At 50.6% G+C, this 55,646-nt stretch carries 61 protein-coding genes and 4 tRNA genes (1 of these 65 only partly in view); 31 read left to right on the forward strand and 34 right to left on the reverse strand.

The features are described from left to right. The 11 genes from BLW68_RS16365 to BLW68_RS16415 all read left to right on the forward strand — a co-directional run. Positions 1-173, forward strand: the final stretch of a protein-coding gene (locus BLW68_RS16365; protein WP_092795667.1) for a tol-pal system YbgF family protein. The gene continues 2,698 nt to the left of window position 1, outside the view; 173 of the gene's 2,871 nt are visible here — the last part of the coding sequence; its start codon lies beyond the left edge, outside the window; it ends in the stop codon at positions 171-173. Next, positions 160-768, forward strand: coding sequence for a tetratricopeptide repeat protein (locus BLW68_RS16370; RefSeq protein ID WP_092795669.1), 609 nt, complete (start codon positions 160-162; stop codon positions 766-768). Before BLW68_RS16365 ends, BLW68_RS16370 begins: the two co-directional genes overlap by 14 nt. Beyond that, a complete protein-coding gene (locus BLW68_RS16375; RefSeq protein WP_068229235.1) occupies positions 761-1,063 on the forward strand; it encodes a hypothetical protein in 303 nt (100 codons plus the stop codon). Before BLW68_RS16370 ends, BLW68_RS16375 begins: the two co-directional genes overlap by 8 nt. Positions 1,064-1,076: 13 nt before the next feature. Next, on the forward strand, positions 1,077-1,736 hold the full coding sequence (locus BLW68_RS16380; RefSeq protein ID WP_092795671.1) for a MotA/TolQ/ExbB proton channel family protein: 660 nt from the start codon (positions 1,077-1,079) through the stop codon (positions 1,734-1,736). Then, positions 1,720-2,238, forward strand: coding sequence for a biopolymer transporter ExbD (locus BLW68_RS16385; protein WP_092795673.1), 519 nt, complete (start codon positions 1,720-1,722; stop codon positions 2,236-2,238). Before BLW68_RS16380 ends, BLW68_RS16385 begins: the two co-directional genes overlap by 17 nt. Continuing rightward, the gene (locus tag BLW68_RS16390; RefSeq protein WP_092795675.1) at positions 2,235-2,756 is read left to right on the forward strand and encodes an ExbD/TolR family protein; all 522 of its coding nucleotides are present in this window, start codon (positions 2,235-2,237) and stop codon (positions 2,754-2,756) included. The genes BLW68_RS16385 and BLW68_RS16390 overlap by 4 nt, the downstream gene beginning before the upstream one ends. Beyond that, positions 2,753-3,700, forward strand: a complete 948-nt coding sequence (locus tag BLW68_RS16395) for an AgmX/PglI C-terminal domain-containing protein (protein ID WP_143039979.1) — start codon at positions 2,753-2,755, stop codon at positions 3,698-3,700. Before BLW68_RS16390 ends, BLW68_RS16395 begins: the two co-directional genes overlap by 4 nt. 23 nt (positions 3,701-3,723) lie before the next feature. After that, complete coding sequence (locus BLW68_RS16400) at positions 3,724-4,920, forward strand: hypothetical protein (protein ID WP_245728372.1); 1,197 nt, start codon at positions 3,724-3,726, stop codon at positions 4,918-4,920. 3 nt (positions 4,921-4,923) lie between these two features. After that, complete coding sequence (locus BLW68_RS16405; protein ID WP_092795677.1) at positions 4,924-7,350, forward strand: LamG domain-containing protein; 2,427 nt, start codon at positions 4,924-4,926, stop codon at positions 7,348-7,350. 10 nt (positions 7,351-7,360) lie between these two features. Continuing rightward, positions 7,361-8,938: a general secretion pathway protein GspF gene (locus BLW68_RS16410; RefSeq protein ID WP_092795679.1), complete on the forward strand. Its 1,578-nt coding sequence runs from the start codon at positions 7,361-7,363 to the stop codon at positions 8,936-8,938. 103 nt (positions 8,939-9,041) lie between these two features. Further along, entirely contained in the window at positions 9,042-9,848 is an 807-nt protein-coding gene (locus BLW68_RS16415) for a substrate-binding periplasmic protein (RefSeq protein ID WP_092795681.1), read from the forward strand. Positions 9,849-9,861: 13 nt separating this feature from the next. On the opposite strand, the gene BLW68_RS16420 is transcribed toward BLW68_RS16415, so the two are convergent. Beyond that, entirely contained in the window at positions 9,862-10,797 is a 936-nt protein-coding gene (locus tag BLW68_RS16420; protein ID WP_245728373.1) for an FAD:protein FMN transferase, read from the reverse strand. Between the two features lie 276 nt (positions 10,798-11,073). On the opposite strand from BLW68_RS16420, the gene acnA reads away from it, so the two are divergent. Then, positions 11,074-13,791 carry an aconitate hydratase AcnA gene (acnA, locus tag BLW68_RS16425; RefSeq protein ID WP_092795685.1) on the forward strand — a complete coding sequence of 906 codons (2,718 nt, stop codon included), beginning with the start codon at positions 11,074-11,076 and terminating at the stop codon, positions 13,789-13,791. Positions 13,792-13,841: 50 nt separating this feature from the next. Here the strand turns inward: acnA and BLW68_RS16430 are convergent, their stop codons facing one another. Beyond that, positions 13,842-15,134: a mechanosensitive ion channel family protein gene (locus BLW68_RS16430; protein ID WP_092795687.1), complete on the reverse strand. Its 1,293-nt coding sequence runs from the start codon at positions 15,132-15,134 to the stop codon at positions 13,842-13,844. 160 nt (positions 15,135-15,294) lie between these two features. Here BLW68_RS16430 and BLW68_RS16435 point away from each other — a divergent pair, with 160 nt between their 5' ends. Continuing rightward, a complete protein-coding gene (locus tag BLW68_RS16435) occupies positions 15,295-16,152 on the forward strand; it encodes an SPFH domain-containing protein (protein WP_092795689.1) in 858 nt (285 codons plus the stop codon). Positions 16,153-16,160: 8 nt separating this feature from the next. Beyond that, entirely contained in the window at positions 16,161-16,334 is a 174-nt protein-coding gene (locus tag BLW68_RS16440; protein ID WP_092795691.1) for a type II toxin-antitoxin system antitoxin, read from the forward strand. Here BLW68_RS16440 and BLW68_RS16445 read toward each other — a convergent pair. Beyond that, positions 16,331-17,233, reverse strand: coding sequence for an AEC family transporter (locus BLW68_RS16445; protein WP_092795692.1), 903 nt, complete (start codon positions 17,231-17,233; stop codon positions 16,331-16,333). The two genes, BLW68_RS16440 and BLW68_RS16445, sit on opposite strands and share 4 nt — an antisense overlap. Next, on the reverse strand, positions 17,233-17,502 hold the full coding sequence (locus BLW68_RS16450) for a GIY-YIG nuclease family protein (protein ID WP_245728374.1): 270 nt from the start codon (positions 17,500-17,502) through the stop codon (positions 17,233-17,235). The genes BLW68_RS16445 and BLW68_RS16450 overlap by 1 nt, the downstream gene beginning before the upstream one ends. Before the next feature lie 112 nt (positions 17,503-17,614). Here BLW68_RS16450 and BLW68_RS16455 point away from each other — a divergent pair, with 112 nt between their 5' ends. The 3 genes from BLW68_RS16455 to BLW68_RS16465 are packed head-to-tail and all read left to right on the forward strand — an operon-like array spanning position 17,615 to position 20,081. Beyond that, on the forward strand, positions 17,615-18,865 hold the full coding sequence (locus tag BLW68_RS16455) for a DEAD/DEAH box helicase (protein ID WP_092795790.1): 1,251 nt from the start codon (positions 17,615-17,617) through the stop codon (positions 18,863-18,865). A 50-nt stretch (positions 18,866-18,915) separates the two neighbouring features. Next, entirely contained in the window at positions 18,916-19,374 is a 459-nt protein-coding gene (locus BLW68_RS16460; RefSeq protein WP_245728375.1) for an MbcA/ParS/Xre antitoxin family protein, read from the forward strand. Next, the gene (locus tag BLW68_RS16465; RefSeq protein ID WP_218141396.1) at positions 19,368-20,081 is read left to right on the forward strand and encodes an RES family NAD+ phosphorylase; all 714 of its coding nucleotides are present in this window, start codon (positions 19,368-19,370) and stop codon (positions 20,079-20,081) included. Before BLW68_RS16460 ends, BLW68_RS16465 begins: the two co-directional genes overlap by 7 nt. A 25-nt stretch (positions 20,082-20,106) precedes the next feature. Here BLW68_RS16465 and ppiC read toward each other — a convergent pair whose 3' ends face one another. The 4 genes from ppiC to BLW68_RS16485 form a co-directional block, all read right to left on the reverse strand. Then, a complete protein-coding gene (gene ppiC / locus BLW68_RS16470) occupies positions 20,107-20,385 on the reverse strand; it encodes a peptidylprolyl isomerase PpiC (RefSeq protein WP_092795694.1) in 279 nt (92 codons plus the stop codon). Positions 20,386-20,397: 12 nt separating this feature from the next. Beyond that, complete coding sequence (gene aguA, locus BLW68_RS16475; RefSeq protein ID WP_092795696.1) at positions 20,398-21,513, reverse strand: agmatine deiminase; 1,116 nt, start codon at positions 21,511-21,513, stop codon at positions 20,398-20,400. Further along, on the reverse strand, positions 21,514-22,410 hold the full coding sequence (aguB, locus tag BLW68_RS16480) for an N-carbamoylputrescine amidase (RefSeq protein WP_092795698.1): 897 nt from the start codon (positions 22,408-22,410) through the stop codon (positions 21,514-21,516). Positions 22,411-22,595: 185 nt separating this feature from the next. Further along, the gene (locus BLW68_RS16485; RefSeq protein WP_092795700.1) at positions 22,596-23,225 is read right to left on the reverse strand and encodes a peroxiredoxin-like family protein; all 630 of its coding nucleotides are present in this window, start codon (positions 23,223-23,225) and stop codon (positions 22,596-22,598) included. 143 nt (positions 23,226-23,368) lie between these two features. On the opposite strand from BLW68_RS16485, the gene BLW68_RS16490 reads away from it, so the two are divergent. Next, the gene (locus BLW68_RS16490; protein ID WP_092795702.1) at positions 23,369-24,553 is read left to right on the forward strand and encodes an FAD-dependent oxidoreductase; all 1,185 of its coding nucleotides are present in this window, start codon (positions 23,369-23,371) and stop codon (positions 24,551-24,553) included. Between the two features lie 155 nt (positions 24,554-24,708). Here the strand turns inward: BLW68_RS16490 and BLW68_RS16495 are convergent. The 4 genes from BLW68_RS16495 to BLW68_RS16510 form a co-directional block, all read right to left on the reverse strand. Continuing rightward, positions 24,709-24,783 (reverse strand) — tRNA-Gln (locus BLW68_RS16495). A 65-nt stretch (positions 24,784-24,848) separates the two neighbouring features. Then, positions 24,849-24,923: transfer RNA gene (locus BLW68_RS16500), tRNA-Gln, on the reverse strand. 30 nt (positions 24,924-24,953) lie between these two features. Further along, a tRNA-Leu gene (locus tag BLW68_RS16505) sits at positions 24,954-25,038 on the reverse strand. Positions 25,039-25,057: 19 nt separating this feature from the next. Continuing rightward, positions 25,058-25,134, reverse strand: a tRNA-Met gene (locus BLW68_RS16510). A gap of 306 nt (positions 25,135-25,440) precedes the next feature. Here BLW68_RS16510 and BLW68_RS21595 point away from each other — a divergent pair. Next, entirely contained in the window at positions 25,441-26,769 is a 1,329-nt protein-coding gene (locus BLW68_RS21595; RefSeq protein WP_092795703.1) for a methyl-accepting chemotaxis protein, read from the forward strand. Between the two features lie 85 nt (positions 26,770-26,854). On the opposite strand, the gene ychF is transcribed toward BLW68_RS21595, so the two are convergent. Genes ychF through BLW68_RS16530 form a run of 3 tightly spaced genes read right to left on the reverse strand, consistent with a single transcriptional unit; the run spans position 26,855 to position 29,194 of the window. Beyond that, positions 26,855-27,946 (reverse strand): redox-regulated ATPase YchF, encoded by a 1,092-nt coding sequence (ychF, locus tag BLW68_RS16520; RefSeq protein WP_092795706.1) that lies wholly within the window; start codon positions 27,944-27,946, stop codon positions 26,855-26,857. A gap of 43 nt (positions 27,947-27,989) precedes the next feature. Continuing rightward, positions 27,990-28,592: an aminoacyl-tRNA hydrolase gene (gene pth, locus BLW68_RS16525; RefSeq protein ID WP_092795708.1), complete on the reverse strand. Its 603-nt coding sequence runs from the start codon at positions 28,590-28,592 to the stop codon at positions 27,990-27,992. Then, complete coding sequence (locus BLW68_RS16530; RefSeq protein WP_092795710.1) at positions 28,592-29,194, reverse strand: 50S ribosomal protein L25/general stress protein Ctc; 603 nt, start codon at positions 29,192-29,194, stop codon at positions 28,592-28,594. Before BLW68_RS16530 ends, pth begins: the two co-directional genes overlap by 1 nt. Before the next feature lie 273 nt (positions 29,195-29,467). Here BLW68_RS16530 and BLW68_RS16535 point away from each other — a divergent pair, with 273 nt between their 5' ends. Beyond that, on the forward strand, positions 29,468-30,025 hold the full coding sequence (locus BLW68_RS16535) for an NAD/FAD-utilizing enzyme (RefSeq protein ID WP_092795713.1): 558 nt from the start codon (positions 29,468-29,470) through the stop codon (positions 30,023-30,025). Between the two features lie 71 nt (positions 30,026-30,096). Here the strand turns inward: BLW68_RS16535 and BLW68_RS16540 are convergent, their stop codons facing one another. The 3 genes from BLW68_RS16540 to lolB form a co-directional block, all read right to left on the reverse strand. Next, positions 30,097-31,032 (reverse strand): ribose-phosphate pyrophosphokinase, encoded by a 936-nt coding sequence (locus BLW68_RS16540; RefSeq protein ID WP_245728381.1) that lies wholly within the window; start codon positions 31,030-31,032, stop codon positions 30,097-30,099. A 79-nt stretch (positions 31,033-31,111) separates the two neighbouring features. Further along, positions 31,112-31,957, reverse strand: coding sequence for a 4-(cytidine 5'-diphospho)-2-C-methyl-D-erythritol kinase (gene ispE / locus BLW68_RS16545; protein WP_092795717.1), 846 nt, complete (start codon positions 31,955-31,957; stop codon positions 31,112-31,114). After that, positions 31,954-32,619: a lipoprotein insertase outer membrane protein LolB gene (lolB, locus tag BLW68_RS16550; RefSeq protein ID WP_245728376.1), complete on the reverse strand. Its 666-nt coding sequence runs from the start codon at positions 32,617-32,619 to the stop codon at positions 31,954-31,956. Before lolB ends, ispE begins: the two co-directional genes overlap by 4 nt. Before the next feature lie 20 nt (positions 32,620-32,639). On the opposite strand from lolB, the gene hemA reads away from it, so the two are divergent. From hemA to kdsA, 6 genes are all read left to right on the forward strand, one after another. Continuing rightward, positions 32,640-33,899 (forward strand): glutamyl-tRNA reductase, encoded by a 1,260-nt coding sequence (hemA, locus tag BLW68_RS16555; protein ID WP_092795719.1) that lies wholly within the window; start codon positions 32,640-32,642, stop codon positions 33,897-33,899. An 18-nt stretch (positions 33,900-33,917) separates the two neighbouring features. Then, positions 33,918-35,009, forward strand: coding sequence for a peptide chain release factor 1 (gene prfA / locus BLW68_RS16560; RefSeq protein ID WP_092795721.1), 1,092 nt, complete (start codon positions 33,918-33,920; stop codon positions 35,007-35,009). Beyond that, on the forward strand, positions 35,010-35,906 hold the full coding sequence (prmC, locus tag BLW68_RS16565; protein WP_245728377.1) for a peptide chain release factor N(5)-glutamine methyltransferase: 897 nt from the start codon (positions 35,010-35,012) through the stop codon (positions 35,904-35,906). Positions 35,907-36,004: 98 nt separating this feature from the next. Continuing rightward, positions 36,005-37,564, forward strand: coding sequence for a response regulator (locus BLW68_RS16570; protein WP_092795723.1), 1,560 nt, complete (start codon positions 36,005-36,007; stop codon positions 37,562-37,564). 51 nt (positions 37,565-37,615) lie between these two features. Beyond that, on the forward strand, positions 37,616-37,996 hold the full coding sequence (locus BLW68_RS16575; RefSeq protein WP_092795725.1) for a SirB2 family protein: 381 nt from the start codon (positions 37,616-37,618) through the stop codon (positions 37,994-37,996). A 47-nt stretch (positions 37,997-38,043) separates the two neighbouring features. After that, positions 38,044-38,892, forward strand: coding sequence for a 3-deoxy-8-phosphooctulonate synthase (gene kdsA, locus BLW68_RS16580; RefSeq protein ID WP_092795727.1), 849 nt, complete (start codon positions 38,044-38,046; stop codon positions 38,890-38,892). A 45-nt stretch (positions 38,893-38,937) separates the two neighbouring features. Here kdsA and BLW68_RS16585 read toward each other — a convergent pair whose 3' ends face one another. The 4 genes from BLW68_RS16585 to BLW68_RS16600 all read right to left on the reverse strand — a co-directional run bounded on the left by BLW68_RS16585 (position 38,938) and on the right by BLW68_RS16600 (position 42,434). Then, positions 38,938-39,279, reverse strand: coding sequence for a DUF3718 domain-containing protein (locus BLW68_RS16585; RefSeq protein WP_092795729.1), 342 nt, complete (start codon positions 39,277-39,279; stop codon positions 38,938-38,940). 146 nt (positions 39,280-39,425) lie between these two features. Continuing rightward, entirely contained in the window at positions 39,426-40,169 is a 744-nt protein-coding gene (locus tag BLW68_RS16590; protein WP_092795731.1) for a LytR/AlgR family response regulator transcription factor, read from the reverse strand. After that, positions 40,153-41,235: a sensor histidine kinase gene (locus tag BLW68_RS16595; RefSeq protein ID WP_092795805.1), complete on the reverse strand. Its 1,083-nt coding sequence runs from the start codon at positions 41,233-41,235 to the stop codon at positions 40,153-40,155. Before BLW68_RS16595 ends, BLW68_RS16590 begins: the two co-directional genes overlap by 17 nt. Continuing rightward, positions 41,232-42,434: a sensor histidine kinase gene (locus BLW68_RS16600; RefSeq protein WP_245728378.1), complete on the reverse strand. Its 1,203-nt coding sequence runs from the start codon at positions 42,432-42,434 to the stop codon at positions 41,232-41,234. The genes BLW68_RS16595 and BLW68_RS16600 overlap by 4 nt, the downstream gene beginning before the upstream one ends. A 26-nt stretch (positions 42,435-42,460) precedes the next feature. On the opposite strand from BLW68_RS16600, the gene BLW68_RS16605 reads away from it, so the two are divergent. Next, entirely contained in the window at positions 42,461-43,471 is a 1,011-nt protein-coding gene (locus BLW68_RS16605) for a M14 family zinc carboxypeptidase (protein WP_245728379.1), read from the forward strand. Next, positions 43,462-44,238 carry an alpha/beta fold hydrolase gene (locus tag BLW68_RS16610; protein WP_092795733.1) on the forward strand — a complete coding sequence of 259 codons (777 nt, stop codon included), beginning with the start codon at positions 43,462-43,464 and terminating at the stop codon, positions 44,236-44,238. The genes BLW68_RS16605 and BLW68_RS16610 overlap by 10 nt, the downstream gene beginning before the upstream one ends. Here BLW68_RS16610 and hxpB read toward each other — a convergent pair. The 4 genes from hxpB to BLW68_RS16625 are packed head-to-tail and all read right to left on the reverse strand — an operon-like array spanning position 44,219 to position 46,023. Then, a complete protein-coding gene (hxpB, locus tag BLW68_RS16615; protein ID WP_092795735.1) occupies positions 44,219-44,908 on the reverse strand; it encodes a hexitol phosphatase HxpB in 690 nt (229 codons plus the stop codon). The two genes, BLW68_RS16610 and hxpB, sit on opposite strands and share 20 nt — an antisense overlap. Positions 44,909-44,935: 27 nt before the next feature. Next, positions 44,936-45,064 carry a hypothetical protein gene (locus BLW68_RS21600; RefSeq protein ID WP_281246204.1) on the reverse strand — a complete coding sequence of 43 codons (129 nt, stop codon included), beginning with the start codon at positions 45,062-45,064 and terminating at the stop codon, positions 44,936-44,938. A gap of 30 nt (positions 45,065-45,094) precedes the next feature. Next, complete coding sequence (locus BLW68_RS16620; RefSeq protein WP_068229434.1) at positions 45,095-45,307, reverse strand: RNA-binding S4 domain-containing protein; 213 nt, start codon at positions 45,305-45,307, stop codon at positions 45,095-45,097. Positions 45,308-45,324: 17 nt separating this feature from the next. Next, positions 45,325-46,023 (reverse strand): tRNA-uridine aminocarboxypropyltransferase, encoded by a 699-nt coding sequence (locus BLW68_RS16625; RefSeq protein WP_092795737.1) that lies wholly within the window; start codon positions 46,021-46,023, stop codon positions 45,325-45,327. A gap of 215 nt (positions 46,024-46,238) precedes the next feature. Here BLW68_RS16625 and BLW68_RS16635 point away from each other — a divergent pair, with 215 nt between their 5' ends. After that, a complete protein-coding gene (locus BLW68_RS16635; protein WP_092795741.1) occupies positions 46,239-47,141 on the forward strand; it encodes a pseudouridine synthase in 903 nt (300 codons plus the stop codon). Here the strand turns inward: BLW68_RS16635 and BLW68_RS16640 are convergent. The 7 genes from BLW68_RS16640 to BLW68_RS16670 form a co-directional block, all read right to left on the reverse strand. After that, positions 47,138-47,590: a YaiI/YqxD family protein gene (locus BLW68_RS16640; protein WP_092795743.1), complete on the reverse strand. Its 453-nt coding sequence runs from the start codon at positions 47,588-47,590 to the stop codon at positions 47,138-47,140. The two genes, BLW68_RS16635 and BLW68_RS16640, sit on opposite strands and share 4 nt — an antisense overlap. A 3-nt stretch (positions 47,591-47,593) precedes the next feature. Next, positions 47,594-48,442, reverse strand: a complete 849-nt coding sequence (locus BLW68_RS16645; protein ID WP_092795745.1) for an NAD(P)H-hydrate dehydratase — start codon at positions 48,440-48,442, stop codon at positions 47,594-47,596. Between the two features lie 35 nt (positions 48,443-48,477). Continuing rightward, positions 48,478-50,229 (reverse strand): bifunctional isocitrate dehydrogenase kinase/phosphatase, encoded by a 1,752-nt coding sequence (gene aceK, locus BLW68_RS16650; RefSeq protein ID WP_092795747.1) that lies wholly within the window; start codon positions 50,227-50,229, stop codon positions 48,478-48,480. A 114-nt stretch (positions 50,230-50,343) separates the two neighbouring features. Then, positions 50,344-51,777, reverse strand: coding sequence for a YfcC family protein (locus BLW68_RS16655; protein ID WP_092795749.1), 1,434 nt, complete (start codon positions 51,775-51,777; stop codon positions 50,344-50,346). A 102-nt stretch (positions 51,778-51,879) separates the two neighbouring features. Further along, positions 51,880-52,572, reverse strand: coding sequence for a substrate-binding periplasmic protein (locus BLW68_RS16660; protein ID WP_092795750.1), 693 nt, complete (start codon positions 52,570-52,572; stop codon positions 51,880-51,882). Between the two features lie 97 nt (positions 52,573-52,669). After that, on the reverse strand, positions 52,670-53,701 hold the full coding sequence (locus BLW68_RS16665; protein ID WP_092795752.1) for an RDD family protein: 1,032 nt from the start codon (positions 53,699-53,701) through the stop codon (positions 52,670-52,672). Between the two features lie 134 nt (positions 53,702-53,835). After that, a complete protein-coding gene (locus BLW68_RS16670) occupies positions 53,836-54,363 on the reverse strand; it encodes a lipocalin family protein (protein WP_092795754.1) in 528 nt (175 codons plus the stop codon). A 104-nt stretch (positions 54,364-54,467) separates the two neighbouring features. Here BLW68_RS16670 and BLW68_RS16675 point away from each other — a divergent pair, with 104 nt between their 5' ends. Both BLW68_RS16675 and BLW68_RS16680 read left to right on the forward strand, forming a co-directional pair. After that, complete coding sequence (locus BLW68_RS16675; protein WP_092795756.1) at positions 54,468-55,049, forward strand: dienelactone hydrolase family protein; 582 nt, start codon at positions 54,468-54,470, stop codon at positions 55,047-55,049. A 33-nt stretch (positions 55,050-55,082) separates the two neighbouring features. After that, positions 55,083-55,352 (forward strand): hypothetical protein, encoded by a 270-nt coding sequence (locus tag BLW68_RS16680; protein ID WP_092795759.1) that lies wholly within the window; start codon positions 55,083-55,085, stop codon positions 55,350-55,352. 52 nt (positions 55,353-55,404) lie between these two features. Here the strand turns inward: BLW68_RS16680 and BLW68_RS16685 are convergent, their stop codons facing one another. Then, on the reverse strand, positions 55,405-55,608 hold the full coding sequence (locus tag BLW68_RS16685; RefSeq protein ID WP_092795762.1) for a hypothetical protein: 204 nt from the start codon (positions 55,606-55,608) through the stop codon (positions 55,405-55,407). Between the last annotated feature and the right edge of the window lie 38 nt (positions 55,609-55,646).

Raw genomic sequence — 55,646 nt, forward strand, 5'->3', positions numbered from 1 at the left:
CGTTTCCGTTTGAAGAGCAAGCCATTGCTATTTACCAGCAAAATACCCGCCTGACTCAACAGCAGGTATGGGACAGTTGGGTGCAGCAAAGTTTTATCCGGTTGGCGCAGTTGCTGCCGGCCAAATTTAATAAAACCGAAGCCTATACCGGAGTAGCCGATGCCGCTGATTAAGCCTGCTTTGGTTAAGTATTTTCTGGCAGCAGCCTTATGCAGCCTGGCCGCTTGCAGCCAGTTGCCGGTATCCAACGCACCTGCAGTGCCGGTGGTTGCTGCTGTGCAGCTCAATGCTTTGCAGCAGCAACAATTTACCGAAGGTAAAGCCTTGTTAATAGCAGGCCAGTACAGTGCGGCGCAAAACATCTTCAGTGCGCTGGCAACGCAGCAAAGCAGCTTTGCCGGTATCTGGTATAACCTGGCGTTAAGCCAGTGGCACAGTGGTGATGCTGCCAGCGCACAAAGCAGCCTGCAACAGGCGGTGCATGCCTCTGCCGCTCACAGTGCCAGCCATAATTTGCTAGGTATTTTGGCCCGCCAGCAAGGTAACTTTCGCCAGGCTGAGCGGCATTTTCAGCGGGCGTTACAGGCACAACCAGATTACGCCCTGGCGCATAAAAATCTGGCATTTTTATATGAGCTGTACCTCGGCCAGCCGCTAGCGGCGCATTACCACTACCAGCAATACTATGCCATGACGCAAGATGAGCAGGCGAAAGCCTGGCTGGCACTGCTGGAACAACAATTGGATCAGGAGGCAGCTAATGAATAGGCTGATGTTAGTTGGCATAGTGTTAGTGGCCAGTTTTAGCCTGCTGGCGCAACAGCGCACGCAGCAGGTACAGGTGGAAAGCACTATTAGTGGTAATCAGGAGCAACCGAAAACCATTTATGTGCTGCCGTGGCAAAGCCCGGTTAGCGTGATCCGCATTCCCGGCGAGCCATTAACCCAGCAGGCACCGGCACTGTCGCCACTGGATCGGCAGCAATTTTTACGTTTTATCGCTGTACAGCAGGGCAACCAGGCTGGCGCGGCTACCCCAACAGTTAATCCACAAAAGCAATAAGAGGACATTTTTCATGGAGTTGTTAAACGGCATGGTTCGGTTTTTACAGGAAGGCGGCGTGTTTATTTATCCTATCGCTTTTATCCTGGTGCTTGGCATCGTTATTGCCGTTGAACGCTGGTGGTTTTTACGCAGTGTGTATGGCGTAAACCAGCGCGCTATGGCGCAGGTACAAAGTGCAGTAGCACAGGCCGACATCAGCCGCATTGTACAACTGGCCGCCAGCAGTAGTGCTCCGATCCTGGCGATGCTGGCCAGTGGCGTACACCGGCTGCGCTCATCGTCCAAGCGTGAAGATATGGAGTACGCGATGGAAGAAGTGGTACTGGAATACAGTCTGCGTCTGCAAAAACGCACACCTTTTCTGGCCACCCTGGCCAACGTAGCCACTTTGCTTGGCCTGCTGGGGACCATTATGGGTTTAATTGCCGCGTTTTCGGCGGTAGCCAATGCTGATCCTTCAGAGAAAGCCAGCTTGTTGTCATCGAGTATTTCGGTAGCAATGAACACCACCGCCTTTGGCCTTATTACCGCCATTCCACTGGTGTTTGTCCATGCCTTACTGCAGGGCAAAACAGCCAGCATTATCGATACCATGGAAATGTCCGGCATTAAGCTGATGAACAGTATTGCCAAACAAACTGATGGTGGCGCGGATGATAAAAAGGCGTAAAGCACCCCTTGCCGATGCCGAGCTTGATATCACGTCCTTTATGAACCTGATGATCGTGCTGGTGCCGGTATTGCTGCTAAGCCTGGTGTTTGCGCAAATTCGCGTGCTGAATATTCAGCTGCCGCCATTAAGCGAACAGCAACTGCAGCAAGAGCAAGAACAGCCGCAGCAACTGGAACTGGAAATTCACGCCGACAGGCTGCGGCTGAATTATCCGGCCGGTGAACCGCTGCGGGTATTTGAACTGACAGAGCAAGGCAGGCTGGATTTTGCCGCGCTTAGCCTGTACCTGCAGGATTTAAAGCTAACTTTCTCGCAAAAACAGATAGAAAAACAAGATATTACCATTCTGGCACCCGACGATCTGGACTACCAGACGCTGGTAACGGCAATGGACACCGTGCGCTCGTTTAAAGCCGTGGTAGCTGCGCAGTTGGTTGATGCAGAGCTGTTTCCGCAAATATCACTGGGCGAGCTGCCCAAAGCGGAGGGCCGTGAATGAAAATGTCATTTCGCGCCAAACGCTTAGAGCGGCAGAACCAACGTTTGGCGCAGGCCGGTAAACTGAACCTGGTCGCGTTGATGGATATTTTTACCATACTGGTGTTCTTTCTAATGGTGAATCAGTCTGAAGTTAAAGTGCTGCAAAGCAATAAAGATATCAACCTGCCGCGCTCAGTATCTGAGCAGTTACCCAGCGAAAAAGTGATGTTAACCATTACCGCTAACGGTGTACTGGTGCAGGGCAAACCGGTGTGGCAGGGCGACTGGCAACAAGACAGTAATAACTGGCTGCCCGAACTGTCGGAGGCGTTAACCACTGAGCTGGATTATCTGGCCAACCGGGCCGGGCCTTTAGCGCCAGAGCAACAGCAGGTGGGCCGGGCACTAACTATTTTAGGTGATGCCTCTGTGCCTTACGCGCTGCTGCGCCGGTTAATGGCTATTTGTGCTGCTACCGAATACCGCGATTTATCGTTGGCGGTAGAGGCAATGGCACCGGCCGTGGAGGCGCCATGACAACGGCAACTCTCACTGATAACAACAACTGGCAATTTGAAGATCAACGCTTTTACCGGCTGTTATGGCTGGGTTTTGCGCTATGGCTGATATTTGCAGTACTGATACCCGCGCTGACAGTGCCGGAGCGCAGCCGGCAAGTGCAGGAGCAACTACCACCGCAACTGGCGCGGGTTGTGCTGGAAGAGCGCAAAGCCCCACCGCCACCAGAGCCGCCACCGGTGCAGGAGCCGTTGCCGCAGCCAAAACCCGAGCCGGTTGCCGTAACCGAACCTGTGCCTGCTGCCGCTGAACCGGTAAAGCCAGACCCACAACGGGCGCGCGAACAAGCGCAGCAGGCCGGTTTGCTGGCAATGAAAGATGATTTGGCAGAGCTGCGGCAAAGCTTTCAGCTGAACAATACCGCACCACAGGTAAAAAGCAGCGGCGAACAACAAGCTACCCAGGTAGAGCGTAAGCTGCTGCGCAATGACGCCAGTAAACAATTTGCGGCGGCGCAGGCTGCTGCAGTGGCTGGCGATATAGCACGTTCTGAACTGGCTGATACTGGCACGACCGCGCTGGCCGAAGCTGAACTAAAGGGCTTATCAGCCACCGGCAGCGCTGAGCAGCAAAACCGCAGCAATGCCAATGCCAGCGCTAACAGCGCCGGGCATGGCCGCTCAGAAGCCGCTATCCGCCGGGTGCTGGAAGCAAATAAAAGCAGCCTGTACACGCTGTACAGCCGGGCCCTGCGTGCCAACCCCTTACTAAAAGGCAAGGTGGTGTTTGAGCTGGTGATTAAGCCAGATGGCAGCCTGGCAGAAGTGACCATAGTGCAAAGTGAGCTGAACGACAGCAAGCTGGAGCGGCAGTTGGTGCTGCGCCTGGGTTCCGTTAATTTTGGTGCTGAAGCTGTAGCTTTAACCCGTTCGCAGTGGACAGTAGAATTTTTACCGGGCTGATAACACAGCCGGAGGTGATAAAAATGCGTTATCTAGGCTATGTCAGAGTAATGGTGTTTGGCAGTTTGCTCTTTGCTGCGATAGCGCAGGCCGGTTCACTGGAGCAGGCAAAAAGGCTGCATGACCGTATCGCAGGTGTACCGGCAGATGCGGCCACCTTAAGCCAGATGCAGGCGTTGATTGATGGCGGTAATGCCGCGGCGGCAGCGGAGCTGGCCATGCAGCACCCGGATTTTTACCGTACTACGCTTAAGTTGTTTGCCTCAGCGGCAACCAACCGCGAGCTGGACGTGTTTGAACCGCTGAACGATTACAGTGCCACCGTGATCGGTCTGGTGCGCGATGATGTAGATTTTCGCCAGTTGCTGCAAACCGACATTTTATATGTTGGCGCCGACAGCCTGGGTTTACCGCCGTATCAGAGTAACAATAACGAACATTATCTGGCACTGGAGCGCGAGGCCGTCGATTTAGCCCAGCACTTGCAGCCAAGGGCGCAAAGCACGTTAAATGGTATTCCGGCAGATGCAGCCGCGGGGGTTATGACCAGCCGTGCGGCCGCCAAAGCGTTTTTTTATCTGGGTACTAACCGCGCCATGTTTCGTTTTACCCTGATGAGCCAACTGTGCACCGACTTAGAGCCGCTGCAGGATATCACTACACCAACCGACCGCATCCGGCAGGATGTCAGCCGCAGCCCGGGCGGTGACAGCCGTATTTTTAACAACCGCTGTGTCGGCTGCCATGCCGGCATGGACCCCCTGGCACAAGCTTTTGCTTATTACGATTACCAGTTTACTGACGAAAGCGGCAGCAATGGCCGGGTTTTTTATCAGCAAAGCGGTACACAAAATGAAGGCACACAAAGCCGGGTACAATCCAAATATCATATCAATGCCGGCACCTTCCCGTATGGCTTTCGCACACAGGATGACAGCTGGACTAACTATTGGCGCGAAGGGCAAAACCAGGCGCTGGGCTGGGATAACAGCTTGCCGGGTGAAGGGAACGGCGCCAGAAGCCTGGGCCAGGAGCTGGCCAACAGCACGGCTTTTGCTCAGTGCCAGGTAAAAAAGGTGTTTCGTACTGTGTGTCTGCGAGAGCCGGAAAACCTCAGCGACGTTAGTGCACTGCACAGCATTACCGACAGTTTTCGCAGTGGCGGTTACCGCCTGAAACAGGTGTTTGCCGACACCGCGACTTATTGTATGGGAGACTAACCGATGAAGTTATTTTTACTCCCATTGCTGGCGCTAAGCCTGTTACTGGCTGGTTGTGGTGGCGCAGAGGTAGAACAAAACCCGCCGCCTCCGGTACAGGACGACAATGTTAATTACACCGGGCCTGCGCCGCAAACGGCTGATATTCAGCTGTTTAAACTTACGCTGTGGGACAATATCGCTGCCGGTAACCGCTGCGGTGCCTGCCATGTAGCCGGTAACACCGCGCCGTTTTTTGCCCGTAACGACGATATTAACCTGGCCTATGCCGCTGCCAGGCCATTGGTTAATCTGGCTGATCCGGCGCAATCGCTGCTGGTAACCAAGCTGGCGGGTGGCCACAACTGCTGGCTGGCCAGCGACAGTGCCTGTGCCGACACCGTGGCGCAATGGGTGCGTAACTGGGCCAACAGCACCGATACGCAAAGTGCCACAGTAACCTTAGTTGCGCCACCGGTGCGTGAGCCTGGTGCCAGCAAAGCTTTGCCAGACGACGCCACTTTGTTTGGTGGTACAGTGTATCCGCTGCTGCGCCAGCACTGTGTAAACTGCCATGCACCGGATGCACCGCAAACCCAGTCGCCATTTTTTGCCGACACTGATCTGGCGGCGGCATATCAGGCCAGCCGTAAGCTGATTAATCTCGACAGCCCCGAATTGTCGCGCTTTGTCGCCCGGCTGGCCGGTGAGTTTCATAACTGCTGGTCAAACTGTGATGATGATGCCGCCACTATGCTGGCTGCGGTGCGCCAGATAGCCGACAGTGTAGAGTTAACTGAGCTGGACCCGGCATTGGTGCCATCTAAAGCTTTGCGGCTGGACGATGGTGTGGTGGCCTCCAGTGGTGGCCGCTTTGAAGCTAACCAGATTGCGTTTTACCAGTTCAAAACCGGTAATGGCGCTATAGCCTACGATACCTCTGGGGTAGAGCCGGCGGCAAATTTAAGCCTGCAGGGCGATATTAGCTGGGTAACCGGTTGGGGCATTCAGATTAACAGCGGCCGGGCGCAGGCCAGCACGCAAAACAGCAACAAACTGGCCCGGCTTATCAGCGCCACCGGCGAAATGACGGTTGAAGCCTGGGTAGTGCCGGCTAACGTGACGCAGCAAGGCCCGGCTGCTATTGTCAGCTATGCTGGCAGTAACACTGAGCGTAACTTTACGCTGGGCCAGACACAGTACAATTACAATTTCCTGCTGCGTTCTGCACTAACCAATTTTGCCGGTTTGCCGGCATTAAGCACGGCCGATGCCGATCAACTGCTGCAGGCCACATTGCAGCATGTGGTGCTGACACAAGACCCGGTAAACGGCCGGCGCATTTACATCAATGGCCAGGACAGCGCAGTGCGCGACACCGCAGAGGCTATCCGTAACTGGGATGACAGCTATGCGCTGATTGTCGGTAACGAGGCCAACGGCAACCGCCAGTGGCAGGGCACCATGCGTTTGCTGGCTATTCACAATAAAGCCTTAACAGCAGCACAAATTCAGCAAAACTATGCGGTGGGCGTGGGGCAGAAGTTTTATCTGTTATTTGGCATTGGCGAGCTGATTAACCTGCCAGACAGTTATATCGTGTTTGAAGTGGCCCAGTTTGATAATTACTCTTACCTGTTCAACGCCCCCTACCTGATTAACCTCGAAGGGCGCAGCCTGCCACAGGCACTGACGATTAGCGGCATGGCGATAGGCATTAACGGGAAAGAAGCGGTAACCGGCCAGAGCTGGCTAAAACAACGTTTTAATCTGGCATCCGGCACGGCACTGTCAGAAGGGGCCGAGTTGTCGGCGCAGGGCACTATTATTGCTGCTGAGCAAGGTGCTGCCAGCGACGAGTTCTTTTTATCGTTCGGCCGTATCGGCGAGCTGGAAAATGTGCGCACCGGCATCAGCGTGCCGGTGCAACAAATTATTGCCAGCACCAGAGAGAGTAGTGATATTGGCCTGAGAACCTTTGCAGAAATTCATGCCAGTATGAGCGCGCTGACCGGCGTAGCGCAGCAACAAAGTGCAGTAGCAGACGTTTACCAGACCATACAGCGCCAGTTGCCGGCAGCTGAAGCCATCGACACTTTTGTCTCGGCGCAGCAGATGGCAATCACTCAGTTAGCTATCGCCTATTGCAATGCAGCTATTGAAGATACCAGTTTGCGCCAGAGCTGGTTCCCGGCGGCAGACTTTAGCGCCAGCCGGGCTACCACTTACAGCCTGGCCAACCGGCCATTGGTTGTGCAGCCGCTACTTAACCGGTTAATGCCATTGTCACCGGCAAGCTCAGCATTGCGGGCCGACGTTGAAGCTGAACTGGATACACTGATCAGCCGCTTAAGCACCTGCAGCGGCGCCTGTAGCAGTGACCGCAGCCGAACCATTGCCAAAGCGGCCTGTACTGCAGTACTGGCCAGTGCAGAACTGCTGGTGCAGTAGGAGATACAAGATGAAAAGAGCAAAACCTTTGCACCCCGACAGCCCGTTGTTACATGCCTGCCACAGTAAGCCGGTAAGCCGGCGTGATTTTATTGCCTGCGGTTTAAGTTACGGTGCTGCAGTGCTAACCACCGGCTCGGTATTTGGCCTGTTTGCTAACCCCGGTAAGGCACAGGCGCAGTTATCGCCTGATTTAGAAGCGCTAAAACAGCTGTGCGGCATTAATGTGCAGGGCGCGGGTAAAATTCCGTTTATCTGTTTCGATTTAGCCGGTGGCGCCAATATTGCCGGTTCTAACGTGTTGGTGGGCGGAGCAGGGGGCCAGCTCGATTTTTTATCGGTGCAGGGCTACAGCAAACTGGGCCTGCCGGCGGATATGGTACCAACAGCAGTTAATGCTGCTAACCCGGCCGGGGGCTTTGTTAATAATCAGCTTGGGTTGGCGTTTCACAGCGATTCACAAATGCTGGCCGGCATTTTGGAGCGTACCACTTTGGCTACCCAGGCGATGACCAATGGCGCTGTGTTGCCATCGCGCTCGGAAAACGATACCGGCAATAACCCGCACAACCCGATGTACGCGATTGCCAAAGCCGGTGCCAGCGGTTCATTAATGCCATTGGTAGGGTCGCGCAATTCAGATTCCGGCGCTAACTCTATGGCACCGATGGAGTTTTATAATGCCGAGCTGCGCCCAACCAAAATTGACCGGCCAAGTGATGTCACCGGGCTGGTTGATGTCGGCGATTTGTTTGGCTTGTTAAACCAGAACGACGCCGTAGCGGTGATGGAATCTGTGCAGCGCATCAGCGACAGCAAACTAAGCCGGGTTAATACCAATATCAGCCGTGATGCGGTGATCAAGGATCTGATCCGTTGTGGTTATGTAAAAAGTGCTGATCTGGCAGATCGCTTTGGTAACCCGGCCACGCTGGACCCGGCCGCTGATGTGGATATTGTCGGGGCGGCCGGTATTTTTAGCGCGGCAGAATTTAACGGCGATGCTGAGTTTCGTAAAACCGCGTCGGTAATGAAGCTGGTGGTAAATGGATTTGCCGGTGCAGGGTCCATCACCATTGGTGGTTACGACTATCACACCGGTGAGCGCGGTACCGGTGAGCTGCGCGATTTACGCGCCGGCCGTTGTATTGGTGCCTGCCTGGAATATGCCGCAAGAATGAACCAACCATTGATGATTTATGTGTACAGCGATGGCTCGGTGGACAGTAACGGCCGCATTGATGACTCTGAGTCTGGCCGGGGTAAAGGCGAATGGACTGGCGATAATTCCTCCACCGCCGCCTCTTTTATGCTGATATACAGCCCCAATGGCCGACCCTCTTTACTGGGCGGTAGTACAGCCGAGCAGGCCAGGCATCAGCAAATTGGCTTTATGCGGCCTGATGCCTCGGTAGAAACCGGCTCATCGGTAGCGGCGAACAACGTTAACCTGCTGGTGCAAACAGTGCTGTTAAACTACCTGGCTCTAAGCGGTGAGCAAAACCGTCTGGCCGAAGTCGCACCGTTTCATGGTTTAGGTAACGCCGCCAGTATTGACCGCCTTACGGCGTTTGAGCCTATTGTTTAGGTAAATAAATGCGCACTGGCGCAGCTATTTTTTACGGCGGCAGGCAAAGTGGCTTAGCCGGGCTTATAGTTGATGTCTGTGCGTTTTATTGCGGGGGGGCATAATGAAAGGGTTTCTGGCGCTTATTGTTAGCTGTGTTCTCAGCCAGCCGGTATACAGCTGTACTTTACGCATGGGTATTGAAACCAGTTTTGCACCTTATATCATGCAACACGGCGATAGCTGGCGTGGCATTAATGTAGAGTTGTTGCAACGGTTGCTGCAAGAGATTGAGTGTGAGCTTGAGTTTATTCACAGCCCCTGGTTACGTTCGTTAAAGTTGATTGAGCAGGGTGAACTGGATGTACTAAGCCACCTTAGCTACAACGCTGAACGCAGCAAACAATTTGCTTTTATCGGCCCGCATCAGCAGGAAACCATTTATCTGGTAGGTTTGCAGCGCGCTTTTCCCGGTCTGACTGCAGTAGACCAATTAAAAAGCAGCGGCACTACCGGCATTATTGCACTGTTAAATGGGGCCTATTACGGTGATAAGCTGGACAGCATTTTAAATGATGCGAAAAACCGCACCCGCTTTGTGTTTATCCGCGGTAATGAAGATAAGCAGGCGTTATTACTTAATGGCCGGGTGCACGGTGTGCTGGAAGATATTGCAGCTTACCATTACTGGAAAGTACAGCCAGGTTTACCCACGGCAGATTACATACCGCTGTTTCAGGTGCATCAGAGTATGGTGTATTTTGGCTTTAACCTTCGTACCATTAGCAGCATACAGTTACAACAACTAGCGCAGGCCTGGCAAAAACTATACGCAGACGGCACTCTGGCCGCTATTGTGCAGCGTTATCCACTGGCCGGTTATCAGATTCAATTACCCAAACCTGCTTCTTTATTGCCTGCAACAGAATAATACAGCTGGTTGCTCAGGGCTGGCTCAGGCCGCTGGAAAAATGCATTTGCCGCTCTGCGGTAATAAATATTGCATCATAACCATCAATTTGTTCAATCAATGCCATGCCCTGCTTTAATCCCAATACAAATAAAGTAGTAGATAATGCATCGGTTTGCGTGGTGTCGGCGCCAGTTACGGTAACGCTAAGCAATCCGGTAGCACTTTGGCCTGTTTTAGGGTCCAGAATATGATGGTAACGTACACCATCTTCAATAAAGTAACGCTCATAATCGCCTGAGGTGCTGATGGCACTATTTTCCAGCGGTAACTGGGCAGCGTATTTGTCATCCTGGCGCGGGTGTTTAATGGCTACCAGCCAGGGCTTACCTCTTTTATCACCCAACAGGCGGGTATCACCGCCGGCTGTAAGCAGCGCGTTGCTGATGCCATGCTGTGCCAGTAAAGCAATACTGCGCTCAACGGCATAACCTTTGGCAATACCGCCCAGATCAATTTTGACACCTGGCTGGGCAAAGCGGACAGTGTTGTTTTTTAGTAGTTCAACGCTCTGATAATTAACATATTGCCTGGCAGTTTGCCGTACCGTTTCGTCAGGTTTTTTATGGTTACGGTAGTCATAGTAAAAGCCGACTGAAGCAAAGGTAATATCAAAAGCACCGTTGCTTTGCTGTGAAATCTGCCTGGCGCGTTGTAATAACTGATACATCTCAGCGGATACCTGCACCGGCTTTTTCGCTGCTTCGCGGTTTAACAGGCTGAGTTCGCTACTGGCAATGTAAGGGCTCATCAGCTGGTTGATCCGTTCAAACTCAGCCTGTACGTCATTGATAAGTTGCTCAGCTTGTTTGCTGTCTTCTGTCCAGAGCTCAATATATGCCTGAGTCCCCAGCGTCTGAAACGATTTTTGTTGCCACTGGGCATTAGCAGTGGCCGTGAACTGCAGCAAAAAGACAGCAATAACAAAACAGATTAGAGCGGGCTGGCGGCATGGTTGTATTAAGAAAGTCATAAATAATATCTGCCAAAATCTAAACGGAAATCACAGCAATTCACTGTATCACTTTATGCCCTATGTTATATGTTGTATCGGAACAATAATTTGCGGATTTTTGACAGCTAATTAGAGGTTGCATCTCTTCTGCTACCCCGCTCACCGTTTCACCCTCGTACTGTAATGCTGATGAGCTACACTTAGTTAACAGTAATCAGCACGAGGTATGTTATGACTACAGCTAACCCCTACGCCGACGAACTTACGGTAGATAAGCAGCAGTACCGTATTTTCAGTCTGAAAAAGGCCGCAACCCAGTTTGGTGATATCAGCCGCTTACCGTTTTCGCTTAAGGTATTGCTGGAGAATCTGTTACGTAACCTTGATGGCGATACCGTAACCGATGCTGATATTCAGGCATTGGTCGACTGGCAAAAAACCGGCACCTCTGAGCGCGAAATTGCTTTTCGCCCGGCGCGGGTGCTAATGCAGGATTTTACCGGCGTGCCGGCGGTTGTCGATTTAGCCGCCATGCGTGCCGCAGTTGCGGCGCTGGGTGAAGACCCGGATAAAGTAAACCCGTTATCGCCGGTGGATTTGGTAATTGATCACTCGGTAATGGTAGACCGCTACGCTACAGAGCAAGCCTTTACGCAGAATGTCGATATTGAAATGCAGCGTAATTACGAACGTTACGCCTTTTTACGCTGGGGTGCCAAAGCTTTTGCCAATTTCCGTGTGGTGCCGCCGGGTACCGGTATTTGCCATCAGGTAAACCTGGAATATCTGGGCCAGACAGTCTGGGCAGAGCAAACTGCTGACGGCCAGTTAGCTTACCCTGATACGCTGGTGGGCACCGACTCCCACACCACTATGATTAATGCTTTGGGTATTCTGGGCTGGGGTGTTGGTGGTATTGAAGCTGAAGCGGCCATGCTGGGCCAGCCGGTGTCGATGATTATCCCTGAAGTGGTGGGTTTTGAATTTACCGGCAAGTTAAATGCCGGTATTACGGCAACCGATTTAGTGCTTACCGTTACACAAATGCTGCGTAAGCATGGTGTGGTGGGCAAATTTGTCGAGTTTTTCGGTGATGGCCTGGATCAGTTAGCACTGGCCGATCGTGCCACTATTGCCAATATGGCACCGGAATATGGTGCAACCTGCGGCTTTTTTCCGGTTGATCAGGTAACGCTGGACTATTTGCAACTTACCGGCCGTGACGACACGGTTATTGCCAGAGTTAAAGCGTATAGCCAGACGCAGGGCTTGTGGCGGCAAAAAGGGGCTACGCCAATATTTACCGATACGCTGCATCTGGATTTAAGTACAGTTGTAGCGTCACTGGCCGGGCCGAAAAGACCACAGGATAAAGTGACACTTACCGGGTTAAAACAACACTGTGATAATGCGCTGGCACTTGAGCCAACCGTAAGTAAAGAGCGCGACGCTGAAATGGTAAATGAAGGCGCAGCACAAACAGAGGTAAAACAACCGGATCGCATCTTTGAGCTGGATGGCCAGCGCATGCAGCTGGACAATCATGCTGTGGTTATTGCGGCTATTACGTCTTGTACCAACACATCAAACCCAAGTGTGCTAATGGCTGCGGGCTTACTGGCCCAAAATGCGGTTGCTAAAGGGCTTAGGCGTAAACCCTGGGTAAAAACGTCACTGGCGCCTGGCTCTAAAGTGGTTACCCGCTATCTGCAGCAGGCCGGCTTAATGCAACCGCTTGAGCAACTGGGTTTTAATCTGGTGGGGTATGGTTGCACTACCTGTATTGGCAACTCCGGCCCGCTGGCAAAACCGATAGAAAATGCCATTAGCAGTGCCGATTTAAATGTGTCGGCGGTATTGTCGGGCAACCGCAATTTTGAAGGCCGTATACACCCGTTAATTAAATCAAATTGGCTGGCTTCACCGCCATTGGTGGTGGCTTTTGCACTGGCCGGCACAATCAATATTGATTTAAGTACTCAGTCGCTGGGGCAGGGGGAAGATGGCAAAGAAGTGTATTTAAAAGATATCTGGCCCGATAGCAAAGATGTTGCCGCTGCGGTAGCGCAGGTAAATAGCAGCATGTTCAGTAAAGAATATGCCCAGGTGTTTGATGGTGACGACAGCTGGCGCGCTATTGATGTATCGCAGGCAAAAACTTATACCTGGCCGGAGTCGACCTATATCCGCCAACCCGACTTTTTCCGTGGTATGACGCGCCAGCCTAAACCGATAGCCGATATTGTCAATGCCCGGTTGTTAGCTGTGCTGGGTGATTCGGTGACGACCGATCATATTTCACCGGCAGGTTCAATTAAACAAAGTAGCCCTGCCGGCCAGTATTTGCTCGATCATGGTATTGATAAAGCTGACTTTAACTCTTACGGTTCACGCCGCGGTAATCATGAAGTTATGGTGCGTGGCACCTTCGCCAATGTGCGCATTCGTAACGAAATGCTGCCCGGCACTGAAGGTGGTGTAACCCGGCATTATCCGTCGGGCGAAACCATGCCGATTTTCGATGCCGCCATGCGTTATCAGCAGCAAGAACTGCCATTGATAGTGGTGGCCGGTAAAGAGTACGGCACAGGTTCATCGCGTGACTGGGCCGCTAAAGGCACGCTGATGCTGGGGGTACGGGCGGTATTGGCAGAATCGTTTGAACGTATTCACCGCTCTAACTTAATTGGTATGGGCGTGCTGCCGCTGCAGTTTCCATCGGGAACCGATCGTAAAACCCTGCAATTAACCGGCGAAGAAAGCTTTACGCTGCGTGGTGTAAACACTCTGAAACCACGGCAAAAGCTGGAGCTGATTATTACTTACGCTGATGGCGCCAAGCAGGAGCTAGACGTTATCTGCCGTATTGATACCGGCAACGAGCTGGCCTATTACCAGCATGGTGGTATTTTGCATTATGTGCTGCGCAGAATGATAGGCGAGGCGTAAAGCGGTCACAGTTGTAAGCGCCTGTCAGTAATAACAGGCGCTATATGGTGTTATAGCTCAGTAGTGGGCGGTAACTGGCCCGATTTAATATGTAAGTCGCGCTGCGGGTAAGGTATGGTAATACCCTCCTGCTTAAAAGCGCGCCATATGGCAACGTTGATATCGGATTTTACCGTGTCAGCGCCATATTCCGGATCGGCTATCCACACCCGTAGTTCCAGTTCAATACCATTGTCGGCAAAGTTCTTTAACATTACTGTTGGTTCTGGCGTATCCAGCACCCGTTTTGATTTTTTGGCGCACAGCAACATCAGCGCCATGGCTTGCTCCGGGTCATCTGCGTAGCTTACCTGCACCATCATTTTTACCCGTACATTACGGTCTTCATAACTCCAGTTAATCACCTCTGATGTGATCAGGTTTTCGTTTGGGATCAGCGTATCTACCCCTTCACGGTTACGCACCACTACATAACGGGCTTTAAGTTCGTGCACCCAGCCAAAGTTCTGGCCCACTGAAATAACGTCGCCGGGTTTAATGCTGCGATCAAGCACCAAAATAAAACCGCTGATAAAATTCGATGCAATGCGTTGTAAACCAAAACCCAGACCAACACCCAGTGCGCCACCAAACACCGCCAGCGAGCTAAGGTTAATGCCCACGGCATTTAGCGCAATTAAAAACGCGATGGTAATAAGCAGAAATTTACTAAACTTGCTAAACCCCACCTGCATACTGGGGCTGATATACTGGGCTTTTTTCATTTGCTGGTTTAACAGTTCAGCCAGCCAGAGCGCCAGGGTAAACGCCAGAATAATCACCAAGATTAGTTTTACAACACTCAGTAATGAAACTCTGCTGTCGCCCAGCGTAAAAGCCTGCGAGTCCATCAAATCGAGTAAGGGCGTTAACCAACCGGCCAAATGCAACACTACCAACAGCCAGATCATCACTGCTACTGCCGGCTCAATGGATTTCATCAGTGGGCCGTCCGAAAAGACTTTACGCAGCCCATACAGCAACAGCCGGATCATGCCAAGTGCAAGAGCAACAGGGATAAGGAGCTGCAACAGGTTATGACTCAGCTGATATAAGCTGAATAGAGCGCTACAAATAGCCAGTAAGGCTGCCAGGCTAAAGGGCAGTAAGATGCGGTGCGAGCTGCGCAGAGCAACATGGCGTAAGCCCTCCCCACCGCTGTCAATCAGGAACCTGCCCACCAGGCGGTTAATAACCGCTGCCAGCACGATACAGCACGCTATTGCAGGTAGCTGATACCACAGTTCTGCTTGCTGCAGCTGAGTAACAACATGTTGCCACCAGACTAAAAGCTTTTCGGTCATATAAGTTATTCAGCTAAGTAAGTTGTTGTTTTACCTTAGCAGAAAAGCGCGTTGCCGCCCATTACTCTGTAAGGTGTGGTTGCATAATATTAAACAGTTGCATTTTTCTGCAGTTGCGCTAAATTGATATCAAAATAATATCAATTTAAGAGGGCTGGTTATGTTGCAGGAACGCATGATTAACAGTAAAGGCGGTTTTGGCATGATTGGGGTTTTGCTACTGGCGCAGTTACTGACATTAGCAGGGGTAGTGATGTTGCCGGGGGCGGTGAAAGTTATAGCTTTATTGCTGGCAATAGTGGTGTTTATCTGTTGGTTTGGTTTTTATATGGTGCATCCGAACCAGTCGGCAGTGCTGCAGTTGTTTGGCCGTTATGTCGGTACCGATCTGAATAATGGTTTGCGCTGGTCTAACCCTTTGTACAGCAAACAAAAAGTATCGCTGCGGGTACGTAACTTTGAAAGCAGCAAAATGAAGGTAAATGATAATGCCGGTAACCCGGTGGAAATTGCTGCTGTAGTAGTATGGAAAGTAGTGGACAGTGCTGAAGCGGTATTTGAAGTAGACAATTACGAGAACTTTGTCAGCATTCAAAGTGAATCTGCTATCCGCCATCTAGCTTCCAGTTATGCTTATGATGCCGGCAATGATGAGGCTATCAGCCTGCGCAGCAGCACAGATGAAGTAACAGAGTTGCTTAAAAGCGAAATTCAGGCCCGGTTAAATAAAGCCGGTGTGCAGGTGCTGGAAGCCCGCATTAGCCATTTGGCCTATGCGCCGGAAATTGCCAGCGCTATGTTACAGCGCCAGCAGGCCGCGGCAATAGTGGCTGCACGTCAACAAATTGTTGAAGGTGCCGTGGGCATGGTAGAAACAGCACTACAGCGGTTATCTGAGCGTAACGTCGTGCAACTGGACGATGAGCGCAAAGCCGCGATGGTTAGCAATTTGCTGGTGGTATTGTGTGGTGATCATCATGTGCAGCCGGTAATTAATACCGGTAGCCTGTATCAATAGGGGTTGTTGTGGCTAAAAAAGCCTTTGCCTTACGGATTGACGAAAAAATGCTCAGCGCTTTGCAGCGCTGGGCAGATGATGAGTTTCGCAGTGTTAATGGCCAGATTGAGTTTTTACTTAACGATGCACTGAAAAAAGCCGGCCGGTTAAAACCGGCAACAGAGCAGGCTGAAGACGATTAATGCAACAACCAGAACACTACCGGTAGGCTAACCAAACCCAGCAATATACCAATACCGATAATGCCGCTAACCAGACGCGGCGCCAGCCCCGCCATAATGGCAATAGCACCGGCGGAGATCATCGGTGGCATTGCCGCCTGAAAAATACTGACATCCACCGCAGTGCCGCGTTGGCCGACACTAAACCACAGCGCAGCCACCAGCGCTGGCATTAGTGCAAGTTTAATCAGCAGCGCACAAATAAGCGGCGATATTTCGCTTTTACTAAACTTGATAGTCAGGGCAAAGCCTACTGCCACCATTACCACGGGAACCAGAGTTGCCGCCAGATTATCAATTAATTGCGTGGCAAAGGGCGGATATTCAGTACCGCGCAGCAGTAAACCCAGTGCCAAGGCGATAAAAGACGGAAAGGTAATAATTTTAACAATGATACCTTTAACAGTAGGTTTGGCTGCAGTTGGGCTGTACAGCGCAGCAATAACCGTGACATAACTTGCCAGCGCAATAAATGACCCCAACTGATCGTACACCACGGCATAAGGCATAGCGTCGCTGCCAAATAATGCCTCTGTCATCGGAAAGCCTAAAAACGAGGTATTGCCCAGCGGTAGCACGATTAACAAGGCGCCGGTCACCTCACGTGGCCAGTGCAACACTTTACTGAGCAGCAATACTGTTGCCACTACTGCCAGCAGCAACAGCCAGGGGGTAACGGCCGGAATAAGTAATGCAGCAGAAAATTGTAACTGCGGTACGTTTTTCAGGATCAGCGCAGGCAGTGCGACATAAAGCACGTACATATTCAGCGCAATACCGCTGTTTTGTGGCATGGCAGGTAAACGGCGCAACATAACGCCGATGCACAGATAAGCCAGGATAAGCAGAAAGTTGTCCATTAAATCTCACTTGGGTTATAGCTGGCGGCAAGCGCCAGCTTTGCACTTCTGGGGAGTTGTTTAAGTTGATACTCGGCTTTGGCCGCAGCACTTTTATTCGCCACTGGCTGCTGATACACCAGCGTTAACGGCCCTTTACCGCGTAGCGCTTTAGCACCGCCGGCCAGCTCACCACTGTGCTGGCGCAAACGGCGCTGCGGATCCGTGCTGATACCGGTGTAAAGCAAGCCATTGCTGGTTTGCACCATATACAAATACCAGTTGTTCACAGCGCTAACTTTGCGGGTTGCTGTTCTGTTATAATGCGTCTTTTATATCGCGCGGTGTACTGTGCTAACACAGTAGCAGGCGCAGATAATGCTTGGCAAAACAGGAATTTTAATGTCATTTCAATCTCTCGCGTTGGCCGCGCCTATTTTACGCGTGCTGACAGAGCAAGGCTATGCTGCTGCTACGCCGGTGCAACTGCAAAGTATACCGGTGATTCTGGCCGGTAAAGATGTGCTGGCTGGTGCGCAGACAGGTACAGGTAAAACTGCGGCTTTCACTTTACCGTTACTACAGCAAATGCTCAATGCGCCTAAGGTCGTAGCGCCAAATCAGGTGCGGGTATTAGTGTTAACGCCAACCCGTGAACTGGCCCAGCAAGTGTATGACAATGTACGTAAATATAGCCAGTACCTGGATACACGCTCAGCGGTGTTTTATGGCGGTGTATCTATTCGGCCGCAGTATGATGAGGCAGAGCAGGGGCTGGATATACTGGTTGCCACCCCAGGCCGCCTTATTGATCACCTGCATCAGAAAACGCTTGATTTATCCGCGCTGGAAGTACTGGTGCTGGACGAAGCTGACCGCATGCTGGACATGGGCTTTATTGTTGATATTAAGCGTATTATGGCCAAGCTGCCGGCCAAACGGCAAACGCTGCTGTTCTCTGCTACCTATTCCAATGAGATAAAACAGCTGGCTGATGAGCTGTTAAACAGCCCGCAACTGATAGAAGTTGCCGCAACCAATGCCACCGCCGAGCGTGTAGAGCAGCTGGCTTATCTGGTAGATAAGCACCGCAAACGTGAGCTGTTATCGCATGTGATTGGCAAAAATAACTGGCCGCAGGTGTTGGTGTTTGTCCGCACCAAACACGGTGCTGACCGGCTGGCGAAGCAACTGGCGAAAGACGGTTTAAAAAGCGCAGCCATTCATGGTGATAAAAGCCAGGGCGCCCGCACCAAAGCACTGGCCGATTTTAAAGCCGGCGCCGTGCGGATTCTGGTTGCCACTGATATCGCCGCCAGAGGTCTGGACATTAACGAACTACCTTATGTGGTGAATTACGATTTACCGCAAGTGTCGGAAGACTATGTGCACCGTATCGGCCGCACCGGCCGTGCCGGTAACAGTGGTGTGGCGTTAACACTGATCACACCGGAAGAAATTAAAGCACTGCAGGATATAGAGCGGCTTATTCAGCAGGTGATTACGGCTAAAATACTGCCGGGTTACGAGCACGACCCTACCTATGTTTCACCAGAGCAAGCACAGGCACGCCACGGTGATGGGCCGAAAAAGCCGGCAAAGAAAGGTATGCTTAAAGCCAAGCTGCGCGCTAAGGCCTTAGGTAAAGCATAAAACGAAGCAGACCATAGGGTCTGCTTTTTTAGGTGTATAGCTGTCTCCATATGGACATATTTGCATTAATGGTCTATATTGATACCAATTTGGCCAGGTACGAGGTTGTTATGCAGGCGGTACAGCTCGACAGACAAAGCCAGCGGCAAGTTGCTGCTACAGGGCTTAAAGCGGTATTTGCTATTCTGGATAAATGGCAATGCTCACCAGAGCAGGTCCAGCGTATTTTACAGATCTCCAAAGCGGCATATTACAAATACCGTAATGACCCTTACTGCGCCAGCTTAACGCAAGATCAGATAGAGCGCATAAGCTACCTGCTAAATATTCACAGCAGCTTACGGTTGTTGTTTGATAACCCGCAAAACCTGTATGGTTTTATGGCGCTGCCCAACCATAACCCTTACTTTAACGGTAACAGTCCGCTGGATATTATCAGCAGCGGTCAGTTTGCTGCATTGTACGAAACCTTTAAACATATCGATGCCTTGCGTGGTGGCATGTGGTAATAAAGGTTAGCGCAGGGCCGGATAATTTATCCCGGGTTAAGTTGCATCAGCAGCAAAGCTATCGGCTGATTAATTCAAAATATCCGCCGCAGTCGGTGTTTGATGATGTGGCCGACGCCGATGAATTTGAAGCCCTATTTGCACTGCAGGCATTAACCAACCCCAGGTTACAGGCGCAGGCAGGTAACTTAAGTTTGCTGCCTCGCGCTGAGATCCCGTTTGGCATTGCCGGCTGTTCTTATGCGGTAGCGCCTTTTACTCATGTAAACCCGGCAGGCAGCCGTTTTTCTGATGGTCGTTTTGGTGTGTTATATCTGGCCGACAGCGTGCAAACAGCTATTAGCGAAGTGGCTTATCATCAGGGGCGTTACTGGGCTAAAGTATCCGGGCTGGCCTATGAGCGTTTTGTGTTTCGGGCGTTAAGTTGTCAGTTTGCCGATGTTAGCCTGGCAGATCTAACGGCCTTGTCGCCAGAGCACGCTGTTTATGCGAAAGAGGATTACAGTGCGGCCCGTGCGCTTGGGATCCATTTACGCGAGCAGGGCAGTGCCGGTGTACAGTATTATTCAGTGCGTAACAGCGGTGCTGTTTGTTGGGGCTTATTTAGCCCGCAGTATGTCAGGCAAATTGTTCAGTGCGGCCATTATGAGATGATCTGGCAAAACGGCAGTATCAGCGCTGTTAATCAGATAGTCAGTTGCGCATAGCCATCCTGCGCTCTGTGTAGTTAACCTAGCTGCGATACAGCGTTTTAATCAGGTGAAAACCAAACTGGGTTTTTACCGGCCCCTGTACTTCTAATAGCGGGCCTTTAAATACGACATCATCAAAGGCTTTTACCATCTGGCCTTTGCGAAACTCGCCTAAATCGCCGCCTTTTTTACCCGACGGACACAGCGAATGCTGCTTGGCCAGCTTGCCAAAGTCTGCACCTTTTTGCAGTTGTTGCTTTAACTTGTCTGCTTGTTCTCTGGTTTTAACCAGTATATGTAAGGCGCAGGCTTTGGACATGGTATTGCTCGCTTAAGCTAATGGCTGTTGCTGGGTAATACAGTGAATATTACCGCCGCCAAGCAAGATCTCGCGGCCGGGCACTGTTACTACTTTATGCGCCGGATACAGGCTTTGCAGAATGTCTGCGGCTACTTTATCGTTAGGATCATCAAAAGTAGGCAGAATTAAACCGCCGTTACACAAATAGAAGTTAATGTAAGAGCCAGCCAAACGGGCATTGGCCTCGCGTGGAATGGCGCTCATGGTTGCATCTACCGTGGCATATTCTTCGGCTTTGGCGATAATAGGTGCTGGTACCGGCAGCTTATGCACCTTTATTTTACGGCCTTTGGCATCCGTTGCTGCTTCTAAATAATCCAGCGCCGCTTTACTGCGGGCATACTGCGGATCGGTTGTATCGTCAGTCCAGGCCAGTACTACTTCGCCTGGTTTAACAAAACAGGCCATGTTATCAATGTGGCCATCGGTTTCGTCGTTAAAGATACCGTCTTCTAACCACAATACTTTGTCGATGCCCAAATAATCGCGCATCTGCTGTTCAATTTGCTCACGGCTTAAATGCGGGTTACGGTTGCTGTTTAATAAGCACTCTGCGGTAGTTAGCAGAGTACCTTCGCCATCAACGTGAATAGCGCCGCCTTCGAGCACAAAACCCTCAGTGCGGTAACGCGGCAGCTGCTCTATGCCCAGCACTTTGCTGGCAACCTGATCATCTTTATCCCACGGGAAGTATAAACCACCGTTTAAACCGCCCCAGGCGTTAAAAGTCCAGTCGATACCGCGTACTTCGCCTTTAGCATTAGTAACAAAGGTTGGCCCGGTATCACGACACCAGGCGTCGTTGTTCGATACCTCAACTACGCGAATCGGAAACTTAGTGCCAGCGTCAGACAACTGTACTAACGCATTCGCATATTGATTGGCTGATACACCTACCGTTACCGGCTCAAACCCGGCAATAGCTTTAATTACCGCAACAAAGGCCTGCTGTGCCGGTTTGGCACCTAAACGCCAACTGTCGGTACGCTCGGGCCACACCATCCAGGTTTGCTTATGCGCTGCCCATTCGGCAGGCATGCTAAAACCATCAGCGCGTGGTGTGCTGTTCAGGGTTGTAAAGGCCACTTAGTTACCACCTTGTTTAACAGGTTGTTTGGTTTCGCCATCTTTGGTCATAACAGCGCCATAGATATCAATACGGCGGTCACGGAAAATACCCCATGCACGGCGGGTAGCGGCAACGGCGTCTAAATCGAAGGTATGCACCAGCACAGCTTCATCGGTTTCATTGGCTTCCTGTACCTTGGCACCGGTTTCGTCGGCAATAAAAGAGCTGCCGTAGAAGGTAATGTGGTAATCGCCTTCGGTTTCGGTACCAATACGGTTAGAGGCAATTAACGGCATCAGGTTTGCGGCGGCATGGCCTTGCTGCGTGCGTTGCCAGTGATCGCGTGAGCTGATCGTTGGGTCGTGCGGCTCGCTGCCAATAGCTGTAGGGTAAAACAGCAGCTCAGCACCCATTAAGGCCATGCTGCGGGCACATTCCGGGAACCACTGATCCCAGCAAATACCCACACCGATTTTGGCATACTTAGTGGCAAACACTTTAAAACCGGTATCGCCCGGTGTGAAGTAGTACTTCTCGCTGTAGCCCGGGCCATCCGGAATATGGCTTTTGCGGTAGGTACCGAGGTTTTCGCCGTCGGCATCAATAATCACTACGCTGTTATACAGGCAGTTACCGGCGCGCTCGTAAATGCTGATTGGTAGCACTACATTCAGCTCTTTGGCAATTTTAGTAAAATGCGCAACGGCTTTGTTCTCTGCCACTGTGGTAGCAAAGGCTAAATAGTCAGGTTTTTGTTTCTGACAGAAATAATTACGCTCAAACAGCTCTTGCAGCAGGATGATCTGCGCGCCTTTTGCTGCCGCATCACGTACTAAACGCTCGCCACGTTCGATGTTTTCATCAACATTCCAGCCGCCAATCATTTGAGTTGCAGCAACGGTTACATTACGCATCAGTTATCTCCGACAGAAGGTAAAACCAACAGGCTAGCATCAGTTAAGGGCGCTTGCCAAACAGGGCGCGAAAATGCCGTATTTTTAGCGTTGCGTCAACGCTTTTTAATAAAAAAACAGCAGCGGAAAATACGGCTTTGTCCGCTGCGGTGAACAGATGAGAGACGAGCTGAAAAAAGAGTGGTTTATTGCAACGCTAACTCGGCTGCTTTTAACAGCAATTCGCCTTCCAGCCGGGTTTTATAGTTGATATGTACATAGTTAAACAAAGCTTCGCCCTGGGTATTGACGATATACACCGCCGGTACCGGTAGCACCACTTTCTCAGTGCCGGCTTCGGTGGTGATCAAGCTGCCGAGCTTACCTTTATAAGCTGTTGCAGTTTTATCATCCAGATAATAGGCCAGGCCAAAGGCGCTGCTGGCGCTAAAGTTGGCATCAGATAACAAGGTGTAGCTCAGTTGCTGGCCGCCGGTATCACGCAAACTTTTGCTGATCGATGCCGTGCTATCCGGCGTTATTGCAATCAGCTGATAACCCAGCGCGCTAAGTTGGGGCTCGATATCGCGCAGTGCAGACAGTTGTGCATTGCAATACGGGCACCAGCCGCCACGATAAAATACAATGACGCTGGGTTTTTGTTTTACCAGGTCTTTAAGGAGTACAGGGGTATTATCAGCTGTTGTTAAGCTAACTGCCGGTATGGTTAAACCGTTTAATAACGGTGTTACCTGTTCAGGAGAAGAGGCTATGGTAGCGGCCATAAGTTTGATGCTGAACAATAAACCCATAGCTGTACTTAGATAAAGTTTCATAAAGTGTCCTTGTTATCCCATTTTGAAATAACAAAGACAGGGGCTACGCCGTTTTACTTTCACTGTTCAGTAATAAACGGCAGTTTTCGTTTTTGCGCGGCTCTGGCGTACAATGCCGCTAATACAGAGTGTGAAGAATATATATGACTACTACAGCGTCAGAGCATAATATCGACATCAGCATTGTAGGCGGCGGCATGGTAGGCGCGGCTATTGCACTGGCATTAAGTCAGGCGGGTATACGTGTCGCCCTGATAGAAAAACAGCCGCCGGCTGAGTTTAACGCTGGCAGCGCGCCGGATTTACGGGTGTCATCTATTAACCTTGCCAGCGAAGCCTGGCTAACCCGACTAGGCTCCTGGCAGGCGCTTGAGCAGATGCGGCTTTGCCCTTATCAGCGCTTGCAGGCGTTTGAGCAACCGCACAGCATTGTCAGCTTTAATGCGGTGGATATTAAGCGCAGCCACCTGGGCCATATTGTCGAGAACAACTTGCTGCAGCTGGCGCTGTGGCAGCAATTTGGCGCTAATGTACAACTATTTTGTCCGGCATCTGTCAGCGCATTGCAGCAAAATGCCGACAGTGCGACTTTGCTGCTCGATAGCGGTGAAACCCTAATAAGTAAGCTGGTGATTGCAGCCGACGGCGCTAATTCACAACTGCGTCAACTGGCCGGTATTGGTACTAATGGCTGGCAATACCGCCAGGCTTGTTTGGTTGCATTAGTTAATACACCTTACCCACAGCAAGATGTGACCTGGCAGCAATTTACGCCAACCGGACCAAAAGCCTTTTTACCATTGCCGGGTAATCAGGGCTCAATAGTCTGGTACGACGAGGCCACAAGGGTAAAACAGCTGGCGGCTCTTAGCCCGGCGCAGTTAACGCAGGAGCTTGTTAAAGCTTTTCCGGCACAAATAGGTGCGGTAGAGGTTGTTAACAGCAGTTGGTTTCCGCTGGCGCGGATGGATGCTAATCGCTATTACGCTGGCCGTGTAGCGTTAGCCGGCGATGCCGCCCATACCATTAACCCGCTGGCGGGGCAGGGTGTTAATCTGGGCTTTGCTGACGCTAAACTGCTGACAGAGCTGATTATCGATGCAAGACGGCATAACAACGATATTGGCAGTGAGCAACTGCTACGTAGCTATCAGCGGAAACGTAAGCCAGCCAATTTATTAATGATGAGCGCGATGGATGGCTTTTATCAGGTATTCGGAAATGATATTACGCCGCTGCGTAAATTGCGCCAGCTGGCATTAAGTGTGGCGGCGCGCAGTACTATGCTAAAAACCTTAGTAGCACGTTATGCGGTGGGTTCTGAATAAGCAGGTGAGAACTCTTTTAGCACAGCCGCAGAGTGTTTGAGCAAATGCGTGAGCATTTGTGAGTTGCTGCGGCGAGCATAAAAGAAGCTGTAACCGGAAAGGTGAGGCCGAACCAGAAAGCAAAAACCCAGCCTAAGCTGGGTTTTTCTGTTTAATGGCAGGGGCGGCTGGATTCGAACCAACGCATGGCGGGATCAAAACCCGCTGCCTTACCGCTTGGCTACGCCCCTACTGAAACACTGTTGTGTGATCGTCGTTTGGCAGGATTTTACGAAAACTACGTTCACTGAATTAATGGCAGGGGCGGCTGGATTCGAACCAACGCATGGCGGGATCAAAACCCGCTGCCTTACCGCTTGGCTACGCCCCTGCAAAAACTTGTGTGCAACCACTGTAAAAGTGGTGCGGAGAGAGAGACTCGAACTCTCACACCTCGCGGCGCTGGAACCTAAATCCAGTGCGTCTACCAATTCCGCCATCCCCGCATGCACAGGTAAAGTTAAGTGGTGGCTACAGCGGGAATCGAACCTGCGACCCCAGCATTATGAGTGCTGTGCTCTAACCAGCTGAGCTATGTAGCCACGCTAACTTGACCTAAGCAAGTGGCGCGTATTATCCAGAACTGCCCCTATAGCGTCAACCGTTTTTTCTCTGCTTGCGGTTAACTAGCGTTTGTTTGCTGTTTTTTTGCCCATGCTGCTGTAGTTTCAAACAAAACACAGCCATTTAGCAACATTAAACCCTGTATGGCGCGTTTTTTCAGAAAAGTAAGACCAGCAGTTGAATAAGGCAGCCATTTAACTAAATATTTACGTTTTAATTCGAGTATTTAAGCTGGGTAAGCTAACTTTGATAAGTTTTGACCGCTAATTTTTCAGGAGGTTGTCATGTTTGGCCGTTTCGGTAAAAAAGCGCTGCAGGAAGAAAATGAACGTTTAAAAGAAGAAGTTAATATGCTGAGACAGGCTAATGCCAGTGTCCGCAAACACATGATGCATTTGAAACTTGATGCTACTGGCAGCATTCAAAAGGTAAATGATAACTTTGTCAAAGAAACCCAGATGAATGAGACTGATGTACTTAGCCGCAATATTAAAGAGCTGGTGCCGGCTGAGTTACGCAGTACAGAGCATTTTAATAAGATGCAAAAAGCCTTGGGTTCTGGCAATTTCTGGAGCGGAGCCTGGCAAATTATTAACCGGCAGGGGCAGGCCCTTTGGATCAGAATGGCGCTTTGTCCAATTAAGAACCGGCAGGACGATCTGGAGCGGTTCGAGGTATATGCCTCCAACCTGACCAGAACGATTGAAACCTCACAGCAATATGAAAGCCTGGTTAAAGCTATGCAACGATCTACAGCTGTGATTGAGTTTGACCTGTCAGGTCATATATTAGATGCCAATGACTTGTTTCTGGGCGCTACCGGATACCGGCTGGAAGAGATCAAAGGTAAGCATCACCGGATGTTTTGTCCGCCAGAGATTGCAAATAGCCGGGAGTATGAACTGTTTTGGCAAAAATTAGCTAAAGGACAATTTATTGCCGAACGCTTTAAAAGGGTTGATCGTGCAGGCCGTGAGATTTGGCTGGAGGCATCATACAACCCGATTGATGATGCTACAGGCAAATACTACAAGGTGGTTAAGTTTGCCACTGTGATTACCGAGCAGGTAAAGCAAGAGATGGAAGTGTCAACTGCGGCTCAGGTGGCGTATGAAACGTCACAAGCTACTGATCATAGTGCAAAGAGCGGTATACAGGTTATGAATGATATGGCCGCAGTAATGGGGCAGCTTGAGCAGCAGATGACAAAGGCAGTGGAGAATATTAATGACCTTGCTAAACAGTCGCAGCTTATTGGCTCTATTATTCAAAGTATCAGCAGTATAGCGGATCAAACCAATTTACTGGCGTTAAATGCGGCAATAGAAGCCGCCCGTGCCGGTGAACAGGGCCGTGGCTTTGCTGTGGTGGCGGATGAAGTACGACAACTGGCGTCCCGAACCAGTGCGGCGACGGTTGAAATTGTGGAGGTAGTTAGCCGTAATCAGCAGCTTTCTGACGGTGCGGTCAGCATTATAGAAAGCGGGCAGCAACAGGCAAAAGATGTTAACGGTTTAGTTACCCAAGCCCGAGTGACTATAGATGAGATTCAGGAAGCAGCTCAGAAAGTCGTGGCTGCAGTTTCACAATTTGCCAACAGGCTGGCGAAATAATTCGGGCGTTGCCGCTATGTCGGCTCCACAGGCAATAAAAAAGCCGTTGTCGGCAAACAACGGCTTTTTTTGTGTTAAAACGTGCTTAAACGTTAAAACGGAAATGCATTACGTCGCCGTCTTTTACGATGTACTCTTTACCTTCTAAGCGCCATTTACCAGCTTCTTTGGCACCAGCTTCACCGTTAAACTGCACAAAGTCGTTATAGGCTATTACTTCAGCGCGGATAAAACCTTTTTCAAAGTCGGTGTGAATAACGCCGGCTGCTTGTGGGGCAGTTGCACCCACGGCAACGGTCCAGGCACGAACTTCTTTAACGCCGGCAGTAAAATAGGTGTGCAGGTTCAGCAGCGAATAACCGCCACGAATAACCCGGTTTAAGCCGGGTTCTTCTAAGCCCATATCGGCCATAAACTCGGCTTTCTCGTCTTCGTCCAGCTCGGCAATTTCTGACTCAATAGCGGCGCATACCGGTACCACTATGGCACCTTCTTTGTCTGCAATGGCCTGTACTATGTCTAAGTAAGGGTTATTTTCAAAGCCGTCGTCCATTACGTTGGCAATATACATCGTTGGCTTAATGGTTAAGAAGTTCATATAGGCAATTAAAGCCTTTTCTTCTTTATCAAGCGGCAACTGACGCAGGGTATGGCCTTGCTCTAAATGCAGTTTTACTTTTTCCAGCACTGCCATTTCGGCTTTGGCGTCTTTATCGCCACCTTTAGCTTTTTTGCTAACACGGAAAATAGCACGCTCGGCGCTGTCCATATCTGACAGTACCAGTTCCATATTAATGGTATCGATATCATCTGCCGGGTCAATTTTGCCCGCTACGTGAATAATATTGTCGTCGTCAAAGCAGCGCACTACGTGGCCAATAGCATCGGTTTCGCGGATATTCGCCAGAAATTTATTGCCCAGGCCTTCACCTTTGGACGCGCCTTTTACTAAGCCGGCGATATCAACAAATTCCATGGTGGTAGGTAATACACGCTGTGGGTTAACAATTTGCGCCAGCTTATCCAGACGTAAATCCGGTACCGGTACTACGCCGGTATTCGGTTCAATAGTACAGAACGGAAAGTTAGCCGCTTCAATGCCTGCCTTGGTTAACGCATTAAACAGGGTGGATTTGCCTACGTTAGGTAAGCCGACGATGCCACATTTGAAACCCATAATTAGTATCCTTTACGTGCTGGAAATTGCTGTGCCTGCTGCTTTAGCCGGCTTTAAAACTGTGTAGGCGGTTTTGTGCTTTAACCAGACCATCGCGGGCCAGAATATCAAAGCAACGTGTTGCCTCATCAATAGATTGTTCGATCAGATTTTGTTCACTGGCCGGGGCCTTGCCCAATACATAGCCGGTTACCTGATCTTTATGCCCCGGGTGGCCAATGCCAAGCCGTAGCCGGTAAAAATTCGGGTTATTGCCAAGGCGGGCCATAATATCACGCAGGCCATTGTGGCCGGCATGGCCACCACCGAGTTTAAATTTTGCCACACCCGGTTCCAGCGCCATTTCATCATGCGCTACCAAAATTTGTTCAGGTGTCAGCTTGTAAAACTGTGCCATAGCCAGCACGGCTTTACCGCTTAAATTCATATAAGTCGAGGGAATAAGTAACTTGAACTCTTGCCCGGCGCAGACAAACTTGCCGGTATAACCGAAAAACTTCGGCTCGTTCTTTAAGCTGGTATTAAAGGCGTGGGCCAGCTGCTGAACAAACCAGACACCGGCGTTGTGCCGTGTCTGGCTGTATTCCGGGCCCGGATTACCCAGGCCCACAATCAACTGAACTGTTGACTGAACGCTGCCAGACATTACTCTGCGGCAGTATCTTCGTCAGCAGCTTTACCAGCTGGTTTGTTCACAGATACAACAGCCAGGTCGTGACCTTTCGCTAACTGAACAAAAGTAACACCTTTAGGTGCTTTCAGATCAGATAAGTGTAAGTGCGCGCCTACTTCAACGTTGCTCATGTCAACTTCGATAAACTCTGGTAAGTCTTTTGGCAAACAAGAGATTTCGATTTCGTTCGCAGCGTGAACTACAACACCGCCTTTTTTAACTGCTGCTTCTTCATTAACGAAGTGAACAGGAACAACAGTGTGCAGCTCATGGCCAGCTTCAACGCGTTGGAAGTCAACGTGCATGATTTTTGGCTTGAACGGGTGACGTTGCATGGCTTTAACGATAGCTTTTACGTCTTCTTTGCCAACTTTGATAGTCAGGATGTGAGAGTAAAACGCTTCAAAGCTTTGTGCTTTTAACAGTTTAGAATGCTCTAAAGTGATAGAAACCGGGGCTTTGCTACCACCGTAAATGATAGCTGGTACTTTGTCTTCGTGACGCAGGCGGCGGCTCGCACCTTTCCCCGCGTCAGTACGGACTTCTGCATTTAATGTAAAAATTGCATCAGACATGGTGTACTCCAAAAATTAAGGTTTCCCAAGACTCGCGACCAGTCTCAGGCTGGATGCCCTTTTCAGGGGCGCGACATATTACCACCGGACCCTGACGGCTGCAATTGTAAAGTGATGGCAAATTTACCCTAATGCCTGACAGCAGCTATACTTGATGCGTTGTTTAAAAAATAATCAGCTGCGCAGTGGTATGGTTGCAATACTGTCATTTTAGCTAATAGCTGGCATGTAATCAGGAAGTGGCGTATTCACCAGGGTTTTGCGGAGGATGTTATGTTAAGACGGTATTTTGTCAGTGAAGATCTGACCGAGCTCAAAACAGTAGAACATGAATTGGAACAGCAGGGCATTAATACTGAACAAATACATGTATTAAGTGAACAGGATGCCAATATCGAGCTGCATCAGTTACCAGAGGTTTCGCCGGTATTAAAAAGCGATGTGGTTCACGCTACAGAACGGGGCGCAATAATTGGGGTCATAGGCGCCGCACTGGTATTGCTTATCGCATATGCATTCGGTTGGACTGACACGGCAGCTGGCTGGATCCCGTTTATCTTTCTGGCTATTGTGGTGCTTGGGTTTTGCACCTGGGAAGGTGGATTTATTGGCATTCAGGAGCCCAATACTCACTTTAAGCAGTTTAAGGACATTCTTAAACAAGGTAAACATGTGTTATTTGTTGATATTGATTCACAAGACGAAGCTATCCTGAACCGTACCGTGCGCCGCCATCCCCAATTGCAGCTTGCGGGCAGTGGTGCAGGGACACCCGGTTGGCTAATCAAAGCCCGCGTCCAATTCCGGCGTTTTATTAAAGTCATGCCCTGATTGCATCGGGCTTTTATCTTCGGCAGATAAAAAAACAGCGCTCTCGGAGCGCTGTTTTTTAGCTGGAAAATTTAGTCGAACATCGACGAGATAGATTCTTCATTGCTGATACGGCGGATACACTCGGCCAACATTTCGCTCAACGTCAGTTGGCGTACTTTAGACACCGCTTTCATTTCGGCACTTAGCGGAATAGTGTCAGTGATAATCAGCTCATCGATGACAGAATTGGCGATATTTTCTGCCGCGCCACCGGAAAATACCGGGTGGGTAGCATAAGCAAATACGCGCTTGGCGCCTTGCTCTTTTAAGGCTTCAGCGGCTTTACATAAAGTACCGCCGGTGTCGATCATGTCATCAACAATAATACAGTCGCGATCTTTTACATCACCGATAATATGCATTACCTGGGCTACGTTAGCTTTTGGCCGGCGTTTATCGATAATGGCTAAATCGGCGTCGTTCAGCAGTTTGGCAATAGCGCGGGCCCGCACCACACCACCGATATCCGGTGACACCACGACCGGCGAGGTAAAGCCTTTTTTACGCATATCATCCAGCAGCACCGGGCTGGCGAATACGTTATCTACCGGTACATCGAAGAAACCCTGAATTTGCTCGGCGTGCAAATCTACCGTTAATACGCGGTCTACGCCTACGCTGGATAAGAAGTCGGCTACTACTTTGGCAGTAATAGGTACCCGGGCTGAACGTACCCGGCGGTCTTGCCGCGCATAACCGAAGTACGGCATTACTGCGGTAATACGGCCGGCTGAGGCACGACGCAGGGCGTCGACCATGACAATCAGTTCCATCAGGTTATCGTTGGTTGGGGCGCAGGTAGATTGGATGATAAACACATCAGAACCACGCACATTTTCATTGATCTGGACACTAACTTCCCCATCACTGAAACGGCCGACTTCGGCATCTCCAAGTTTAATATACAGACGGCTGGCGATTTTACTTGCGAGTTCTGGTATGGCGTTACCAGCGAAAACCTTCATGTCAGGCACGGTAGGATCCTCAGGGCGGTGGTGAGTCCGGTTTATCAATTAACAGCGGCAAAAGCACCGCTGCGGTTACTTATTCGGTATCTGCCAACGCAGCCCACACAGGCGACTGGTTGACCCCTTTAGCAATAAAACCACGCCAGGACGGCGGTAATTGCGCAAGAGCATGCTGAGCACTGGTCTGGTCCGGGAATGCGGCGAACACACTGGCGCCAGTACCCGTCATTTGACACGGCGCGTATTCTACCAACCACTGTAAGGTTATTGCAACAATAGGGTAGAGCTGTTCTACCAATGGCTGGCAGTCATTGCGCCAGGGGGCTGTTAACACCTGATCAACGCTTATGATGGGTGTATTGCGAGTTAAATCAGGGTGTTGGAAAATTTCTGCTGTGCTGATATGACAATCTGGTGTAACCACCAGGTAAACTTTTTCAGCCATGGGCAGCGGCTGTAATTTTTCCCCTACGCCTTCAGCAAAAGCAGTGTAACCGCGGACAAACAAGGGTACATCGGCACCCAGTTTTAGCCCCAGTCCGGCCAGCGTATCGGTGGTTAAATTAAGTTGCCATAATTTATTTAACCCCAGCAAGGTAGTGGCGGCATCAGATGAGCCACCGCCTAAACCGCCACCCATTGGCAGGCGTTTATCCAGATAAATATCACAACCTTGTGTGCAGTTGCTGTATTGCTGCAGCAGGCGGGCAGCACGCAGTACCAGGTTTTGCTCGTTGATCAGCTCGCTGTTATTGCAATCAAGCCGGATTTCATCGTCCTGGCGCAGCGTAAATGTCAGTTCATCGCCCACATCCAGCAATTGAAACAAGGTTTGCAGGTTATGGTAGCCATCAGGCCGGCGGTCGGTAATATGTAAAAATAAATTCAGCTTCGCCACTGCTGGCAGGGTAAGGTGCTTCATTGCCAGCTCCGGATAACAATTTTAATTTGGCTGTCGCTGCTTTGCAGCAGCATGCGTCTGGGCAGCGCCAGACTGTCGGGGAAAAAGCCCTGATACTGCAGCTGCCAGACAATACCGGTGCTGTCAGTTAAATTAAACGCTGTCACCCGGCCAAATTCGTCGCGCATTATGTCGCGGCCTTTACTGCCGGGTAAGCCCCGTAGCCACAGCGGCATATCATGTAGCGGCATTGACCAGCCTGATAGTTGCAGCAATAAGGTACTGGTATCTACAGCGCGGTAGGTTTCACCTTTAATAGTAATAGCGCTGCCTTGTTCAGTTTCGCTCAGCTCAAACAGGCTGATACCAAGAAAATTACTTAAACGGGCGTCATAAGTGACGCCATCCTCCTGTTGCCAGCGTAAATTACCGCTAAGTGACTCCTCCGGCGTTTTAATACCGACACTGGCCTGCAATGAAAATTGCTGCATAGCCAGTATGTGTTGTTCGCGCTCATTAGTACTCAGCGGCGTTTCAGCCGGCGCCGGGCGCTGAAATACAGTACAAGCACTTAGCAATAAAATAACAATACTGATAAATAACGGACGAATAAACGGATGCACCACACTAAAGTCCTTCACTGAGCTTTCTTCGCTTTTATTAAGTTGGGGCTTTTTGTACAATTCGCCCCCTGACAATTCTGATGATACAGGTGACAGCCATTTTCGCACTCGGCATTAATCATAAAACGGCACCGGTTGCCCTGCGCGAGCAAGTTGCTTTTGCGCCTGAGCAGTTGCCTGAAGCCTTGCGCGAACTGACTACCTTAACCAGTATTTCCGATGCGGTGATTTTATCTACCTGTAACCGCACCGAGCTGTATTTTAACGGTACTGCCACCCAAGCGGAACAGGTAATTGCCTGGCTGGCACAATTTCATGCGATTGATGGCAGTGAATTGCAACCGCATTTGTATTTACATCAGGACAATGCCGCCGCCGAGCATCTGATGCAAGTGGCCTCCGGCCTGGATTCATTGGTGCTGGGCGAGCCGCAAATTCTCGGCCAGGTAAAACAGGCTTATAATCAGGCCCGCAGTGCGGGTACCGTAAATCCGCAGTTTGAACGTTTATTTCAAAAAACCTTCGCGGTTGCCAAACAGGTGCGCACCGAGACGGATATTGGTGCCAATGCAGTATCTGTCGCTTTTGCGGCGGTAAGCCTGGCCAAGCAAATTTTCGGTAACCTGGCCAAAGTACGGGTGTTGCTGATTGGCGCCGGTGAAACCATTGAATTGGTAGCCAAGCACTTGCAAGAGCAGGGCGCCGGACAGCTAACGGTAGCTAACCGCACTTATGAGCGCGCTGTGCATCTGGCCGAGCAATTCAGTGCCTCTGCCATTACGCTGGCGCAGGTGCCGTCAACTCTGGCTGATGCAGATATTGTCATCAGCTCTACCGCCAGCACTTTACCTATTGTTGGTAAAGGCATGGTAGAGCAAGCGCTAAAGCAGCGAAAGCACAAGCCGATGTTTCTGGTTGATTTAGCCGTGCCGCGCGATATTGAGCAGCAAGTGGCAGAGCTGGAGGATGCTTACCTGTATACAGTAGATGATTTACAGTCGATAGTGGCGCAAAACCTGAATAACCGCCTGCAGGCCGCCGAGCAGGCAAAACAGATGATAGCGGTTGGCGCAGCAGAGTTTGCCCAGTGGTTAACGCTGCAGGGTAGTGTCGACTGGGTGCGTGACTACCGCCAGCGCTGCGAGCAGGTGCGTACAGAATTACTGGCCAAAGCTGCAAACCAGCTGGCCGCCGGGCAAGATGCTGAAAAAGTGCTGGCTGAGCTGTCAACTAAACTGAGTAACCGGCTGATGCACAGCCCAACCAAAGCCATCCGCCAGTTAGTGCAGGATGATGAACCGAACAAACAAACATTGATCAACACTTTGTTAGATCTGTAATCAGGCAAATAAAACACCATGAAAGAATCGGTATACCGCAAGCTGGAAGGCCTGGCTGAGCGCTACGAAGAAGTGCAGGCATTGTTAAGTGATGCTGGCGTAATAAGCGATCAAAGCAAATTCCGCGAGCTGTCAAAAGAATACAGCCAACTGGAAGATATCAGCAAAGCTTTTGCCGACTATCAGCAGGCGCAGCAGGATTTAGCCTCGGCTGAAGACATGCAAAAAGACAGCGATCCGGATATGCGTGAAATGGCGCAGGAAGAATATAAAGCAGCCAAAGAGCGGATTGAACAACTGGATCAGCACCTGCAAATTTTGTTGCTGCCCAAAGATCCGAACGACAACAACAGCTGCTTTTTAGAAATTCGTGCCGGCGCCGGTGGTGATGAAGCGGCTATCTTTGCCGGCGATGTCTTTCGTATGTACAGTCGTTTTGCCGAAAAACGCCGCTGGAAGCTTGAAGTTGTCAGCGCCAGTGACGGCGAGCATGGCGGCTACAAAGAAATTATCGCCAGTGTGCAGGGCGAGGGCGCTTACGGTACGCTGAAGTTTGAATCAGGCGGCCACCGCGTGCAGCGGGTTCCGGCCACTGAATCACAGGGCCGGGTGCATACCTCGGCCTGTACCGTGGCTATTATGCCGGAAGTGCCGGAAAATGAAGCGATAGAAATTAACCCGGCAGATTTAAAAGTGGATACTTACCGCGCCTCGGGTGCCGGTGGTCAGCATGTTAACCGTACTGATTCGGCCATTCGTATTACCCACTTACCTACCGGCATAGTGGTGGAGTGCCAGGACGAACGCTCGCAGCATAAAAATCGTGCCCGTGCCATGAGCGTGCTGCAATCACGGATTCAGGCAGCAGAAGATGAGAAACGCCGTTTAGTGGAAGAATCTACCCGCCGCTCGTTAGTGGGCAGTGGCGATCGTTCTGAGCGCATCCGCACCTATAACTTCCCGCAGGGCCGTTTAACCGATCACCGTATCAACCTTACTATTTACCGCTTAAACGAGGTAATGGAAGGTGATTTAGATCAGGTATTAGAGCCGCTGAAACACGAGCATCAGGCCGACTTGTTAGCCGCGCTGGCCGACGAGAACCGCTAAGTGCAACAAAAAGTGCAGCAACAAACAGTGCAGCAACAAACAGTGCAGCACCTAACAGCGCAGCAAACTCTGGCTCAGTGGCAAAAACAGGCGCAGCAGCAACTGGCAGCAATTAGCCCAACGGCTGATATTGAAGCCCGGTTATGCCTGTGTCATGTGCTTAATGTTAGCAATAGCTATTTATATAGCTACCCCGAGCGCGAACTTAATAGTGCAGAGCACGCCCGGCTAACTGAGCTGCTAGGCGCGCGCCTGCTGGGTCAGCCATTGGCTTATTTGTTTGGTTACTGGCACTTTTTTGACTTACAGCTTGAAGTCGCCCCCAGCACGTTAATCCCGCGGCCAGACACCGAACTGCTGGTAGAGCAAGCCTTAGCGCTGCCACTGCCCGCACAGGCAACAGTGTTGGATTTAGGCACCGGCACCGGTGCTATTGCACTGGCGCTGGCGCACAATAAACCGCAGTGGCAGCTAACTGCGGTAGACTACATTGCCGAAGCGGCAGCCCTGGCCGAACGGAACCGGGAAAAACTGCAGATAAAAAATTGCACCGTGGTGCAAAGTAACTGGTTTAGCGCACTGGGCAGCGCAAAGTTTGATCTGATTGTCAGCAACCCGCCGTACATCGACCCGCAGGACCCGCATTTAGCCAGCCTTAAATATGAACCGGTAACTGCCCTGACTGCTGAGCAACAGGGGCTGGCTGACATTAGCCAGATAATACGTCAGGCGCCACAGCACCTGAATGCCAATGGCTGGCTTTATCTGGAACATGGCTATAATCAGGCTGATGCAGTGCGATTATTGCTAAAACAAGCCGGTTTTACTCAGGTTGAATCAAAGCGAGATTATGGTAATAACTGGCGTATCAGTGGCGGTTGCTTACCAGACGACTAAGAGATTGTTTTTATCCATTTCCTTTGACCCTGCTCTGGATACAGCATATAACTAATTCAGCAATGACTCAGACTAAATGCAAGCTAAAGGAAAAGCGGATGAGCGATGATTTTTTATTTGCCGAAGAACCAGAGCCAATAATCGCAGTGCTTAACGGCAGCTGGAAAGTACTGATTGTTGACGATGAACCTGAAGTGCATGCCGTTACCAAGCTGGCGCTGAGTGATTTTACCTTTCAAAGTAAAAACCTGAGCTTCCTCAGTGCTTATTCCGGCAGTGAAGCTAAAGCGCTGATTAAACAACACCCCGACACCGCTATTATTTTGCTGGACGTAGTCATGGAAACCGACGATGCCGGCTTGCTGGTGGCGCGCTATATCCGTGAAGAGCTGCACAACGAACATGTGCGCATTATTTTACGTACCGGCCAGCCGGGGCAGGCGCCAGAGCGCCAGGTTATTATTAACTACGATATTAACGACTATAAATCTAAAACCGAACTTACCGCACAAAAACTGTTTACCGTTATTATGTCCAGCCTGCGTTCCTACCGCGATATTATGTCACTGGAGCAAAGCCGCCAGGGCTTGGAAAAAATTATTAATGCCTCGGCCGACTTATTTTCATCGCATTCGATGGAGCAGTTTATCGATGGTGTATTACAGCAACTCACCTCTATTCTGGGCTGTAATGAAGACGCGCTGCTGGTTAGCTCATCTTTGGTAGCCGGCAATGTTGCCGGTGAAATAACCGATCCGCACAATCTGGTGGTGTTTGCCGGCCAGGGCGAGTTTGAAAGCAAAGAAGGTAAACCGGTGCAGGAAGTACTGGCACCAGAGTTGATGGAAGCCTTTGATACCGCGCTGAAATCACGCGGCATAGTGTACCGTGACAACTATCTGGTGGCTTATTGCACCAGTAAATTTACCCATGGCTCTTTGCTGTATATCTCTGGCTTGCCGGGCATTATTACTGAGAATCAAAAGAAGCTGATTGAGCTGTTCTCGCAAAACGTACAAATAGCCTATGAAAATGTGCAACTGCAGCATGAAATAGAAGACACCCAGCGCGAAATTGTTTACCGCTTAAGTGAAGCGGTAGAGCACCGGTCGATAGAAACTGGTAACCATGTTAAACGGGTAGCCTTTATTTGTTATGATCTGGCCAAAGCCTATGGTTTACCGGAAGAAGAAGCCGAGCGGCTGATGTTTGCGGCGCCGTTGCATGACGTTGGCAAAGTGGGTATTCCGGATGGTATTTTAAATAAGCCCGCTAAACTGCAGGGGCAGGAATGGGAAGTAATGAAAACCCATACCAGTATTGGCTATGAGATATTAAAAAATTCCAAACGCAGCATTATTCAGGCCGGTGCAGTTATCGCGCAGGATCACCATGAAAAATGGGACGGTACAGGTTACCCGGCGGGTAAAAAAGGCGAAGATATTCATATTTACGGCCGTATTGCCGCATTGGCTGATGTTTATGATGCATTGCGTCACCGACGCTGTTATAAGTCAGCCTGGCCGCTGGATCAGGTAATGGCAACAATTGAAGCTGAAGCCGGTAAGCAATTTGACCCCAAGCTGGTAGAAATATTTAAAAGCCGGGTCGACAAATTGGAAGCAATACTGCAAAAATACCCGGACAGCAACGAGTAACTGCAGCCAGCTTACGCTGGCTGTTTTATTAATAAAGAAAGGACAAGCGTTATGTATATGGCTTATAAGCATTTTCACCTGTTAATGGTGGTGCTCAGTGTCAGTTTTCTGTTAGTGCGTTATGCCATGAGCCTAAAGCCAGCAGCAATGTTACAAACAAAATTTTTTAAAATAGCGCCACACGTTATTGATACGCTGTTACTGGTAAGCGCCGTGCTGCTGATGATGACACTGCAGCAGTATCCTTTTGTGCATGCCTGGCTGACAGAGAAATTACTGGCGGTGCTGGCCTATATTGCCTTGGGCGTAATGGCATTTAAAGGCCGCACAGCGGCTATCCGCTGGATTTGTTTTTTAGGCGCGCTGGGTTGGCTGGGCCTGGTACTGCGGGTAGCCATGACTAAACAGCCGGTGTTCTTAACTGCATTCTGATTTGATTACAGCCAGCCTTGCGGTTGGTAACTTACTACGGAAAAACTATGACTGCGCAAATTATTCAGGTTGGCAGCACGCAAGTGGCTAACCATTTACCTTTCGTGTTGTTTGGCGGCATGAATGTGCTCGAATCACGTGATTTAGCCATGCGTATTGCCGAGCACTATGTGGAAGTCACCACTAAGCTGGGTATTCCTTACGTATTTAAAGCCTCGTTTGACAAGGCTAACCGCTCTTCGGTGCATTCTTACCGGGGCCCGGGCATGGAAGAGGGCTTAAGAATATTTGAAGAAATTAAGCGTACTTTTAATGTGCCATTAATTACCGATGTACATGAGCCACACCAGGCCGCACCGGTAGCAGAAGTGGTAGATGTGATCCAATTACCGGCCTTTTTAGCGCGGCAAACCGATTTAGTGGTAGCAATGGCAAAAACCGGCGCGGTAATTAATGTAAAAAAACCGCAGTTTTTAGCCCCGCATGAAATGCGCCATATTATTACCAAGTTTAAAGAAGCCGGTAATGAGCAGGTGATCTTGTGTGAGCGCGGCAGCTGCTTTGGTTACAACAACCTGGTAGTTGATATGCTGGGTATGGACGAAATGAAAAACTACGGCCCGGTGATTTTTGATGCCACCCATGCCTTACAAAAACCCGGTGGCCGCGAAAGCTCGGCCGATGGCCGCCGTGCTCAGGCTGCACAGCTGGCACGCTCCGGTATGGCATTGGGGCTGGCTGGTTTGTTTATCGAGGCGCACCCGGATCCAAATCAGGCTAAATGTGATGGCCCCTGTGCCTTGCCATTAGCCAAGCTGGAAGATTATTTATTGCAAATGAAAGCGGTAGATGATTTAGTCAAAAGCTTTGCGCCGCTGGATACCGCAGCAAATTAAACAAAAGGGCGGGACAGCGATTGGGCTGCTGTCCCGTTTGCCAGGTTAGTTAGCAGCTGACGCAGCAACGTCCTGAATAGTTACGCGGCCTTTAATGCGGTCTTCATATCGCTGCAACATAGCGGTGACTTTAACTGCCTGGTTAGCACGGGCAAAGTCCATTAGCCGCTGACCGTTACATACCACTTTTTCTACCGCCGCCTGTTTACTGATGCGATAAGCTTTTAGCGTGCTATGTAAACCTAAGCGATCGTCAGCTGCAGTTTCACTGCACACTTGTACTAAAGCGTTATGTAAATAGCTGCCTTTGACATAGTTGTCGGCGCTTGCCGGCATTGCGACACCGGCACCTGCCAACGATATTGCGAATAAAAGTGCTGTTTTCATGGTGCTATCCTCAGTTGTTGAACATATGGCGTTTGCCATAGGCCTATTGTGGCAATATTGCACCGGGTTGCCGCAGTATTGGGGTAAGAGGTGGCGCCGTTGTTATCAAGTGATAAGCCGGCGCCCGGCAGGGACAAGCGGAAAGGTTAATGCTGTGGCAGAGCGCTGAGTTGGCCGGCCCAGTTCAGTTTGTAGCGGCGCGAAGCATTCACCTTTTTACCGTTGCTAAGCAGAAATTCGTAATCATTATTATGCGGTTGCAGCTTGTGGACATGATGCAGATTAAGCAAAGTTGAGCGATGTACCTGGACAAACTGTTTTGGCAAACGTTGCAGTAACTCTTTCATGGTTTCCCGTATGACCAGGATGTCGTTTAAGGTATGGATACATAAATAGTTGCCGGCGGCTTCAATCAGCATGATGTCAATATCGTCCAGCAACAGGGTGGAGGCGCCGGTTTTAAACGTCAGCTTATTAACCTGTGCCGGTGCTGTGTGCAGTGTCAGTTTGTCCAGTGCCGTACGGGCATCCAGCAGCGATTGCGCCAGGCGCTGGCGCGATACCGGTTTTAGCAGGTAATCAAAGGCAAAGTGCTCAAATGCCGAAAAGGCAAATTGCTCATAGGCTGTAACGAGAATAAACAACGGTCTGGTCATGGCAGAGCCTTTAGCAAGCTGTTGCAAAATGTCGATACCTTTAATGCCCGGCATCTGAATATCAAGAAATACCAGGTCGATATCCGGCGCGGTCTGCAAAAATTGTAAGGTGTCATCGCCGTTATCAAAGCAGTCGATAATTTCAAGATTAGAATATAACGCCAGTTTGGCTTTTAAATTACTGATCGCCAGGGGTTCGTCATCGGCAATAATGACTTTAAGTGCGGCTGTCATTCAGCGCCTCCGTTGCTATGCGCAGCTGGCTGTAAAAGCCGCTGGCGCTGTGGCTTAGGGTTAAAGCGGCGGCACTACCAAACAACAACTGTAGCCGCTCAGCAAGATTAATTAAGTTTAGGGGTTGTTGTGCACCGGGCCAGCCGGCAGCGGCATCAGCCCCTTGCTGTGCCAGGGTAATGTTTAAATAGTCATCCTGCAGTTGCAGGCTGATCTGCAGGCAGATGTTACCTGCCACCTCCGCTACGCTGTATTGAATGGCATTTTCGGCCAGCGGCTGCAGCAACAATGGCGGGAAACGTAAAGCCGGCAGCTGTTGTGGCAGTTGCCAGCACAGTTGCAACCGCGCACCAAAACGTACCTGTTGTATCGCCATATAAGCGGACAGCGCATCCAGCTCTTGCTGCAGCGGGATAAACTCATCCTGCTGGTTTTTCAGTGAATGGCGCAAATAAGTAGATAGATGCTGGATCAGCTGTTCAGCAGCCGTGCCGCTGCGCTGCACTATTAGTGCGTTTAGCGCATTGAGTGTATTAAACATAAAGTGCGGATTAAGCTGATAACGCAGTACTTTTAATCTGGCCTGCCGCGCTTGCTTTGCCAGCTGTTGTTGTTGCAGCACGCCAGCATAATGCAGCTGATTGGTTTTAATCAGCATAAAAACTGCCAGCCAGCCGGCCAGCGGCAGTAGTACCAGTGAGAAGGCTGAAAAATATTTCAGCACTGAGCTGACGTTGTACATCATGTCGCTAGCGTAGTGCATTACCAGATACTGTCGCAGTATTACCAGTAACAACCACAACGGCAACAACACCAATAGCAGACGTTTGAGCTGCTGCAATAACGGCCGCTGCTGTAGTAACTCGTGTTGGCCCAGTGCGCCGGTGCACAGAATATTGATTAATGTCACCAGGCTGTAGATCGCTAAATACGGCCAGGTAGCTTCGTTTTGCAGCGGCACCAGCACCACCAGGTGGGTATATTTCACCAACAGATAACTTAACCAGTACAGCAGGTGCCAGTACCAAAAATTAGCCAGCCGATGCTGCACACCGGCCAAGATCATGCTGTTTGCCATGGTAAGCTGATATTCACTTTAAAGCCTTGTGGGCTGGCGCCTATATCTAACCTGGCGCTGTCGCCAAAGTGTTGCAGCAAGCGGTTGCGGATATTATTCAGGCCCACTCCGGCGCCACTGTTGTGGGCCGCCAGCTGTGATCCTGGGCCGTCATCGCTGATAGTCAAATGTAAGTTGTTATGCTCACGCGCGCCGCCTATGGTAATGGTTGCGCCTTGTTTACGGGTAGCAACGGCGTACTTAATAGCATTTTCTACCAGAGGTTGCAGTAATAGTGGCGGAATACGCTGCTGTTTAAGTGAGTCGTCAATCTGCCAGTTAACCTTTAGTTTGTCGCCAAAGCGCGTTTTTTGCAGTTGCAGATAAGCATTAATCGCCGCCAGCTCATCGGCCAGTTGCACCAGGCTGTCGGGCGATTTACTCAGCGAATAACGTAAAAAGGTCGCCAACTGCTCAGACATGGTTTCTGCGTCGTCATAGCGCTGGGCTTCCAGCAGGGCACAAACGGAATTAAGGGCATTAAAGGTAAAATGCGGGTTGAGCTGATGGCTTAGCGCCTGCAGTTCCAGTTGCTGAATTTTTTGGCTTAATGCGCTGGTTTGCGCCAGCCGCTGTAACTGCTGTTGGTACAGAAGTACGGTAAGGTAACAGGCCGTCCAGACAAAAAATGCCAGCACAGAGGTATCCAAATTACCAACAAGCTTGCGGATATCGGCAATCTCTCCGTCCCATAGCAGCATCCATAGCGCATTTTCTGCCGGAATATACAGCGCGGCAACCACCGCCACGCCGGACAGTAATTGCCAGTTACTGAACGCCTGCTGCACCAAACGCCGATAGGTCCAAACTACCAACGCCGCTGTTAATAGCATTGCAACCAGGTCGCCGGCCAGCATCATCGGCAGATGGCGCCAGTCAAACGGCTTGTTGTATAAGACCGCTGCATGCAAGGAGCTGAGCAAGCCCAGTATTAAAATGGCTGACCAGTAGTAAAGATTAAAGCGTAGTAATTTCCCCAGACTGAAAAACGGCATATCCGGCCCCACCGGTTGAACTGCCCTGAGTATAAATGACACGGCAGCTTTTGCCGACAGCGCAGGATAACCGGATGAAAATCCGGGGTAAAGCTGGCTGAAATCTTCATAAAACTGCCATTTTTGTCTGGCGGCCTTCAGGTATGCTGTCATATAACTTTCACTAACGGAGTGAGCTGTTGGTTGATACTGATACCATGCTGCCCGAGCTGGCTCAGCTGCAACAGTTAATTGACACAGCCCCGCCAGAATTACAGGTTGAATTGCTCGCCAGCATACCGCATATGGCAGAGCGTTTGCCGTTATATGGCCTGGCACTTGGCAACCGCAGTGCATCTGTTCCGGCAGTCGTGCTGGTAGGGGGCATTCATGGCCTGGAGCGTATCGGTACCCAGGTGGTGCTGGCTTATTTGCAAACCTTACTTAACCGCTTACCCTGGGATCTTTGCCTGCAACATACGCTGGCGCATTGCTGTATTTATTTTATCCCACTGGTTAACCCGGCCGGCATGGCCAATGGCTGGCGGGCTAATGGCAATAGCGTTGATTTAATGCGTAATGCCCCGGTGGAATGTACCGAAGGGGCGGCCTGGCTGGTTGGTGGTCAGCGTATCAGCCGCACCATTCCCTGGCATCGTGGCCGTAGCGATAAAATGGAAGCAGAAAGTCAGGCGGTAACCGATTTTATTCAGCACGAGCTGTTTAACCGGCCGTTTTCACTGGTACTGGATTGTCATTCCGGCTTCGGCACTACTGACCGCTTATGGTTTCCTTATGCGAAAAGCCGCCGTGAGCCTATAGCGCATCTGGCTGAAATGTACCGGCTGCGCGAATTGCTGTTTCAAACCTACCCGCACCAAAATTATATTTTTGAGCCGCAATCGCAGCACTATTTGTGCCATGGTGATTTATGGGACTACCTGTACGATTTATCACTGACGCACAACACCACTATGTTGCCGTTAACACTGGAAATGGGCTCGTGGAACTGGGTGCGGAAAAACCCGTTTCAGCTGTTATCCAGCCTGGGCATGTTTCATCCGGTAAAGCCGCACCGGGTAAGGCGGGTGCTGCGCAGCCACCTTATTCTGATTAATTTTCTTATTAACAGCACCATGTCATATCAAAACTGGTTGCCGCAGGTTAACCGCCCGCAGTTACAGGCACAGGCCAGAGCCATATGGTATTAGCCGATGATGCCACACCAGTACTGCTGATCCGTGGCCTTACCCGCGAGCAGCGGCACTGGGGCGAATTTAAAACCCTGCTGAGTGCTGCTTTGCCAAACCCGGTGCTGAGCTTTGACTTTGCCGGTACCGGCCAGCTGTATCAGCAGCGCTCGCCTGGCAGCATAAGTGGTTTGCGCCAGTCGGTGCGCCAGCAATGGCAGCAGGCGCCACAGTATAACGGCAGGGTGCATTTGCTGGCTATTTCACTGGGCGGAATGCTGGCGGCCGACTGGGCGGCGCAGTATCCGCATGAAGTGGCCTCGGTCACGCTGATTAACAGCAGTGCCAAGCCGTTGTCGCCGTTTTACCGCCGTTTGTGCTGGCGTAATTACCCGGCTATTTTGCGCAGTATCATCGCGGGGGCCGCGCAGCGCGAACAGGCTATTTTGCAATTAACCAGCGCCAGGCCCACAGAACATACCGACATCGTTGCCAGTTGGCAATTGTGGCAGCAGCAAAGGCCGGTAAGTAAAAGCAATGCACTGCGCCAGTTATGGGCGGCCAGCCGCTTTGTGGTAACGCCGTCGCCGCAGTGTCCCACTTTGTTATTTAGCAGCCTCGGCGATACGCTGGTGAGCCCGCAGTGCTCGCTTGATTTAGCCCGTTACTGGCAGGTAGCGCATATTCAGCACCCCTGGGCCGGGCACGATTTAGCGCTGGATGACGCACCGTGGCTGGTAGCGCAATACCAGCAGCAGCTTGCCGCTATCAGGCAGGCTGGGCGCTAAACTGGGCTACAGTAAAGGGGTTGCTGTTAAGCTGATTTAAGTCAAATTCACTGAGGCAGCGTAGTTTCAGCTCGGCCAGGTCAAACTTTTCCAGGTGCCAGTCGTGCACAGCAGGTAAGGCTATTACTTGCATCCCGGCCGCCTTGGCTGCACTTAGCCCGGTGTAAGAGTCTTCAAATACCAGGCAATGCTGTGGCGCTACGCCAAGGTTTTCTGCTGCCAGCAAATAAATATCCGGCGCCGGTTTGCCTTGCTGTACCATCTCTACCGAGCAGTGGGTATTAAAGTAATGGCGGATCTGCAGTTTTTCTAAGGTGGTGTCCATTAAAAAACCGGGTGAGTTAGTTGCAAGGCCAGTAGGTATTGCCGCTTGCTTTAGCCGGTTTAGTAACGGCAGCAAGCCTTTTTTCGCTACGCCGCGCAGCTTTATCTGCGTGGCAACATGTTGCAATACAGCTTGCTCGGCTTCATCCAGTGACATAGACGACCATGGCGACTGCTGATACCAGTGCGCAGTAACGGCTTTGGTGGTCATGCCGACAGTTTGCTGCTGGCGCTGCGGGCAAATCGTTACGCCAAGGCTGCCAAATACCTCAAGCTCAGCCTGATGCCACATAGGCTCTGAATCAATCAGTACGCCGTCCATATCAAAAATAACTGCCTGGATCATAATATTCCTGCTGTTGTCTCTGCTGTGTTACAAGGCAAAACTCAGATGAGGTTTACCGGCAATATACGCACAGCGAAAGGTATCAAAGTAGTGTTGCAATGCTGTGGCAGCGCTATTATCGTTCGCCAGCTTCAGTACTTCAATGGCAATTCCCATTCACCCCAATCACTTGGTTTAACCCTGATGTTAACCCAGGCGCATTTGCAGCTTATCGCCGCCAATTTCAATAATATCGCCGGCGTTAATTTGCCGGCGTTTGCGGGTTTCTACTTCGCCATTCACTTTTACCAAACCGCTGTCTATGGCTGCTTTTGCTTCGCCGCCACTGCTAAGCAGGCCCTCAAATTTGAGTATTTTATACAGCTCTACCGCGGGTTTGCTCAGTATTACATCACGCATGTCAGATCCTTAGCAGACTACTCTGCTGATTCAGTAAAATTAAGGTGGGGTTTGCCGACAATGTAAGCGCGGCGAAATACGGCAAAGTATTCGGCCAACGCTATTGCGGCGGCGGTATCATTCGCCAGTTTTAATACTTCTATAGCGACCTCGGCAGTGCATAGTTGATGCAAATGCGCCGCTTCGCGCAGCTGATAGCTTGAGCCCTGCTGTGGCTGAATACCCAGCACCGGCAAGTTAGCTAAATAGGGGCTTTTAAACATCTTCTTCGCTTCACGCCAGGTGCCGTCCAGCATAATAAACAGCGGTATCTTGCCGTTTTGCACGGCGCTAAGTTCCAGCGGGCTGTTGATACAACGCTCAGCTTCAGCGTATTGCTGCGGAAATACCACTATCGGGGCATAACGCGCATCGGCCAGCAGTGCCAGCATGGCTGCGTCGGGTTTTGTTCTGTCCCAGATAAAGGCATGATTATCGGCGATAACATCGGCAATAATGCGACCGGTATTGCTGGGTTTGTAACACTCGCCGGTGTACATAATAAAACAAAAGGCGCTGTTACTGCTGACGCCGGGTTTACTGGCGCAAATGCAGTCGCTGGCCGGCAGCAGGCACTGCTCACAGCGTTTAACTTTGCTGCCACGGGCGTTAAACACCCGGGTGGCTTTTGCCAGCTCCTGTGTGCGTAAACGCAGCACTGAATTTGTATGTGACATCTTGCTTCTGCTAACAACCGGGCGTTAAGGGGCGGCTATTGTAGCCGCTTTTATACCCGTCGTCTTTCAAAATGCACGGGTGTTGGCTGCTGCCGTTTACCCCAATCACTTAGTACAGCTAAGCTCATGGGGATTCACGGCCTTGCCGCCTACGTGCATGTCGAAATCCATTGGGTATGCTACACTGCGCGCTGATTTTTCTGCCGGAATCTACCGTGTCGATAGCCCGCCAAGCCTCTGAAATTACCCTGCCTGCTGTCAATAACGGCTGGCATACTGTGCTGCAGTTTCTTTGCAGTCAGTTTCCGTTTATCAGCGAGACTATCTGGCGTCAGCGTATTGCTGCAGGCAAAGTGCATTGGTTTAACGGCGCGGTTATTAGTGCAGATACGCCTTTTATGCCAAGCAAACGGCTGTGTTATTACCGTGAAGTCACGGCTGAGCCGGCTATCCCGTTTGCCCATGAAATTCTGTACCGGGACCAGCATATTATTGTCGCCGATAAGCCGCATTTTTTGCCGGTAACGCCAGGCGGTGACTATGTTAATGAGTGCTTACTGGCGCGCTTACAGCGCGACACCGGCTTAAGCGACATTGTACCGCTGCACCGGCTGGACCGCGATACTGCCGGCCTGGTACTGTTTTCTGTTAATGCCCAAAGCCGGCCGGCTTATTACCAGTTGTTTAGTGAGGGCACTATCCATAAGCAATATCAGGCAGTGGCGCGGTTAACACCGCAGGCTGCCACAGCTGCGTTACCAAAGCAGTGGCATATTGCAAACCGGATTGAGAAAAGCACACCGCGCTTTATTAATGCCATAGTGGCCGGTGAGGTAAATGCGCAATCAACTATCAGCCTGGTGGCGAAAAGCGGCGAGCTCGGGTTGTTTGAGCTGACACCACACAGCGGTAAAACCCATCAGCTGCGCCTGCATATGCTTAGTTTGGCGATGCCGATTTTGCATGATACTTATTACCCCAAGCTGCAACCGAAGCAGGCGCCGCAGTTTGATAAGCCGTTGCAATTGCTGGCAAAACAGTTAAGTTTTACTGATCCGCTAACGCAAGAACAGCAGCAATTCAGCAGTAAACAGCAGCTGTCGGCCTGGCTGGGTTAAGCTTTCGCATGCTGCTGTAACAGCTTATCCAGCTGATTAGCAAAGGCCTGGCGATCGCTTTGGTTTAGCGGTGGCGGGCCGCCGGTATGCACACCGCTGCCGCGCAGGGTGTCCATAAAATCACGCATCGTCAGCTTTTGTTTAATGGTGTCGTTGCTGTACAGCTCGCCGCGCGGGTTCAGCGCATGGCCGCCTTTGGCCAGCACGTCGGCCGCCAGCGGAATATCTGCGGTGATCACCAAATCGCCGGCTTCACAACGGCGCACTATTTCGTTGTCGGCTTCATCAAAGCCGCTGGACACCGTAATGGCCGAGATGAACTTTGAAGGCGGTACGCGGATGGGTTGATTCGCCACCAGCAGTGTTGCTATCTGTTTGCGCTCAGCGGCGCGAAAAATAATGTCTTTAATCACCACCGGGCAGGCATCGGCGTCGACGTATATTTTCATCTGTCAGGATTTTCCGTTTAGTAGTGGCTGCAGGTGCGGCAGTATAGCAGTTGCCGGCAGGCCACGCTCGCCCCGGACGGCTGCCAGTTGGTCTGCCGCAGTACCATGCAGATAACCCCCCAATGCCGCTGCATCAAAACCGGTTAAACCCTGTGCCAGCAGCGCGGCAATAATGCCGGACAATACATCGCCCATACCACCACCGGCCATGCCGGGATTGCCGCAGTCAAGCCTGGCCAGCTGTTGCCCCGGCCCGGCGATCAGGCTGGCATGGCCTTTTAGCAATACAGTGCCGCCAAAGCGTTGCTGCAGTTGTTGCACAGCCGCGACTCTGTCGTGCTGAATATCGGCGCTGCTGCAACCGAGCATACGTGCGGCTTCCCCCGGGTGTGGCGTCAGCAGCCAGCTATCGCGTTTTAAGCGCTGTTGTTCAGCCGCAGGTATTGCCGCCAGATAATTCAGCGCATCGGCGTCGAGTAACAGCGGTTTATCAGATGCCAATGCCTGAGCCAGTAAAGCGGTACCCCAGCTGCACAGGCCAAGACCCGGTCCTGCCAGCAGCACGGTGGCCCGCGTGATCATGTCATTAATGTGTTGGTGGCTTACCATCACTTCCGGCTGACGGCACAGCATAGCGTTGACATGCTCCGGCCGGGTGAACAAGCTGACTAAACCTGCCCCGCAGTGCACTGCGCTTTGCGCCGCCATTATTGCCGCGCCGCCATAGCCGTGGTCGCCACCGATCACCAGGACATGGCCAAAGTCGCCTTTATGCGCTTGTGGCGATCTGGCGGGCAATAAGCGGTTTAGCCAATGGGCTGTAACCGGCGAAATAGTGGTTGCGCTCATCATTAACTGTCCTGTGTAGCGAAGTTATAGTGATAAAGCTAGTGCGGTTCGTTGCTGCTGTCATCCTGATAAGCATGGTAAAAGCGCATACTGTCGGGGTAGGGGAAAATATCTTCTACCACGCCATTGCGGATATTTTGCTGTTTTTGCCGCCAATAAGCGGCATCAAGCAATTCAGGATGTTTGCTAAACAGCAATTCGCGGATTTGCGGCTGCGGCGTCACAAAGGTGGCCATCTGCTCGGGGAATACGTCACCCGGTGCGGCACACACTGTGCCTTCAGCAAACAGCGCATCCTCGTAGTTATCGGTTTTCGGAAAGCTTCTGAAATTAACATCCAGCATATACTGCACTTCGTCGTAGTCGTAAAACACTACGCGTTTGTGCCGTGTTACGCCAAAGTTTTTCAGCAGCATATCACCGGGGAAAATATTGGCGGCCAGCATCTGTTTAATCGCCTGGCCGTAGTCGTCCATAATATGCGCTTTTTCTTCCAACGAGGCGGTTTCCAGATAGATATTCAGCGGGATCATCCGCCGTTCAATATACAGGTGTTTAATTACCACCAGTTCATCTTCAAAGCTAAGTGAGTCGCCGATAACCTGCTGTAATTCTTCGAGTAATTCAGCCGAAAAACGCTTTTTCGGCAAGGCGACATAAGAGTATTCCAGCGTATCGGCCATGCGGCCAACGCGGTCATGTTTTTTAACCAGCAGGTAGCGCGCTTTTACCGTGTCGCGGCCAAATTCTTTGCTGGGGGCAAACTTGTCGCGGATCACTTTAAACACATAAGGAAACGATGGCAGGGTAAACACCATCATTACCATGCCGCGAATACCCGGTGCGGCAACAAACTGATCATTGCTGTTGTCCAGGTGGCCCAGCAGCTCGCGGTAAAATTCGGTTTTGCCCTGTTTGTGTAAGCCAATACTGGCATATAGCTCGGCCAGGGTTTTATGCGGCAGTAACTCGCGTAAAAAATGCACCAATGCCGATGGCACCTGGGTAGCCACCATAAAATAAGCGCGCGAGAAGCCGAAAATAATCGTCATCTGTTTGGCGTCTGTTACCAGGGTATCGATATATAAGCCGGCGCCTTCGCGGTGCAGCAGCGGAATAATAAACGGCTGCTGGCCATCCGGCGTGACTGCGCGGCCAACAATATAAGCGGCTTTATTGCGGTAAAATACTGACCTTAAAATATCAAACCGAATTTGATACACCGGATGGCGGCCATGGCTGGACTGCGCCATAAAGCTTTTTACAATCAGGCGGATATCCCGGTCCAGGTTAATAAAGGGCGTAATAAAGCCAAAGCCGGAGACAATATTGCGGATAGTTTGCTTTAAGCCGTCCTGGGCCGGAAAGTAGCTGTCGTATACCGATGCTACCGGCGCCGGCAAATGCTGTTTGCTTAGCGTCGACTCAACAAAAATATTCTTATTGTGAAAGTACTTACGCTCAAATAGCTGGCAAAACACCGAGTTATAAAAGGTTTCGGCCAGTTCGGCCTGAGGGTGAAACGCCAGAAACTCCATATAGTGCTGCTTTACCTGCTGCCACAGTGTTTCGTTTAAGCACTGGGTTGGCAGTTCGGTAGCCAGATGGGCAATAGCTTCGGTAACGCGCTGATCATAAAACGAAATGCGGTCTGAACTGTCTTGCTGAAAAGCGCGCCAGTCGGCCAGCTCAAAACGTTGTTTGGCTTTGGCGGTAATAGCCTGAAATAAGCTGAAGTGGCGGCGAAAGCCCTTTAAGATTATTTCAGCAATTTGTTTCGCCTGACTCATATAGCGGCCTGCGGTTAAGGTTCTGGCGGTTGTCTGATTAGCGTACTCTAATCAGGAAGCCACTGAATTACCAGTAACACCTGCGGTAAGTTGCTACCGCAGGTGTTACAGAGTTTAATCCGGTTGGCTCAGGTTTGCGCCTGCAGGAGTTTGGGGTTGTACGCTATCGCCATAGTCAAATACTACTGCCAACACTAATACTACCGAAGCCGCTAACATTAACTTTAACAGCAGGGGCAAACAAAAGCGGAACCAGTGGCCGTAAGGAATACCGGCAATACCGATAATGCCCATTAATACCGCATTGGTGGGGATAATCATATTAGAAAAGCCATCACCAAACTGATATGCCAGCACGGCAACCTGGCGCGGAATGTCGAGTAAATCGCTTAGCGGCACCATTAACGGCATAGTGACATAGGCCTGGCCGCTGCCGGAGGGAATAAAGAAATTCAACAGGGTTTGAATAACCAGCATACCCACAGCGGCCGCTTCTGCGCCGACATAGGATAATGGCAGCGACATACCATGCACCAGCGAGTGCAAAATCTGGCCATCTTCCATAATCAGAGAAATACCGCGTGCCACGCCAATTAACATTGCGGTGGTGGTCAACTCCATGGCGCCGTCAATAAACTTTTGCGCGGCAGTGTCGGTAGAAATACGGCCCACTACGGCAGTAAACAGGCCCCAGGCAACAAAGCAGGCGCTTAGCTCGTATAAGTACCAGCCATGCACCCGAATACCATAAGCTACCACGGCAATGGTGCCAACAAAGCTGGCTAAAATCAGTTTATGGTTTAGTGCCAGCTGCGGGTAAGTGGCGGTTTGTTTATCACCCAGCGGGCAGGGTAAATCGGCTACCATCGAGTTAGCCGGATCAGCCAGTACCTTTTTGGCGTAGCTCCAGACATGATGAAAACCAATCAGCACAAAGGGAATAAAAATCGCCAACCGCAGTTCCATGCCCGACAGTACCGGCACTTCGGCAATTTGCTGGGCAATAATCACTGTAAAAGGGTTAATAGCCGATACGCCATAACCAATGCCGTAACCGGCGACGGTCATGCCGACAGCGGTCATCGCATCCAGCCGCATCGCTTTACACAGCGCAACTAAAATCAGCACAAAGGGAATATACTCACCGGCAGTGCCGATAGCGCTGGACGCCATGGCAAAACAGAACACCACCATAAAGATCAGCATATGTGGCTTTTCGCCAAACCGGGTCAGCAGGCGGCCGATCAGCGCATCTACCGTGCCGGTAGCGCGGGCGATAGACAGCACACCGCCTAAAATCATCACAAAGAAAATCACATCCTGGGCGCTGGCAAAAGCGCGTGGTATGGCGGTTAACAATTGCCACGGGCTTAAGTACTGGCGTTCTTCTACTAAAGCAAAGGTGCCGGGCACCACTGCAGAGCGGCCATTGGCCAGGGTTTGGGTTTCAAAAAAGCCTTGCGGTACTATCCAGGTGGCGATCATCGCCAGTACCATCATGCCAAACAGCAAAGTAAGGGTGTGTGGTACCCGTAAAAATTTAGCCATAGGAGAAAAAGCCCTGTATCGAATCGTTATTATGTACTGCTGAGCAGTCGTTATTTCGGCGCGACAGTCTACCTCAGGGCGGCGTACAGAACAAATCAGCGGCTACAAAGGCTGTGTTGTGTTAGGTAAGGCATGTTGCCGGCACTGTAATATGGCGGTATTTAACGCAGGTAGATATTGGCTGGCAAAGGTTGGAGACAGATAAAACCCGGTGCCGCGGCTGTGGTGTTTTTTTAGCAGCAGCTGATGTTGCTCTATGCTGGATTGTACGCTGGCAAGCAAAGAAAAAGGCAGGGATACGGCGTTTATCCGGTGGTTTAACAGCAGGGGTATCAGCTCGTTGTAATCAGATACCGGATAAATATTGTTGTAGCCCTGGCGGGCCAGATGGTCTTGTTGCGGTGAACCGCGCTTAACGGCAATAGATAATTGCTTATCGTCTAAATTAAGGCTGTTGTCTTTAAATAAAAAATAGTCATGATCTATTTTTACATATTGGCTTGGCTGCAAATACGCGCTGCGTTGTTCAGTAAAGCCCAGCGAAAAGCCAATATCCAGTTCATTTTCTGCCAGCATTTTCAATAAGCGGTTAGTCGGCATGGCCTGCCACTGAATATCAATATTCAGCTGTTGCTCAATGCAGTCGGTTACTTCTTTATAGCCAAATTCATGCTCTGGCAGAATTTTATTGTTTTGCAATTGCAGGGCAGGGAAAGATTCAACAGTACCCCCCCGAATAATTATTGGCTCTGTCGTAGCAGGCAAAGTGCTGAGCATAACCAACAAAATAAACATTTATTATGTCCTTTAATATTTCGGATAAAAGGGCCATAGTATTTCGTAATTTGTTTAATTTGTCAGCTATTTAATATACTTTGGCAGGTATTTGGCGCTACAACCTAATAACCAGGGTGTCGGCCAGTTTGTCCTGAATGGCCTGACGGTTTGGGTCCCAGTATACTTGCAAAAAGCCCAGCAAGCCGGTGGCGATACCAGCACTGTAACCACCCTGACGGCCAAAAGCGCCCCACAGCGAGATCGGCTTGTTGTCCAGTTGCACTACGCGAATGCCGCATAATTTTTTGCCAATAGTCTGGCCATTATTCCAGGCTATAAACAGCGTAAAATAGCCGATAGCCCAGCCAAAACCGATACCTAAATCGGCCAGGATACCCTGCACCCATTTCAGTATACTGTGATCAGACTTTTGCAACCGTTGCCACAGCGATGCTCTGGTAATTGATGTGACAGGCTCCGGCTCGGTTGTTGTACCTTGTACTGTCGCGCTCATTTGTTCTACCGTAGCGCCAATTTTGAGGCTGGTAATTGCTTCTGTCATCACTGAAGCTTTTTCGCTGGCAGACAACTGGCTTATATCCAGTAAGTCGCTAAGCATTTCTTCCCGTTCGGCAATGCTTAGCTGGGTTTTCTGCAGTTGTTGCACTACTGCCTGCAACTGTTTTTGGGCACAGGCTGCATCGCAGTCGGCCTGGCTTAACCGCAAGGCATTCGCCGATACGGCGGTGCTGTCAGTCACACGTTTAATCGCAGTGTCAGAGGGTAGCGACGATGTCCAGTTATGGCTGGTAAACAGCACCAGTGCCGTACAGGCCAGAATAGCTACCTGCCCGGTTTTGGCCGCCTGCCAGCGTGACCATGCCAGGTACGTCAGCATAGGCAACAGAAAAATCAGGCTGCCGGAAGTAAGGGCGGCAATAAAAAAACCGTCAATCAGTATCGCCACACCACGGCGCGCCGGCCTGGCCAATGGCTTGCCAATTAACTCCGGTGCTACAGCAAATACATGTGGCGTAACCACACGCCGTACCTGGCGCTCCGTAAGCTGTTTACCGCTGCTATCAACAAAGGTGTCGGGTGCCACTTCAGAAATTGTAGCATTATCGGCAGGGGGGATTGTGCTCATAGCTTATCGGGCTCTAACTGGCTGAATTAAAATTACTTTAAACAGAGCGCGCAGCTAATGCAATGCGCAAAACATAACTTTGGCCACTCAGGCTGTAGCCGTTATCAATTTAGCTATGCGAAATACTTATTAAATCAAACACATGTTTGCAGCCAAATCCATTGTTGCGCCGTAATACCAAGGCGTTCAGCAAATGCCATATAGTCATCACACTGTGCTTTGTCTGGTGTTTTGCTGCGTGCCAGTAACCAGGCGTAGTCTGTTGACGGGCCTACAACCAGCACCAGGCTGTAGTCAGCGCTTAGTTTGGCTACATTATAGCTGCCGTAAAAAGGGCCAAAAAACGATACCTTAAGCGCGCCGGTATTGCTGTCGCCAACAAAGTAAGCCTTGCCTTCAGCCTGTTGCCACTCGTTATCTGCAGCATTAAAACCGCGGTTAATTACTTTAACGCCGCCATCATCGCGTAAGCTGTAGTTAGCCGTTACTTCGGTTAAACCACGCTCAAAACGGTGGTCCAACCGGGCAATTTCATGCCATTCGCCCAGATAGCGGTTAAGTTCAAACGGTGTTACCGGTTTAACACCATCCGGCACGCCGGTACAACTTTGCAGCAACATGCTACTGGCTAAAAGTAATGCAATTTTAAGCAAAAATTTCATAACAACCTTTTGTTTTGGCCGTAAAACACTAATACTACGCCGCTAAACCGGCTTTGTATCAATTAAGCTGCACATTTCTGTACTGGTGCGGGGGAGTTAAGCAGATGTCACCGCGTATTTTACTGGTCAGTGATATATTTGGCCTTTGTACCGGGCTTAACCGGCTGGCACAGGATTTGGCCGCCAATGCGGCTGTGCAGATACAGCTTATCGATCCCTATCAGGGCACGGCGCAACAGTTTGCCGATGAGCAACAGGCTTATGCCGCTTACAGCACCCAGTGTGGCCATGATATTTATGCCGGGCAGGTTTTGCAGGCACTGCAAACAGTACAGCAGCCGTTTGAGCTTGCTATTGGTTTTAGCGCCGGTGCCAGTGCACTATGGCGAGCTTTGGCGGGCATAGAAACCAGCACAGTAAAACAGGCAGTATTATTTTACCCCGGTCAAATTCACCGGCATCTGTGTGTGACGCCGCAAGTGCCAACGCAGGTAATCTTTGGCGATAGCGAGCCGCATTTTGCTGTTGCCGATATCTGCGCGCAGTTGCAGCAACAACCGGCAGTAAGTGCCGTTACCACGCCGTTTGCCCATGGTTTTATGAACCCGGCATCCAAAGCTTTTAACGAGGCAGCTTACCGGCAGTATCTGGCAGTGTTAACCCGGCTAGCGGTTGGGCATACTTAGTTAACAACATTATTAAACACAACATCAGGCATTATGGAAAAACCTAATAAAACCAAGAAGAAAACCGCAGGCTTTTACTGGTTACTAACATTGTTTACCGGCGCTGCATGGGTCGGCTGCGCATTGATTTTTGCCGATCTTTGCCTGAGTTTTGGTGGCGGCAATAACAGTGGTTGTACAAGCACCTTTGATTATCCGGATATTATTACCGCTATTGCTATTATCGGTGTAGCAATATTAATTCCGGTGTTCTGTGTTGCTGGCTTTGTGGCACTGGTAGTGACGTTTTTCCGGCGATCGTAAACCACATTTCGGTCCAGCCAACATCTGAGAACAGTTGCAGCAGCTACTGCGCTCAGTTGTGTTGTTCCAGCTCAGCCAGCCTGGTTTTTAGCTGCTCATTACGTTGTTTTTCTTTTTGCAGCATCAGTTTTAGCTGCACTACTTTGGCTGCAACCTCATCATCTTGCAACGCTTTAAGCCGTGGCTCGCCGCTTTGTGGGTCGATGATCTTTTTTGCTCTGGCATTGCAGGTGGGGCAGCTGTGTACATCAGACATTATTAACTCCTAACTGGTTTTTGCTGTATTGGTTGATA

This window comes from Rheinheimera pacifica (genome assembly GCF_900108485.1).
GTDB classification, from domain to species: domain Bacteria; phylum Pseudomonadota; class Gammaproteobacteria; order Enterobacterales; family Alteromonadaceae; genus Alishewanella; species Alishewanella pacifica.

Bases quoted from the DNA above. Each gene is read 5' to 3' on its own strand.
- BLW68_RS16370 (WP_092795669.1), top strand. From the start codon at position 160: ATGCCGCTGATTAAGCCTGCTTTGGTTAAGTATTTTCTGGCAGCAGCC.
- BLW68_RS16375 (WP_068229235.1), top strand. From the start codon at position 761: ATGAATAGGCTGATGTTAGTTGGCATAGTGTTAGTGGCCAGTTTTAGC.
- BLW68_RS16380 (WP_092795671.1), top strand. From the start codon at position 1,077: ATGGAGTTGTTAAACGGCATGGTTCGGTTTTTACAGGAAGGCGGCGTG.
- BLW68_RS16385 (WP_092795673.1), top strand. From the start codon at position 1,720: ATGATAAAAAGGCGTAAAGCACCCCTTGCCGATGCCGAGCTTGATATC.
- BLW68_RS16390 (WP_092795675.1), top strand. From the start codon at position 2,235: ATGAAAATGTCATTTCGCGCCAAACGCTTAGAGCGGCAGAACCAACGT.
- BLW68_RS16395 (WP_143039979.1), top strand. From the start codon at position 2,753: ATGACAACGGCAACTCTCACTGATAACAACAACTGGCAATTTGAAGAT.
- BLW68_RS16400 (WP_245728372.1), top strand. From the start codon at position 3,724: ATGCGTTATCTAGGCTATGTCAGAGTAATGGTGTTTGGCAGTTTGCTC.
- BLW68_RS16405 (WP_092795677.1), top strand. From the start codon at position 4,924: ATGAAGTTATTTTTACTCCCATTGCTGGCGCTAAGCCTGTTACTGGCT.
- BLW68_RS16410 (WP_092795679.1), top strand. From the start codon at position 7,361: ATGAAAAGAGCAAAACCTTTGCACCCCGACAGCCCGTTGTTACATGCC.
- BLW68_RS16415 (WP_092795681.1), top strand. From the start codon at position 9,042: ATGAAAGGGTTTCTGGCGCTTATTGTTAGCTGTGTTCTCAGCCAGCCG.
- acnA (WP_092795685.1), top strand. From the start codon at position 11,074: ATGACTACAGCTAACCCCTACGCCGACGAACTTACGGTAGATAAGCAG.
- BLW68_RS16430 (WP_092795687.1), bottom strand. From the start codon at position 15,134: ATGACCGAAAAGCTTTTAGTCTGGTGGCAACATGTTGTTACTCAGCTG.
- BLW68_RS16435 (WP_092795689.1), top strand. From the start codon at position 15,295: ATGTTGCAGGAACGCATGATTAACAGTAAAGGCGGTTTTGGCATGATT.
- BLW68_RS16445 (WP_092795692.1), bottom strand. From the start codon at position 17,233: ATGGACAACTTTCTGCTTATCCTGGCTTATCTGTGCATCGGCGTTATG.
- BLW68_RS16455 (WP_092795790.1), top strand. From the start codon at position 17,615: ATGTCATTTCAATCTCTCGCGTTGGCCGCGCCTATTTTACGCGTGCTG.
- BLW68_RS16460 (WP_245728375.1), top strand. From the start codon at position 18,916: ATGGACATATTTGCATTAATGGTCTATATTGATACCAATTTGGCCAGG.
- ppiC (WP_092795694.1), bottom strand. From the start codon at position 20,385: ATGTCCAAAGCCTGCGCCTTACATATACTGGTTAAAACCAGAGAACAA.
- aguB (WP_092795698.1), bottom strand. From the start codon at position 22,410: ATGCGTAATGTAACCGTTGCTGCAACTCAAATGATTGGCGGCTGGAAT.
- BLW68_RS16485 (WP_092795700.1), bottom strand. From the start codon at position 23,225: ATGAAACTTTATCTAAGTACAGCTATGGGTTTATTGTTCAGCATCAAA.
- BLW68_RS16490 (WP_092795702.1), top strand. From the start codon at position 23,369: ATGACTACTACAGCGTCAGAGCATAATATCGACATCAGCATTGTAGGC.
- BLW68_RS21595 (WP_092795703.1), top strand. From the start codon at position 25,441: ATGTTTGGCCGTTTCGGTAAAAAAGCGCTGCAGGAAGAAAATGAACGT.
- ychF (WP_092795706.1), bottom strand. From the start codon at position 27,946: ATGGGTTTCAAATGTGGCATCGTCGGCTTACCTAACGTAGGCAAATCC.
- pth (WP_092795708.1), bottom strand. From the start codon at position 28,592: ATGTCTGGCAGCGTTCAGTCAACAGTTCAGTTGATTGTGGGCCTGGGT.
- BLW68_RS16530 (WP_092795710.1), bottom strand. From the start codon at position 29,194: ATGTCTGATGCAATTTTTACATTAAATGCAGAAGTCCGTACTGACGCG.
- BLW68_RS16535 (WP_092795713.1), top strand. From the start codon at position 29,468: ATGTTAAGACGGTATTTTGTCAGTGAAGATCTGACCGAGCTCAAAACA.
- BLW68_RS16540 (WP_245728381.1), bottom strand. From the start codon at position 31,032: ATGAAGGTTTTCGCTGGTAACGCCATACCAGAACTCGCAAGTAAAATC.
- ispE (WP_092795717.1), bottom strand. From the start codon at position 31,957: ATGAAGCACCTTACCCTGCCAGCAGTGGCGAAGCTGAATTTATTTTTA.
- hemA (WP_092795719.1), top strand. From the start codon at position 32,640: ATGATACAGGTGACAGCCATTTTCGCACTCGGCATTAATCATAAAACG.
- prfA (WP_092795721.1), top strand. From the start codon at position 33,918: ATGAAAGAATCGGTATACCGCAAGCTGGAAGGCCTGGCTGAGCGCTAC.
- BLW68_RS16570 (WP_092795723.1), top strand. From the start codon at position 36,005: ATGAGCGATGATTTTTTATTTGCCGAAGAACCAGAGCCAATAATCGCA.
- BLW68_RS16575 (WP_092795725.1), top strand. From the start codon at position 37,616: ATGTATATGGCTTATAAGCATTTTCACCTGTTAATGGTGGTGCTCAGT.
- kdsA (WP_092795727.1), top strand. From the start codon at position 38,044: ATGACTGCGCAAATTATTCAGGTTGGCAGCACGCAAGTGGCTAACCAT.
- BLW68_RS16585 (WP_092795729.1), bottom strand. From the start codon at position 39,279: ATGAAAACAGCACTTTTATTCGCAATATCGTTGGCAGGTGCCGGTGTC.
- BLW68_RS16590 (WP_092795731.1), bottom strand. From the start codon at position 40,169: ATGACAGCCGCACTTAAAGTCATTATTGCCGATGACGAACCCCTGGCG.
- BLW68_RS16595 (WP_092795805.1), bottom strand. From the start codon at position 41,235: ATGATCTTGGCCGGTGTGCAGCATCGGCTGGCTAATTTTTGGTACTGG.
- BLW68_RS16600 (WP_245728378.1), bottom strand. From the start codon at position 42,434: ATGACAGCATACCTGAAGGCCGCCAGACAAAAATGGCAGTTTTATGAA.
- BLW68_RS16610 (WP_092795733.1), top strand. From the start codon at position 43,462: ATGGTATTAGCCGATGATGCCACACCAGTACTGCTGATCCGTGGCCTT.
- hxpB (WP_092795735.1), bottom strand. From the start codon at position 44,908: ATGATCCAGGCAGTTATTTTTGATATGGACGGCGTACTGATTGATTCA.
- BLW68_RS21600 (WP_281246204.1), bottom strand. From the start codon at position 45,064: ATGGGAATTGCCATTGAAGTACTGAAGCTGGCGAACGATAATAGCGCT.
- BLW68_RS16620 (WP_068229434.1), bottom strand. From the start codon at position 45,307: ATGCGTGATGTAATACTGAGCAAACCCGCGGTAGAGCTGTATAAAATA.
- BLW68_RS16625 (WP_092795737.1), bottom strand. From the start codon at position 46,023: ATGTCACATACAAATTCAGTGCTGCGTTTACGCACACAGGAGCTGGCA.
- BLW68_RS16640 (WP_092795743.1), bottom strand. From the start codon at position 47,590: ATGAAAATATACGTCGACGCCGATGCCTGCCCGGTGGTGATTAAAGAC.
- BLW68_RS16645 (WP_092795745.1), bottom strand. From the start codon at position 48,442: ATGATGAGCGCAACCACTATTTCGCCGGTTACAGCCCATTGGCTAAAC.
- aceK (WP_092795747.1), bottom strand. From the start codon at position 50,229: ATGAGTCAGGCGAAACAAATTGCTGAAATAATCTTAAAGGGCTTTCGC.
- BLW68_RS16655 (WP_092795749.1), bottom strand. From the start codon at position 51,777: ATGGCTAAATTTTTACGGGTACCACACACCCTTACTTTGCTGTTTGGC.
- BLW68_RS16660 (WP_092795750.1), bottom strand. From the start codon at position 52,572: ATGTTTATTTTGTTGGTTATGCTCAGCACTTTGCCTGCTACGACAGAG.
- BLW68_RS16665 (WP_092795752.1), bottom strand. From the start codon at position 53,701: ATGAGCACAATCCCCCCTGCCGATAATGCTACAATTTCTGAAGTGGCA.
- BLW68_RS16670 (WP_092795754.1), bottom strand. From the start codon at position 54,363: ATGAAATTTTTGCTTAAAATTGCATTACTTTTAGCCAGTAGCATGTTG.
- BLW68_RS16675 (WP_092795756.1), top strand. From the start codon at position 54,468: ATGTCACCGCGTATTTTACTGGTCAGTGATATATTTGGCCTTTGTACC.
- BLW68_RS16680 (WP_092795759.1), top strand. From the start codon at position 55,083: ATGGAAAAACCTAATAAAACCAAGAAGAAAACCGCAGGCTTTTACTGG.
- BLW68_RS16685 (WP_092795762.1), bottom strand. From the start codon at position 55,608: ATGTCTGATGTACACAGCTGCCCCACCTGCAATGCCAGAGCAAAAAAG.